The following is a 57671-nucleotide window of genomic DNA, read 5'->3' as shown; positions in this document are numbered from 1 at the left end:
TCTTTCCCCCATCTTCTGAAAAATACATCTGAGCGCCAAGAACCCAGATTCGCTGGTCATTGTTCGGGTCTATTCTTATCTGACTGTAATACATCGGCCTTGGATTTGTGCTGCTTATTTTCTTCCAGGTCTCTCCTTTATCCTCTGAGCGGAAAACTCCACCCTCTTTATTTTCAATAATGGTATACACAATGTTCGGGTTTTTCCTGTAAACATCGACGCCTATTCTTCCGGTGTCACCTGAGGGCAATCCTTCTGTTAACTTCTTCCATGTTTCTCCACCATCGATTGATTTATAAAGAGCACTATGGGGACCGCCTCCATTAAACCCATAGGCGGTTCGCCTTCTTTGATAAGCTGCTGCATAAATAATGTTAGGGCTCTCATAATCCATTGCCACATCAATTACTCCAGTATCTTCATTGATAAATAAGACGTTTTTCCATGTTTTTCCGCCATCTGAGGTTTTGAATAATCCTCTTTCTTTGTTAGGTCCCCAGAGACGTCCTGCAGCAGCCACATAAACTACATCCGGATTTTTAGGATCGATGACAATTCGACCTACGTGATGGGAATCCTTTAATCCCATGTTAATCCATGTTTTCCCACCATCCATCGATTTATAAACGCCATTTCCCCATGAAGAACTCTGACGATTGTTGGCCTCACCTGTTCCAACCCATACAATGTTCGGGTCAGAAGGAGCAACAGTAATATCCCCTATCGTGCTCACACTTTCATTATCAAAAATTGGTTCCCATGTTATTCCATTGTTAATCGTTTTCCATACTCCTCCTGAAGCTGTTGCGACATAGATAATATTTGATTGATTTTCAACAACAGCAAAATCATCAACCCTGCCTCCCATGTTGGCAGATCCAATGCATCTCCACATAAGACCTTTGATGAGTGATTCATCCAAAGTAAAAAATTGCTGAACTGGAATTGATGGTTTCTTTTCCGCAGAAAAACCCAGTGAGACTATCAAAAATAAAATTAAAACTAATAACAAAGTAATTTTTTTAAAACGCAAAAAAATTCTCATTTTATCTCTACCTCCTTTTATTGACATAATATAAAAAAAGAATGCCCATTTTCAAGAGTTCTTTTAATTAAAACTTTATCGATCTTCACAATTACTTTAATATTTTGATTATCCAGTTAATTTTGTTTTTTATCTAAATTTTTTTTTTATAATAATTTGAGAATGATTATATATAAAAATTTTTATGGAATTTTGAAAAAAAATATTTAAATAATTGTGAGGAGATAAAAATGAATTATATAATGTGCCCGAGATATTGGATGGCGTATTCTGGGTCGGAGTGAAAGATTGGAACAGTTGAAGTAAATGGTTCTCCTTCATCTGATGACTACAAAAAAATAATTGAAATAGGTAAGGAGCTCTGTAATAGAATAAAAAGATAAAGGAAATGATAAGAATCAAAAGAATTTATAATACACCAGCTGAAGACGATGGCTTTAGAATACTTGTAGATAGATTATGGCCGAGGGGTTTGAATAAAGAAAGGGCAAAGATAGATTTGTGGCTGAAAGAGATAGCACCGAGTAATGAATTAAGAAAGTGGTTCTCGCATAATCCTAAAAAGTGGGATGAATTCAAAAAAAGATACTTTAAAGAATTAGATTCTAAAAAAGAGCTTGTAAATCTTATCCTAAAAAAGGCAAAAGAAGCAAACATAACCCTCTTATATGGAGCTAAGGATGAAGAATTTAACAATGCTATGGCATTGAAAGATTATATCGAAATCAAAATATAGGAGGTAATATTATGAGAAGTAAAAACTTTATTTCTTTAACAGGTATTTTCGTTATCATTTTAATAATAACTCTCCCTGTGCCTAATAAGCTTTTTGCCCATTGTGACACAATGGATGGTCCAGTTGTAAAAGCTGCAAAAAAAGCCCTTGAAACAGGAATAGAAAGGTTTAATAAAGCGTAAGCTCCAAAAAATGCTAAATGTCTATGAGCAACAGTAATCTGATTGCCATGTGTGTAGTAATTTATAGCCGGAAGTTAATTTATGACAATCAAGACACCCTTTTTCTCTGATTAGCTTTTCTCCAATCAAATTTTCATCTGTTTTTTGAAGTTCCATCTCCCTATATTTTTTAAGATATTTTCTATCTTGAGGAGGCCAATCATTGTTATCTATTTCGCTTACCCATTTTAAAAACAAAATTAGATTATTTATTTCCATTTCATTTAAATATTGATTGGGCATTTTACGATAGGAAGAGGCAAAATATTTTCCTGGATTTTCCACTCTTTTTTAATTCCATCATAACCCAGCCTTGCGTAAACCTTTGTCATGTCAGGGGCATAGTATCCTCCGAATCCAAGGATAGTATGGCAATCATTGCAGTTATATTTTTCCCATACTTTTTTTCCAGCGATTACTTCTGTAGAAAGATTCTGGCTGTTTGTCAGAGCCTTAATTTTGCCATGAGAGTCAAAAGTGAGTATCATGAAAAGTAGCAAGGATATCAAAGTCCCTAAAATAAAAACTAATTTATAGACCTTTGCGTTCATCTAACCTCCTACCAATAATTTAAAAACAATAAAAAATTAAAAAAATTTTCTCAGACAGCACACTGAAGGGGTATGGGGAAGGTATCTTCCCCATGTCTGGGGGGTGCTCAGCGAAGCGTCTAAGGGGGGCTTGCCCCCATAGGGAAAGTGTTGTGTCACATCAAAATAACGAAAGGTATTTAAGTGACACAACACTAGGAGTCATATTTTTATACATCTCATAACCCCACAAAAATAATGCGATAACCTCTATAAAGCCACTGAATCCCATTATTGAAAAAGCAGTTTTGGGAATAAAATCTGTTAACGTCTCAGAGGTAATTCTTAATATATTTCCTGCATTGATTAACACAAAAGGAATCATTAATGAATTAAGGGATAAAACATCTTTACCTGAAAGCATGGGAATTATCTTACTTGAGACTCCCATTATCATCATAGTTATAAACCCCACAGTAAATGCATGTCTGTAAGAGCCCCAGAAAGCATGGGAGAAGCTTTGATTTGTTAATGAATTATAAAAAGGAAATAGGAGAAGCATTAATACTGACACTACAAGCCATGAATAAGAGGCTCTTATAAATTTTAAGCTTCTATCTTTTTCAGAAATTTTTTTAAGAATTCCAAATTTGAAAAACAGGGTTAATGAACAGACAAAAAATATCGGATAAGATATTTCAACGCCAATCCCAAAAATATGGTTTTTAGTTGATCTCAAAAGATAAAGAAAAATTATTTCGCTCACGATGAATAGAATCATCATTGCAAAAAGAATATTGGAAAGCTTTTTTGAAATCTCATTGAACCCGAATGCAGTGGGAAGCAACCTCTGACTTACTCCAAATATCATCATTCCAGCGAATCCTATCAACTGAATGTCACGAAGGGGACCAGATAAAATAGAGACTTTTTCTACTAAAGAATCAAAGCTTTTAGCCGATGAAATAGAATAAAAATATCCTATATTAAAAATAGATTGAACTAAGAAGAAAAAGAATGATGCAAAAACAAATTTTCCATGAGCCTCAACTTTTTTACCTGATTTTTTTATTGTTTTTACAATTATTAAAATAAAAAGAAAAATTGCTGCTGTTTCCAAAAACCCAGAAAATATACCAAGAGAAATTGTAAAAGTAGAGGGATTTAACAATTGAGCTGGGAAATATAGAATTATTCCTGAAATCATCAGATAGAACGTAAGAGAAGCCAGTCTTGCATTCCATAGCGTACTGTATGCAAATCTTGGGAATGCCTGATATGCAAAACCCATTATAAATAAGGCTACCCAACCTGCAACCATTGCATGGGCATGGGCTATTGTATATTTCAAAGGAAGGGCAAAAAAAGAACCCTTTAATGAAATGTACGCTAAATTTATGGCACCAAATAAACACCCAATCGTAAGAACTATAACTATCGCTGCTTTAAAGAATCTTTTATAGAGTATATCTCCTAATGTTTCTTTGTATAATAAAGCATCTATAGATTTCGGCTTGCTTTTAACAGCTTCGTTTAATTCCTCCAACAATGCTTTCTCATCTACTTTATGAACTTTTGAAAAAAATTCAACAGTTTCCGGTGGACCTAAAGGACCTCCACAGCCTTTTAAACCATATCTATCAAAGATTTCCCTTGTTTGAGGAAATTTTAAAATGATCTCAGGAAGAGTCATATGTTTATTTATTATTATTTCCTCATTTTTATGCTGTTTTGATTCATTCATTTTAGCTCCTTACTATTTAAAAATATTCATTTATTTTCATTGCTGTAAATGCTTTAGCTTTTAGAATATTTAAAGAATAATTCTGAATTTTTTTGATTACTTCCTGTTTTTTTAATTTAATAAAATTCTGTTTCATAAAAAATATTGTTCTTATCATCATTCCTATTACCGCAGATGCAGCTAAATTCTCATCATCTTTTTTAAACTCCCCTCTTTCCATCCCTTCTTTTATAACCTGAATGAAAATATCTTTGGGAGCTACTATATTTGAAGGTAATTTAGAAAACTCAGTTTGATGCCCCCATATTACGTATTGATAGATGAGTTCCTGTTTTTCAGCAAATTCAAAAAACTTATTTATGAGCTTTAAAAGTTTTTTTTCTGATATATCATCCTGTCTTACCTCATCTTTGAGGGCTTGGGAGAACAAATTCATACTTGAAATAAACAATTTTAATGAGATATCTTTCTTGCTTTTAAAATGTCTGTAAATAGTTCCCTCGGCAATGCCGGCTTTTTTTGCAATTTCCTTTGTTGTGGTTCCCTTAATTCCTTTCTCGACAAAAAGCTTTAAGGAAGTGCTACTTATTAATTCCTTTTTTGATTCTGTCTTTCGTTTCATAATTACTTAATTTATGAGTGAGTATTCACTCATTTTTATTTTAATAAAAAATATTCCTTCTGTCAATATATTTTTGTTTATACTCTTCTTTCTGATTTAAAAAGAAGAAAAAAGAGCCGAATGGGAATGGATTTCTTAAATCATTGGATTAAATTTTCTTTTTATTTAAATCCAGGAGCACTCTTTCTTAAACTTTCAGCTTCGTCTTTTATTTTCTGAAGGGATTCTTTTATCGCAGCCCAGCCATACCAGTGCATGTAATCAGGGTTCATGTGAAAAGCTCCCTGAAAAGTTCTCATCCTGTATTCTAAAAACATCACATATAACTCCTGCTCTACAGTACTTTTTGCTTCATAGAACTGGAGTAAATCAGGTGCATATTTCCAATTTTCCGGCTTTTTCAATAGTCCATCCTTATACAATGCTTTTACTGTCTGGATAGCCTCTGCCATTATTTTGTCTGCTTCCTTGATAATTTTATCTCCTGCCTCTAATTGCTCTTTAGCAAATCTTTCTGAATGGCAGGATTTGCAGGTTTTAATCGAACGATCTCTCTCTGCCTGCCATTCTTCTTTTGTAAGCCTTGCAACTTTTGCTGCCTTTACTGCTTCTAATCTTTCAGTTGGGTTTCCATTTTCATCAAGCACTCCAAGGGCTTTTAATATTTCAACTCTGTATCCAAGCCATTCTGGATCATTCTCAGGAAGTCTTAAAGCCAGGAATCCCCATGCTGTCATTACATTATGATTTCCATTTTCCATGTGGCAGGTCTGGCATTTTGGAGCTCTTCCTGTATCTCCTTCGATTGACCATATTGTTCCATGTTTTGAAGTAGACCACATTTCCCATTGAGGATGGTCAAATCCCATATGACAGGTCTGACATGCTCTTGGGTCAGAAGCTTCTTTTATCGAAAATTTATGTCTTGTATGGCATGAATCACAGCTTCCAGTTCCATAAGTAAATTCTTTTAACTCTTCAGCGGATTTCTCTCCTATCTTATGGCAACCGGAACATCCTTTAAACCCTTCATGTCCAACGATCTGCAAAGGCTGATGCATGAGCATTGGCATTGCTTTCATAGCAGTCCATGCCAGAGAATGTTTTCCTGCTCTGAATTGTTTAACTCTTTCCTCATGACAGGTCGCACAGGTTTCTGGGGTTGGGAATTTTGCAAGGTTTGAATCTTCCATCGTTTTATGCTCTTCTCCATGGCAGGTGGAACAGTCAACATCAGCATCAGGTTTTCCCATCTTCCCGTCTTTGAATTGAGATACAATTTTTGGGGTGACATTTTTGTGACATTCAACACACGGAGATTCTTTTGCTTTTGATACTTTTTTTGCTTCTTGTGAAAAAGAGAATAAAATTAGCACATTTATTAAAATAAAAAATAATAAAAATGGATATTTTTTCATTTGTCCTCCTTTATTAATCTTATTAAAAAAAATTTTTTATATCAGAAAAAAAATGGGATGTCAAAATATCAAATTTTCTATACATCTGGTGATGTCTCGATTAACCTGCCTTCTGATTCCCAGTTCAATCTCAATACAAGAACTTCATCTGGCTCAATTGATACAGATTTTCCTTTAACTGTAAAAGGTAGAATCAGCAAAAAAAGCATTCAAGGTTCTGTTGGTTCCTCGAATTCTAATCTACTCTGCACAACCACAAGTGGAAACATCAGAGTAAGAAAGCTTTAAGGGGAATTTTTTTAAAATATTTATAAAAATTTAAATTAGCTTTATCGGAGCACTTTTCCTGATATAATAAGAATCAATCCTTTATCTCCACCATCCATCCTTGAAACTCCAACAACAGTCCTCTCCCCAGGTTTTATGGTCAAATTGGTATTTAAAAGTGTAATAGAATCTCTTCGCTCTTCTGGTGGAGCTCCAACTAACCCAGTCTTAGCTACTGTAACTTTTATCTTAGCTAAATTTATTTCCATCTGGATTATTTCTTCCTTTTCTTCTTTGATATATTTTGGAGTGAGGATTAACTTAAATTCATTATCTGCTCCTCCCAATGTAAGCAGCGACGATCCTCTGTCATTACCTCTAATAAAAGAAGTATCTAAAACCTTAAATGCTTTATATCTTAAAAGGCTCTTTATTTCTTTGATAACAGGATCGTTTTTCAATGCTTCATCCATTTTTTCTTCTTCTTTTTCAGACCCAAGTATTAGTTGAACATTAAACTGCAAATCCACAGGCTTAACATCGATTTCTTTCAACACATCAAGCATCTTTTCAACTATCTCAGGGTGATCGCGAATTGATATAATCCTGAGAGCTTGGTTAAAACTTATATTCCCTTCTTTACTTCTATAAACACGCAGAAGATTTATAGCATCAGTTGGCTTTATATATTTCAATTTTACAATTTCATCTTTTAATGGAGCCTTCGACTCTTGAGAAAAAACCAATGGGCTCTGCAGCAAAAAAAATGTAAAAATTACAAAAAAAACTAAAATCCATTTATTCATTTTTTTTCTCCTCCCATTCAAAATTTTTATTAAAAAACCAGATAATCTTTAATCCAGTTTCCTTTGATACTAAAGTCATGACGAGAGAATCCTGTATTGGAGTCTCTTTTAAAAGATTTATTTCCTGCTCAATCTTTTTTTTAACGACTGGCCTTGAGCTTGCAATCTTTTCAGGGATTCTGAGCTTCAATGGCTGCTCTTGCTTCTCAAGCTTTACAATAGGCTCTATCCCAATAGATTCTTTCCTTGCAGTTAAAAACTCAGTCTTTTTCTCCTGTAAAAAATGGGGCAAAGTCAGAAAGAGAACTACAGCAATTATTGCAAAAGCCAAAAAAATGTATGCCCATGATTTTTGATAAAGCGCATTCCAGTTTAAAACTAAACTTGAACAGGGTTTAATTTTTTCCTGAGTTACTTGTTTTATCATTTCTGACCATTCAGCTTCATCCCAATCAATCGAATCTCTTTCCTTTAATTCATCTATCATTGAGAAAACATTCAAATATTCTTTATACTCATTCCCACATTTTTCACATAATCTTAAATGGTCTTTTATTTTTGAAAGTTTATTCAATGAAAAATCTGAGCTTATTGCTAACGGTATCCATCTCTTAATTTTCCTGCAATTCATTCTATTTCTCCTTAAACTCAGGATAAACTTTTACAAAAGCATCTTTAATTTTTTTCCGCGCTGAAGAGAGATAAAATCTAACATTCATCTCTGAGCAGTTGAGAATATTTGCTGTTTCCTTGATATTAAATCCTTCTATATCCCGAAGTAAGAAAATACTCTTTTCCCTTGGACTTAACTCTTTCATACAATCTAATATTTTCTCTTTAAATTCCTTTTTAAGATGCCTTTCTTCAGGGTCAATTTCAGGTGATGGATGTGATCCTTGTCTATATGACATTACATTTGATTTTTTCTTCTTCCTTAAAAAATCATTTGTTACATTGATTGAGATTTGATACAGCCAGTTTTTAAAACTTTTGTTTGTGTTATATTTTCTTAAGTATTTAAAAGCCCTCATAAAGGATTCCTGACAGATCTCTTTGGTCTCTTCAATGTTTCCGGTCATACGATAAGCCATGTTCAAAAGATTTCTCCTCCAGGGCTTGATAAGTAGTTCAAAAGCATCGAGATTTCCATCTAATACCTCTTTCACCAGGTTTTTCTCATCTACCATCCAAATTAATATACCTTTTCTCAGAAAAAAATGTTAGAGAATTAACAAAACTGGTCCGCTTGAAGAATTTTTCAAAAGATTTTAAAATTTGGGAGATTAGGGAAGGTAAAGGTGGAAAGGGTTGAATCGTTTCTTGAAATAAAGATTTCAAAGGGAGAGGACTGAAGATGAGTGGATTGAGCATTACTCTAAGCGAAGCAGATACAAAAGCAAAGCTTGTTGATCCAGTTCTTCACAAGAAGGGATGGACAGAAGACCTTATTCGTCGGGAAGAAACAGCTCCTGGCATTGATATTATAGACGGTAAACCGCGCCGAAAAAGTCAAGGACGAATGGATTATCTTTTACGTACAAGAGTTAATATAAATAGTCAGCCTATAGCAGTTGGCTTGATCGAAGCGAAAAAAAGCAATGAGCCACCAGATAGAGGTCTTGAGCAAGCAAAGAGATACGCTCGTCTAAACAATGTTCCCTTTGTTTATTCTTCTAATGGACATCTGTTCATAGAATACGATAATTTCACAGGTAAAACTTCTGAGCCACGACCACTTGAAGAATTTCCTACACCTTCTGAACTTCGTCAGCGCTATGAAAGTAGGCTGGGAATTTCCCTGGAGAGTGAAGAGACGAAACCGCTTCTTGTTCCATATCCAAGTGGAGAGGCAACAAGACGCTATTATCAAGATGCCGCTATCAGGTCTGCCCTTGAAAAAATAGCTCAAGGAAAAAAGAGAGTGCTTTTATTTTTAGCTACAGGTTCAGGCAAGACTTTTATTGCGGTTCATATATTAAAAAAGATCGCAGATGCCGGGCAGCTTCGTCGTGCTTTATTTGTGTGCGATAGAGACGAACTGAGAACTCAAGGATTATCTGCTTTTCAAAATGTCTTTGGAACAGATGCTGCTGAAGTTACAACATCAAATCCCCAAAAAAATGCACGTATCTTGATAGCAACTTATCAGACACTCAATGTAGCAGGAGAAAATGAAGATGCAAAATTTTTTTTAGAAAATTATCCTGAGAATTATTTCAGTCATATTGTTATTGATGAATGCCACAAAAGTGCCTGGGGAAAATGGAGCATCGTGCTTAAAAGGAATCCAGATGCAGTTCAGATTGGTCTTACTGCAACCCCGCGCTACTGGGAAGGTGGAAACGATGAAGAAAGAAGAGGAGACGAAGAAATAACCGCTAACAATATTCAATACTTTGGTGAGCCTGTTTATGAATATGATATGGCTCAGGGGATTGAGGATGGTTATCTTCCTCCATGCGAAATTATTGCTCGGCAGGTAAACCTTGATTTAAGAGGAGTAACAAGAGAGAATATAGAGAAAGCAGGGGGAGCTACAGATGCCATAACAGGTGAACCATTGGCTGTCCATGAGACGCGAGGTATTTACGAAGCTACATCATTTGAGGATATTATTCAGTTACCCGACCGAGTGGAAGTCATGTGTAGTGACCTCTTTGATATGCTTCTTCAAACCAGTGGTCCTCTGCAAAAAACCGTTATTTTCTGTGTTCGTGATACTCATGCAGATGCTGTTGCAACTGAAATGAACAATCTTTACACAGAATGGTGCTCTAAAAATGGACAAAAAAGACTTGAACCTTACGCCTTCAAATGCACTGCTTCAGTTGGAGGAAGCGAATATATTGCAGACCTTAGAGGATCCGAACGCAGCCATTTTATTGCGACAACCGTTGATCTTATAACCACTGGAGTAGATATTCCCATAGTTCGAAATGTTTTCTTCTTTAAGTATGTCCGTTCCCCGATTGCCTTCCAACAAATGCTGGGGAGAGGTTCGAGGATACACCTTCCCACCAATAAGTTAATGTTCCGTGTCTATGACTATACAGATGCTACTCGTCTTTTAGGGAAAGCATTTAAGAGCAGACCTTCTCCGACACGAGAACCTAAAGAGCCTGGAGAAAGAAAAGAAAAAATAATCCGCGTTGAAGGATTTGATGTTCATGTGAATCCTGCAGGAACATACATTGTTAATCAGAAGGAAGGAAGATTGGCAATGGTGACTGTTGAAGAATATAAGCAGACCCTTGCTGACAAACTGGTAGAAGAGACAGAAACTTTCGAGAATTTTCGCAAGTGTTGGATAAGCCCGCAGGAAAGGAGAGCTCTCATAGATGCTCTTCCCGATGATGGGCGTGGATTAAAACTGCTCCAGGAGCTCCTTCAGCTTAAGGATTATGACCTCTATGATGTGCTAGCAGAGATTGGATTTGGTTTGGCTCCGAAGAGTCGTAAAGAAAGAGTGGAGGCACTCCAATACAAACATAAATCCTGGTTTGACAGTTTACCTGAGCAAACTGCAAAAATACTGCTTGCCCTTGCTAAACAATTCGAAAAAGGTGGAACAGAAGAGTTAGAAAATCCCTATGTATTCAATGCTCCTGAAGTAATTAAATCAGGTGGTCTAGATGCATTAAAAACGTTAGGGGATCCAAAAGAGATTATAAATGAAACAAAAGAGAGGTTGTTTGCTGCATGAATGAAAAGGATATAAAAGAGCTCATATCAAAAGGGGAATCCCTAACGCTTGATTTTAAAGGGGAGCTTTCTGATGGCTTTTACAAAACCATTTCAGCTTTTTCCAACACAAAAGGAGGAATAATCCTTCTTGGCGTTGGTGATAAAGGGAAAATAGTCGGCGTAAGCCCCACAAATGAATTCATGGAAAGAATGACAAATCGAATAATTGACAAGTTAACAATCTACCCTGAAATTGAAGCCGTAGACGTGGAAGAGAAACGCATAATAGCCGTCATAGTGGCGCGTTCGAGCTTTCCTATCTCTTATGAAGGCCGTTATTATGAGCGGATAGGAAACACAACCAGAGAAATGAGTCAGGAAAAACTCAGGGCATTGCTTCTTAAAGGTAAATCATGGGACCTTCTCACCAATAATGTTTCGTATGAAGAGATAGACATCGAGACTATAAAAAGATTCGTCCGGCTTGCAGTTGAAAAGAATAGACTGCCCAGAGTTTCCCTCGACGAACAGCCGTTGGTCATCCTCGAAAAGCTCGGCTTGATTGTCGATGGCAAACTAACCAATGGCGCCGTCATTCTTTTCGGAAAAGACCCTCAGAAACATTTTATTAATCTTTGCGTTCGGGTAGGCCGTTTAAAAACTGAAACTACAATCATCGATGATAAGTGGGCAAAAGGGAATCTCTTTCAGCAACTCGAAGAGACAATCAATGTTTTGAAACAGTTCATCAGTGTCCGCTATGAAATAAAAGATTGGCAGCGGGAAGATATATGGGATTATCCGATCCCTGCACTCAGAGAAGCGGTGCTGAATGCTCTTATCCATCGAGATTATTTCAATATCGCCAATTTCATTCAGATTAAAGTTTACGATGACCACATCTGGTTTTTTAATTTAGGAGGACTTCCGGAGGGCATTTCTATCGAGGAGCTCAAAGTTCCTCATGGCTCAGTTTTGCGCAACTCCTTGATTGCCAAGGCATTTTATCTCGCCGGTGAGATTGAGCAATATGGCAGTGGCACGGTTCGAATGGTAGAATGGATGAAAGAAGCTGGACTCCCAGAGCCAGAATACAAAGAAGAAATGGGTGGATTTTCGGTATATTTCTACAGTGACATTTATACAGAGGAAAATTTGAGAAAGATGGGGTTAAACGAGCGGCAGATTAAAGCGGTGATGTATGTGAAGGAGAAAAGAAGGATTACGAATAAAGAGTATCAGGAACTTAATGCAGTGTCTAATAAGACTGCTTATCTCGAATTAATAGAAATTGTTAAAAAAGATATTTTTATAGTTGAAGGGACCGGGAAGAATGTTATCTATACTTCAAAGAAGGTAATAAAAAAGTAATGAAAAGGTAATGAAAAGGTAATGAAAGTAATGATTAGGTAATGAACCAAAAATGAGCCGAAAAATTAACTCCGAACTCAAAACCCTGAACTCTGAACCCCCCTCAGGCTGGCGATGGATGAAGTTGGGGGAGGTGTGTAAGATCAATCCTTCTCGTCCCAGGAGTTTCTATCGTTCTCCTAATGCTCCGACCTCATTTGTCCCAATGGTTGCTGTGGATGAGAAAACGGGAACTATATCCAAACCAGAGATTGTTCCATATTCAAAGGTTGCCAAAGGATATACTTATTTTGAGGAAAATGACGTTCTCTTTGCTAAGATTACACCACGTATGCAGAACGGAAAGCATGTTATTGCAAGAAATCTGATTGATGGGATAGGCTTCGGAACAACTGAATTTCACGTTTTGCGTCCCAATGAAGAAGTGTTGCCAGAGTGGGTTCATTTCTATATTCGACAGCCTTCATTCTTACAAGAAGCAACAGGATATTTCACAGGTGCAGTAGGTCAACAAAGAGTACCCGAAGAGTTTTTGGCAAACTACATTATCCCTCTACCAACAAAAGAGGAGCAAGAACACATCGCTGCAAAAATTCAAGAACTGATGCATGAGGTGGAGCATGCCCGAACTGCCTGCGAAAAGCAACTTGAGGCAGCCAAAGCCCTCCCCGCCGCATATCTGCGAGAGGTCTTCGAAAGCGAAGAGGCAAAGAAGTGGGAGAGAAAGAGGCTGGGTGAAGTACTTTCAGCTAATCCCCAATACGGCTTAACAGCAACAGCAGTAGATATTGTAAAAGATTATATTTATCTTCGCATTACCGATATTACAGAGGAAGGGAAAATTAAAGGTCAAGATTTAAAGTACATTGAGTCAGATAAAAAAACTTTTGAAAAATATAAAGTTTCTGCCGGCGACATTTTAATTGCAAGAAGTGGTTCTGTAGGGCGTGTTTATTTAGTTAAAGAATCTGACTTGCCAAGACCAGCGGTTTTTGCCTCTTATCTAATTAGATTCAGACTCAAGCCCGATTATGTTTTGCCTGAATATTTCTTTTATTTTGCGTTAAGTGAGCAATATAAAAGTTTTATTTCGGAACAAATTAAAACAGTAGCTCAACCAAATATAAATGCTAAACAATACCAGATATTAGAGATTCCCTTGCCACCTATAGAGACCCAGCAGCGCATCGCCATTGACCTCAAAGAAAAATTAGCACAGGTTGAAAAACTACAATCTGCAATCTCGAATCAAAAATCCGCACTGGATGCCTTGCCTCAAGCAATCTTAAGAAAGGCGTTTAGGGGGGAGTTGTGATAAAGAAGCTAATCGTCGAAAACTTCCGTTCTATTAAAAATGTAGAGATTGATCTAGGCCTAATGAATGCCTTTATTGGTCCAAATAATGCTGGAAAGTCAAACATTATGAAAGCGTTAAATTTAGTTCTTGGGGAGATTTATCCATCTGTGCGTTCCTTTGACGAAAAAGACTTCTATAATTACGATAAATCAAATCCAATTAAAATAGAAGTCAGATTTGACTCACCATTGACCTGCAATCCTCGTGTTTACGGATTTCAGTTGACTTTTGACGGTAAGGACTGTGAGTATTTCGCAATTGATGCCAACGGCAATGTACTTACCTACCCCATATATGGGCGAGAGATCCGAGTTTCTAACGAGATGAAAGATGAAGTTGCTTTAATGTACTTAGGGCTTGATCGTCAGGCATCGCAGCAAATCAGAGCGACTCAATGGACATTGTATGGCAAATTATTAAGGCACATCGAAAAACGAATAGACGATTCAAAAAAAGAAAATTTCAAAAGAGGCATCGAAACTTCTTATAATTCTAACATCTATCCTGACTTGCAACAGATGGAAGACATTCTAAAGGATCATGTTAAGCAACAAACAGGTTTGGATTTGCATCTGCGTCTGTCAATTCTAGACCCGATAGAAACCATTAAGAACCTCAGACCTTATCTACAGGAAGATCCATTGTCAAAGGAATTTGATGCTGAGGATATGGGGGCTGGGACCCAAAGTGCTTTAGCGGTTGCAATTGCCCGTGCATATGCAGAAATCGTCAGACAGCCCCTTTTAATGGCAATTGAGGAGCCTGAACTCTATCTGCATCCCCATGGATGCCGCCATTTTTACAAACTTCTTAAGGGACTATCCGAAACCAGTGTCCAAATTATATACGCCACCCACGAAAGGTCTTTTGTAGATATATCTAACTTTAAAAGTATTCATTTAGTTAGAAAAGAATCCAACGAAACAAAGGTTTATTCAGGGATAGGAAAGCAAGTATCGTCTGAAGAAGAAATCAAAATGGCTTCAAAATTTGACGAGGATGTAAACGAGGTATTCTTTGCTAATGATGTGGTTTTGGTTGAGGGACCCGACGATAAGATTGCTTGTCGGTTGGCTCTTGAAAAACTTGGAATGGAACTGGATAAAGAAAGCGTTTCTATAATGGAATGTGGTAGCAATACGGCGATTAAGCCAATCAGTGAAATACTAAAATTGTTTAATATCTCGACTTATGCATTAATTGATGAAGACCCATCAAATCAAAAAACAGCCAAAATAATAGAGGAATTGAGAAGGTTTTTAGATAGCGATAGGGTTCTACTTCAATCTCCTAATCTCGAAGGCATATTTGGGCTAGGTAAGAAACTGAGTAAAGCGGAAGCTCTTGCATTTTTCTCGGATTGGTTTAATGGGAATAGTCCCCCTGATGTTTATAAGCTACTAAAACAGAAAATTGAAGAGGGTTAATACCATGCCTAAGAACAACCGCAAAATCACAACCCCGCAATCGCTCAATGCCTATATCAAGGGCATCTGCGATATTATGCATAGTGGTAAACAGCAGACAAATTTATTCCAAATATGTCAAATAATACTTGACAATTTTGGAAATATCTATTAGAATTCAGACATGAAAATATATCCCCGTAAGTTAACCCAAACCTTAACAAAAGAAGTGAACTCACCGAGGATTGTAATCTCAACAGGGATGCGGCAGGTGGGAAAGACTACCCTTATGCGTCAAATTTTTAATAATATTAAAAGCCCTCATAAGATTTTTCTGGATTTAGAAAATCCTTTAAACCAGAAGGTATTTGAAGAAGTAAATTTTGACAATATTATTCCCAACTTGGAACAGTTCGGATTTTCTTTGGGTAAAAAATCCTTTTTATTTTTAGATGAGGTACAGGTTGCCCCGGGGATTGTAAAAGCCATTAAATATCTTTATGACCATTATCAAATTAAATTCTTCCTGACTGGCTCAAGCAGTTTCTATCTAAAAAACCTCTTTCCTGAATCTCTGGCAGGCAGAAAGGTTATATATGAACTCTTTCCTTTGGATTTTGAGGAGTTCTTGATATTTAAGGAAGAAAAGAAAAAACCATCCGATGGATTCTCAATTAAGGCAGAGAATAAAAACAGGGTTTCCTATGAACTTTATAAGAAATACTTCAGTGAATATTTAGAATACGGTGGTTTTCCAGCAGTAGTCTTAGAGAAGGATAGAACAAGAAAAAAACAGGTTTTAGAGGATATCTTTAAATCCTATTTTGAAAAGGACGTGAAAAGTTTGGCGGATTTTAGGGAATTAGGCAAACTCAGGGATTTAATCCTGCTTCTGACTAATCGCATAAGTTCAAAGATCGAGATTAGCAAAATTGCCTCTGAGATAGGGGTATCACGTGAGACGGTCTATTCTTATCTGAATTTTTTAGAAAAGACTTACTTTATATCTCTGATCAGTCCTTTTTCTCGGAATATCAATGGAGAGGTCAGGGGAGCAAAAAAGGTCTATTTCTGCGATAATGGGCTCCTGAGTTACTTAGGTAGGGTTTCGGAGGGAACACTTTTTGAAAATGCTGTTTTCCAAAATCTTAAAAAATATGGCGGCTTAAATTATTATGAAAGGTACAGAGGTCCTGAGGTTGATTTTATTCTAAATAAAAAAACTGCTTTTGAAATAAAGATTAAAGGCGATCCCCAGGATTTGAAAAGACTAAAAAGAATATCCGAAGGTTTAAAAATAAAAGAGTGCTATTTAATTGTAAAAGACTATAGTGAACTTCCAAGAACAATTTTAGCTCAGGATCTGTAGGAATGAAGAACAACCACAAAATCACAACCCCGCAATCGCTCAATGCCTATATCAAAGGCATCTGTGACATTATGCGGCGCTCCGGCAGGGCTGGAGCTTTGCAGTATGTCCCAGAGCTTACATGGATGCTCTTCTTACGAATTCTCGATGAGAATGAGCAGAGAGAGGAGGAACAAGCGAAAGCATTGGGCGTAGAGTTTATGCCTTCCCTGGAGTATCCCTATCGCTGGCGTGATTGGGCTGACCCTGAGGGAGGGAAACGGTTGGAACTTCAAATGGGAACATTGGGTGGATTTATGTCCTTTGTCAATGGCGAGCTCATCCCATATCTTCGAAATCTTAAAAATAAGCCATCTGCAACCCTGCGTCAGAAGGTTATCAGTGAAGTCTTTTCCTCAATTGAAAGGACTGGAATTGATACTGAACGAAATCTTCTTGATATCCTGGATAAAATTCATGAACTCTCTTTAGAGCATGTTGTTGAAACTCATATGTTTACTCTCTCCCAGGTTTATGAAGGATTACTTCTCAAGATGGGTGAGAAGAATAACGATGGAGGTCAGTTTTTTACACCACGGGAAGTTATCCGTGTAATAGTCAAGGTTGTAAATCCAGAGGTTGGGGAAATGATCTATGACCCATGCTGCGGAACTGGTGGATTCCTTGCTCAGGCACATCTTCACATGAAAGAAAAAGTAAAACCGCTGATGATATTGAAACCCTTAAAACCAGAACATTCTATGGCCGGGAGAAAGAAAATCTCATCTATCCCATTGCCCTTGCAAATCTCCTTCTTCACGATATTGACGAACCTCACATCTGGCATGGAAACACCCTTACTGGGCTCGAAGTTTACGGAGGGCTCTTTCAGGGAGCACCTGCGCTTTTTGATATGGTCCTTACCAATCCTCCTTTTGGCGGCAAGGAAGGAAAAGATGCCCAGACTCGATTTGCCTATAAGACCAGCTCAACCCAGGTGCTATTTCTCCAGCATGTGATTGATAGTTTAAAGCCAGGGGGTCGATGCGGCATTGTCATGGATGAAGGAGTTCTATTCAGAACAAATGAGAATGCCTTTGTCCAGATCAAAAGAAAATTGCTTAATGAGTGTAATGTCTTCTGCATCATAAGTCTTCCACCAAAGGTTTTTGTAAATGCAGGTGAAGCAAGCAAAACCAATCTCTTATTTTTTACAAAAGGACAACCCACAAAAGAAGTCTGGTATTACGATCTATCAGACCTCAATATAACCAAAAAGCAACCACTCACACTTCAACATTTTGAAGGATTTTTCAAACTGCTTCCAGAAAGAGGAACGAGCGAACGCTCCTGGCGAGTATCAATAGAAGAAATAGAGGCAAAAAATTACGACCTCAAGGCGGTCAATCCAAATCGGAAAGAGAAAGAAGACAGGAGAAGCCTCCAGGAACTACTTTCTATCATAGAATCTCAAGCGACAGAAATTGAAAAAATTATGAAGATATTAAGGAGTAAAGGAATATGAAACATGCTAATGAGCTACTTCCTTTAATACAATTTAATATCGCTGCAAAAACACTAAAGATTAGTCCTCAATGGCAGCTTTCTGCTGGTTAATTTTTCTGAAAATCTCGGAGTTAAATTTTGGTTTACGGTCAAATGTATAAAGCCCGTTTACTTCCTGTTCAATGTCATATAGCTGAGTATAGCAGAAGCCTGCAATGGCTGGGTTTAAAAGGAGGGCTTCTGTGAGTTTTTTATATCTATCGATAAATTCCTCTTCACTTTTAGGCCTTTCTCCATATCCCCAGGCTTTTTCATCTTTTTGATTGGGATTCCACCAGATTCCTCCATACTCGCTCACAAAGAATGGTTGTCCTTCATAGGGAGCGTTTCTTTCCTCTCCTCCCCAAATAAAAACCTTTGGAGGTGATTGAAGTAAACCCTCGAAGCCATTTTTGAATTTCTCTGGATTCTGTTCGTAATTGTGAGAATCAAATACATCCGGTGAAACATGATGGAAGCCACCTGATGAATCTATAATAAGCCGAGTAGAATCAAGAAGCTTTGTAAACTTGAATATGTTTTCCACCACTCCTGGAAATGGATTTCCCCATTGTTCATTTAAAGGACACCAGCCAATTATCGAAGGATGGTTAAAATCTCTTTCTATAGCTTCTCCCCATTGTTTTGTAAATATCATGTAAGATTCAGGCTTTGAAAAATCGAGCCCCCAATCAGCAAATTCACCCCAGACAATATATCCCAGTTTATCAGCCCAGTACAGAAACCTTCTCTCAAAAACTTTCTGATGAAGACGAGCTCCATCAAAACCCAGGTCTTTTGAAATCTCTATGTCTTTTTTTAATGCTTCATCTGAAGGAGCTGTATAGATTCCATCAGGATAAAAACCCTGATCGAGAACCATTCGTAAAAACAAAGGTTTGCCGTTAAAATAAATCTTATTTCCTCTTACTTCTATTTTTCTTAACCCAAAATAGCCTGTAATTCTGTCAATTGTTCGGTTTCCTCTGCTGTAACTTATTTCCATGTCATAAAGGTCTGGTTGATGGATCGACCATAGTTTTGGGTCTTTGATTTTTATGTTAAAAAGAGTAACCTTTTTTGCTTTTTTCCATGAATAAAATTTTCTCTTTCCATTAAAGGTTGCGTTCAGGCAAAGCTCTCCGTCCTCAGGAGCCGTGTTCATATAAACAAAAATGCTTACCTCTCCATTTTCTACTTCTGGATAAACTTTGTATTTTTCTATGTAAAAATCATTAACGGGTTCCAACCAAACAGTCTGCCATATGCCGGTTGTGCGGCTATAGAAACAGCTATATGAATCCAATCGGCTGGATTGTTTCCCACAAGGCTGAAGTCCTTTCCTTAAATCATCAAAAGCTTTTACAATAAGAAAGTTTTCACTGGGTTTAAGAAATTCAGTTACATCAAAGGAAAAAGGAGTATAACCTCCTTCATGCTCTCCAACTCTTTTTCCATTTATCCATACTGTGGTTTTATAATCAACAGCTTCAAAATGGAGGAGAATTCTTTTCCCTTTCCATTTTTCTGGTATTGAAATTATCCTCCTGTACCATACAGCATTTACAAAATCCAGAAAACCAACTCCAGAGAGCTCGCTTTCAGGAGCAAATGGAACTAAAATTTTTCTATCAAAGCCTTTTCCTTGGGGAAAGCCTTTCTCTTCGCCAGTATTTGAAAAATCAAAGGCAAAATCCCACCATCCGTTTAGGTTCAACCATTCCTCCCTTACCATTTCAGGTCTTGGATATTCAGACCTTGGTATTGAATTAGACAATAATATTCCAGCTAGGATGAAAAATAATAGAAATAACTTCTTATTAAACTTTTCCATCAATAAACCTCCTTTGCAACATTATTATCTAACATTCTTAACAATTTTTTTACAAACTTTTAACAATTATATAACAAATTTTCCTTCCTCTAAGACTTAAATTATCAGTGGAAAAAATGGAAAAGGAACATTTATATATATTATTTTCGTTTATATTGTATGAAAAAGATGAAAAGGAGGAATGAGATGAAAAAGTTGATAATGAAATCAGTTATTTTAACAATAAGCGTAATCCTAACATTATTTTTATTTAATTTAATGGTACCTCAATCAGTTATTCAGATCTTAAAAGCTGCAAATTAAACAAATTCACTCCTTTGGCAGAGGTAACTCTTTGATCTCTCCTAAATTTAATAATTTGAGCTGATCGATGATCTCGTTTTTCTTTCCAACCACAAGAATCACTAAATTATCAGGATGGATTGTTCTTTTTGCCATCTCCAGAACTTTCCTATCATTAACCTTTCTTATCCTGGGGATATAGGTTTCAAGATAATTTTCTGGATAACCCTGAGACTTAAGAAGAACAGATTCGAGAAGAATTGCTGATGCAGAATCGAATCTGTGGACAAAGGAGTTCTGCTCAGATTTCTTTGCTGTCTCTATTTCCTCAGAGGTAACTGGATTCTTTGTCATATCCTCCATAATCTCCCTCATCAAGGAGATAGCCTCCCCCACTGATTGATTCTTTGTCTGGCAGAAATTGAAGAATGGGCCGAGGTCTCTTCCTGAGCCCACATACCCATATGTGGCGTATGCCAATCCTCTATTGGATCTTACCTCCCTCATAAGTCTTGAGCTGAATGCACCTGTTCCAAGGATAAAGTTTAAAACATTGATTTCCACATTATCTGAATCAAGCCGATTTATCCCGAGATGTCCCATACATATAACACCCTGCGTCATATCCTCCTTATTGATCAGATAAAGCCCTGGTTTAGCTGCAAGTTTTGCCTTTGGTAGATCCAACTTAGAAGGGGATACCCCCTTCCAGTCTTTAAAATCCTTTTTTATAAGGAATGAGATTCTTTTAGCATCGAAATCTCCAGCAAAGGCAACTATTATCTCTTTATCTTTTATATTCTCATTATAAAAGGCTTTAACATCATCACTTGAGATAGATTCAATACTTTGGGTTGTTGTTCTTCGAACATCAGGAAAATCTCTACCATATATGAGATCCTGAAAAAGGAGAAAGCCTACCGACATTGGTCTATCCCATCTTCTCCTTATATCCTCAAGCTCTTTCTTTTTCTCCACATCAAGTCTTTCTTTATCGAAGAGCGGATTAAAAAGGATATCTGTTAGGATCTTCCATGACTCATCAAAATTCTTCTTTAATGTCCAGAGGGTTACCCAAGAATACTCGGCTCCTGCAAAGACTGATATGGAGGAGCCAAGGAAGTCAAGTCTCTCCTCCAACTTCTCTGGTGTTAGATTCTTTGTTCCACCACTCTTCATCAACCTCATGGTAAGGGAAGCCAATCCATCCTTCCCTTTTGGATCGTGGAGTCTTCCAGACTTGAGGATTATATAGACATTTATTACAGGTACCTCATGGTCCTCTTTGAAGTAAAAATCAACGCCTTTCTTGATATGCATAAAACCTGGCTTTAAGGGCTTGAACTCCATATCCGGAAACTTAAGGATCTTAGGGTCTTTCTGGGCAAGGGAGAAAGACACTAATATAAGGATTAATGTAAGAAATAAAAAGGTTTTTCTTGCTTTCATTTTTCACCTCCCTTTTCCTTTCTATGAAGGACTCCAACAGTTCGGTTTGATTCGGAAAATATCCTTTTTGCCACATCCATTATCTCCTCAGGAGTTACCTTCTTCATTTCCTCCACTCTCTTAAACTCTGCATCCACACCGCCAAAAAGAAGGGCGCCCCACAGAAGCCTTATGGCAACGAAGATATTGCTTGTGAGCCCTCTATAAAGGGATGCCTCTGCCTGATTTATTGCCTTTTCTATCTCCTCCTTCGGGACAGGCTCTGTCTTCAGTTTTTCAATATGTTCATATATGGCTTTCTCCAGCTCCTCTGGTGTATGGGGATGCCTTGGTAATCCATAGATTCCAAACAGGGATGGATATCTTACACCGGGATCATTGGCATAGGAAAATATTCTAAGCGCAAGCTTCTTATTGGTTATCAAGTCTCTCACAAGGCGTGATGAATCACCTCTGCTTAAAATCAGGCTTATGAGCCCCAGAATTACATTGTCTTTTTCAGCATAGGAAGGAATATGATATCCTATTCTAAGTCTTGGTTCTGCATCGAATTTAACAATTACTCTTCTTTCACCCCTTTGCTTTGGCTCCAAAAACTCTGGTCTTGGAGGCTCTATTCCTTTTGGAATATCACCAAAGTACTTCTCTGCAAGTCTCTTCACCTCATCAAATTTTACATCTCCCACAATGGCTGCCATCATGTTGTGGGGTATATAAAAGGTTCTGTAAAAATTGAGAGCCTTTGGCTTTGTAAAAGTTTGAATATCCTCCATGTATCCGACTACTGGATGACGGTAAGGGTGAAGGATGTAAGCAACATTGAAGAATTCTCCCCAGAGTAAGCCATCGGGGTCATTATCCTCCCACATTCTTCTCTCCTCAGCCACCACATCCCTTTCAGAATAGAACTCCCTTAGAGCAGGATATTTGAATCTCTCCGACTCCATGAGAAACCAGAGCTCAAGGCGATTGGAAGGAAGCATGACAAAATACTGTGTTGTATCATTCCCTGTGCTGGCGTTTAAGAATCTGCCACCATTCTCAGAATATATCTGCCACATCTCATCTTTCGTCACATATTTCCTGTGCTCCTCCTGAAGCTTCCTTAGCTTTTCCCTGAGCGATTCCATCTTCTTTTGATCCGCACCCTTTCCCCTGGCATACTCCTCAGAAAGTTCCTCTCCTACCTTATCCATCTCTTCCAGTATTGGCTTCTCTTTCTCGTAGTCCCTTGCTCCAATTATGGGAGTTCCCTTGAATGCCATATGTTCGAAGAAGTGAGCAAGCCCTGTCTCTCCTTTCCTCTCATCCACACTCCCGACCTTCACCATTATCATACCTGCAAAGGTCGGAACTGGATGCCTCTCGTAGATAAAAAATTTCATGCCATTGGAGAGGGTGAACTCCTTAACTTTATCCGAAAACCCTTCTCCATAAACAAATGGAAGAAAGGTCAAAAGGGATATTAGGAATACTAACAATCTTTTCATATTACCTCCTCCACTCTTAATTGAATAATTTTAGCCTACCCTGTTACTCTCCTTTTGTCAATCTCTGTAAAACTTAATAAATCTCAAAGATACATTATAACAGTTATGGTAAAATACATTGTATGGAAAAACTAAAAAAGAGGCTGTTTTCCCTCGATGTATTCCGAGGAATTACAATTGCAGGAATGATTCTGGTTAATAATCCGGGAAGCTGGAAGTATATTTACCCGCCTCTTAAACATGCTGATTGGAATGGATGGACTCCCACAGATCTGATATTTCCTTTCTTTCTATTCATAGTAGGAGTTTCAATTGCATATTCTCTATCTTTAAGAATCGAACGAGGAGATAAAAAAAATAAGATATTTTTAAAAATTTTAACACGCACTCTAATTTTGTTCTTCCTCGGGCTTTTCCTTCATGCATTTCCCAATTTCAACCTCTCAGAACTTCGCATTCCAGGTGTCCTACAGAGAATCGCCATCTGTTATCTTTTTGCATCAGTTATATTTCTGATGATGGATAAAAAAGGCCTTATTCTTACAACTTTTGGATTATTAATTATATACTGGGTACTGATGAAAATAGTTCCAGTTCCAGGGATCGGTGCAGGTGTTCTTATTCCTGAAGGTAACTTAGCTGCCTACATAGATAATTTGGTTTTTCATGGTCATCGATTATACAGAGGAACATGGGATCCAGAAGGAATTTTAAGCACGCTTCCAGCCATAGGGACAGTACTCTTCGGTGTGTTGACAGGAATCTGGCTCAGTTCATCGATTAGTTCTTTGAATAAAACTGTTGGAATGCTCGCTGGAGGAAGCCTCGGTATTATTCTTGGATACATTATGAATATCTGGTTTCCCATCAACAAAAATCTCTGGACAAGCTCCTATGTGGTTTTGACAGCAGGCTTGGCTCTGGTTTTTCTTGCGTTAATCTACTGGCTTTGCGATGTAAAAGGTGTAAGATTCTGGGCAAAGCCATCCATTGTTTTTGGAATGAATTCCATAGCTGTTTATTTCCTCTCTGGAATATTATCACGTTTGCTGAGTATTATAAAGATAACCCTTCAAGATAGTACAAAAATTTCAATACATAACTGGATTTATAGAAATTTTTTTGCTTCATGGGCTGGACCTTTTAATGGCTCGCTCTTTTTTGCTTTAAGTTATGTCTTTTTCTGGCTGGGTATTATGACAATATTCTACAGAAGAAAAATTTTCATAAAAATATAAAATCTTCTCTTAAAAATGGCACCAAAAACTATTGAAATCCCACAACTCAAAAAATATGGCGCTTCGAAAAAGCTGATAAATATTTTAAAAAATCAGGGAATAAAGACTCTTTTTCCTCCTCAGATTCTTTCCTGCAGAGCAGGACTTCTTTCTACTCAGGAGTCTTTTGTAATTGCATCCCCTACAGCCTCAGGAAAAACTCTTATCGCTGAAATGGCAATGCTAAAAACAATTTTTGAAGACAATGGTAAAATCATTTATCTTCTTCCTCTTAGAGCGCTTGCAAATGAAAAATATGATGATTTCACAAAAAAATATCAGCCCCTTGGAATAAAAATAGCTGTATCTACTGGAGATTATGACTCCGCTGATTTCTGGCTTGAAAGATATCAGATAATCATATCGACCAATGAAAAAATGGACAGTCTAATCAGACATAGAAGTCCATGGATAAACGAAGTCACTATAGTTGTAGCAGATGAAATACATCTTCTCGGGGACCCCCATAGAGGACCTACCCTCGAAATAATTCTTTCCAGTCTTCGCACAATCAATCCAAAGCTAAGAATATTAGCTCTGAGCGCCACGATAAAAAACGCCTCAGAAATAGCTAACTGGCTAAATGCAAAAATAGTAGAATCAAAGTGGAGACCTGTTGTTCTAAAGGAAGGCGTTTTCTTCGAAGACCAGATATTTTTTAATGATAATTCGATAAAAAAAGTAAAGTCAGAAACAAAAATTGATTCGATAAATCTTGCAATTAATACAATAAAAGAGGGTGGTCAGGCACTTATTTTCATTAACACTCGAAGATCCACAGAATCTTTAGCTCTTCAAGCCTCAAAATTTATCAACAAGATTCTCAATCAAAAAGAAAAAGAGATACTGGAAAAAGCTTCTTCAGAAGTACTCGAGGCTATTCCTGAACCTACCCGAATATGCAGGAGGTTAGCTGAGGTATTAAGAAAAGGAGTAGCATTTCATCATGCTGGAATTCACTCAAAACAGAGAAAGATTGTTGAGGATCTTTTCCGTAATAATAAATTAAAATTGGTCATTTCCACCACCACATTAGCAATGGGTTTAAATCTTCCATCGAGAAGGGTCATCATAAGAAACTGGACAAGGTATGAATCAGGAAAAGGAATAATTCCTATCCCTGTGTTTGAAGTTAAACAGATGTCAGGAAGAGCCGGAAGGCCAAAATATGATAAATTTGGTGAATCAGTGCTAATCTCAAAATCAAAAAAAGATAGAGAATTTATATTTAAAAATTATATAATGGCAGAGCCTGAAAAAATCAAATCGCAACTTGAAAATGAATCCGTACTTAGAACCCATATTCTTGCTTTGATATGTGGAAATTTTACAAACAACAAAAAAGAAATAATTGATTTTGTGGGAAAAACCTTTTTTGCAAAACAAAGGAATCCGAATGATATTTTAAAGATAATTGAAAGAATCCTTATCTTTTTAGAAACAGAAGAAATGATTGAAATAAAAGCGAAAAATTTCATTCCAACAACCTTTGGAAAAAGAGTTTCGGAACTTTACATTGACCCATTATCAGCCGTAATAATAAGAGAATTTCTCAAAGAAGCAGAGAAAAGAATCGATAATAAAAAATTACCCACGCCATTTTCATACATCCATGCAATATGCCATACTCCTGACATGATGATTTTATATCTTAAAAGAAAAGAGATTTATGAACTGGAAAAAAAGATATCCAAAATAAAAGATGATCTCCTTTTTCCAGTGCCTGACCCTTGGAAAGATAGTGAATACTTCGAAAGATGTATGGCTGAGATTAAAACAGCATCTGTCATAATGGACTGGATTGAAGAAGTCCCTGAGGATAAAATTGTAGAAAAATTCGGGATTGGCCCTGGAGATATTCGCAATATAAATGAATTATGCGACTGGCTTCTCTATGCCGTTGATTCATTAGGAAAAATCTTAAAATTGAAAAAACCTTCTGGATTAATACCCCCGTTAAGAAAAAGAATCAGATATGGAGTTAAAGAAGAGCTCCTGGAATTAGTTTCCTTATCTGGCATAGGAAGAATAAGAGCGAGGAACCTCTTTGAAGCCAAGTACAGAAGTTTAGAAGACCTTAAAAAGGCAAGCATCGAAGACTTGAGTAAAATTCATACAATTGGAAAAGGAATAGCCACAAACATAAAACAACAGCTATTAACAAAAACATTATAAAAAGATGGAAAATAGATAAAATAAAAGAAATTATGCAAAATTCCAAAGTATCTTTCATGTTCCAACAACCTATGAGAAAAGCTTCTTTTGTTAAAAGGCTTAATAGATTTTCTGGATTGATAAAGGATGTAAAAGAAATTAAAAAAGTTCATATCCCCAATTCTGGAAGATTGAATGAAATCCTAAAGAAAAATGCAATCTGTTATTATTTGCCTAAAAAAGGCAATAAAACAGAGGGTGTACTTCATCTTGTAAAAAACAATTCAATGCTAATATCAATCGATTCAAGAATTCCCAATCATTTAATTTATAGCTTTTATTCAAACAGAAAAAATTCCAAGAAGTTTAAAGCCGTATTAAAGGAAAAGAAATTTGGTAAATCAAGGTTTGACATTCAGATTAAAGACCATGATACAGATACTTTTGTCGAGATAAAATCAGTTTCTCTTGTAAAAAACCAAATCGCATTATTTCCAGATGGAGTAACTGAAAGAGGAAAGAAACACCTGAGAGAATTAATTTCTCTAAAAGAACAGGGGATGGGAGCTAAGATCTATTTTGTAATACAGAGAGAAGATGTTGAATATTTTTCCTCAAACGATGAAGTTGACCCTGAATTTGGGGAACTCCTGAGAGAAGCTATGAAGAAAGGTGTGGAAATTAAAGCACTAAAATGCAGAGTAAATTTAAAAGAAATCTCTCTCCATGAAGAAATTCCTGTAATTTTCTAATTTTATTTTCAAGTTGATTGAATAATTATCTTTTTTTCTGGTAATATGCAAAAAGTCAATGGATGTTCCAATATTAAAAGAATCAGTTATAATTTTGGCTGCTTCTATCGTAATATTCTTTATAAGTCATAAATTAAAACTTCCAGCAGTTGGTGGCTTTTTATCCACAGGAATTCTTATCGGACCGAGTGGCTTAAGGTTGATAAAGGATGCCCATAGAATAGATGCCCTAGCAGAAATCGGAGTTGTGATGCTTTTATTCACTATCGGAATTGAATTTTCTCTTGAAAGATTAAAGCAAATTAAAAAGAACTTCTTGATGGGCGGAGGACTTCAGGTTCTGATTACAACCTTTATGGTTCTGATCATCCTTCAATTCTTTCATTTCTCTGTTTATGAGGGAATATTCTATGGATTTTTAATTTCTCTGAGCAGTACTGCTGTTGTATTAAAAATTTATTCTGATAGAGCTGAAATTGACTCCCCTCAGGGAAAAATTTCCCTCGGTATTCTATTATTTCAAGACTTTGGAATAGTTCCGATGATTGTTCTGACACCAATTCTTGGCAGAGTTATATCAGTTTCTTTAGTGAATGTATTTTCAAGATTTTTTCTAAGTGCTCTGGCAGTTGGAGGAATAATTTTAATAGCACGGTATCTTATGCCAAAAGTTCTCCATTTTATAGTCAAGACAAGAGTAAGGGAAGCTTTTATCATAACCACATTATTTTTATGTCTCGGGATGGCATTTTTAACTTTTTCATTTGGCTTTTCCCTGGCATTGGGAGCTTTCATTGCAGGAATAATCATATCTGAATCTGAGTACACTCATCAGGTTGTTTCAGATATCATGCCTTTCAAAGACCTTTTTAACAGTATTTTCTTCATTTCTATCGGAATGCTCCTTGACTTGGGATTCGCCTGGAAAGAGAAATTTTTTATTATAATTTTAAGTCTTTCCATATTTTTAATAAAAAGCATTGTTGTATTTTCTACAGTAAAAATAATGAAATTTACCTCAAGGATTGCTTTAATTACAGGTTTGAGCCTTGCTCAGATAGGGGAATTTTCTTTTGTTCTTGCTAAAGTCGGCCAGGCAAACGGATTTCTTCCCCAAGAGATTTTTCAGGCTTTCATTGCATCATCAATCCTTACAATACTTGCCACTCCTTTTCTGATTCAGCTTTCCCCTTTTTTAGCTGAAAAATCTCAGAAAATATTTCGCTGGAAATTCAAGCCTTCTGATTACGAGGAGAAATTTCTTAAAGACTTAAAAACTCATGTTATAATCGCCGGCTACGGACTTAATGGACAGAACCTTGCAAGGGTTCTAAAAGAAACAGGGATTCCTTATGTAATTCTGGATTTAAATCCTGACAATGTGAGAAATGCCCTTAGAGAAGGAGAGCCAATAATATTCGGTGATGTCTCCAGCAGAGAAATATTGAATGCTTCTGGTATCACACAAGCAAAAGTAATTGTCTTTGCCATTTCTGACCCGAAAACCACAAGAACAGCAGTAAAGATTGCAAGGCACTTCAATAAAAACATTTATATAATCGTCAGAACAAGATATGTAACAGAAATTGATGAACTTTACAGATTAGGAGCGAATCAGGTTATTCCAGAGGAATTTGAAACCTCAATAGAAATCTTCACAAGAACTCTTGAAGAATTTCACATCCCGAGAAATATAATTGATGCTCAGATTAAAATTATCAGGAGTGAAAGATACGGGATGCTGAGAGGAATTTCTAAAACTGCCCGTTCGATGGAAAAGATAACAGAACTTCTTACAGCAGGAACAGCAGAAACATTTTTTGTATCAAAAGATTCTATGGCAGCAGGAAAATCATTAAAAGAGCTGAATCTCAGGCAGGAAACAGGTGCGACTGTTATAGGAATAGTTCGGGGAGAAAAATCATTTACAAGTCCTCCGCCTGAATTTAAAATCAAGGAGGGTGATACTCTAATTCTCGTAGCAAGTCATCAGGATATGGATAAAGCATTTAAATTTCTCAGTCCTGAACAGATAGAATGAAAATGCAAAAAATGAGACCTGACCCCAATTTTTTGCATTTTTTTATTGTTTTAATGAGCTATAAACTTTATTCAAATTTTCATAAAATAATTTTACATACTCTAAATCTGGAAATATACTCGATAAAATTTTAGAAGCCAAATGGAAAGCATCCTCAGGAGGCAAGCAATATTTCATCTCTAAAAAATTCTCTCTGAATTTTTTTACTTCAGTTTTGACATTTTTATTTTTAATCACAACGTCTGAAATAAAGCCTGAAAGCACATCAAAGTCCTTTTCTTTCATCCCAAAACGAGTCATCTCCTGGACCCCCATTCTTATCCCAGAACATCCAATAAAACTTTCGTCATCAGGTAAAGCCTGATAATTTGTTATGATATTATTTTCTTCAAGCCTTTTTGCTATACCCTCTCCAACTCCATATTTTCTCACTCTTATCACCACCTGATGGGTCTCTGTAAATCCATCATTCTCATCTCCCTCAACTTGAATTCCTTTCTCCTTAAGTAATTTAGCAAAAGATTTAGCATTTCTTCTTACTTGCTTCTGGTATTCTTCTTTAAATTCATTCATCTCATATGAAGCCATCAAAAGAGCTAAAAGAGTTCCTAAGTGATGATTGCTTGTAGATCCGGGAAATGCACGACTTTTAATCTCAAGCCATAGCTTCCTGTAGGGAGAATCTTCATCCATGTCACTGACAATTATCCCCCTCTGAGGTCCGAAAAAAGTCTTATGAGTGCTTCCAGTCACAACATCAACTCCTTTTTTCAGGGGCTCTCCAAATAAACCGTACAACCCCAGCACATGGGCCATATCATACATAATTACAGGACGTGGATTCCAATCCTTTACTAAATCAAAAACAAATTCAACCGGTTCTTTATATAGAAACATACTCTTTCCAAAAACGATTAATTCAGGTCTGCCATTCTCAAGATGCTCAGCTAATCTTGCTGTATCAATTTTGTATGGATTTCCTTTCATTACAGGAAAATTTATCACCCTCTCTTTTCCCGTGGCAGGATCTTCTTCAACATAGTTAAAAAGAGCTCCCATGGGTTGGGAGCTAAGATGTCCTCCTTTTGTCAGTTCATTGTTCATAACAGCCTTTAATTTTCTCATTGGCTCGTTTTCTTTTCTATCACGATTCACAAACTTAACCATTGCCTTAAAAACCACCTCATTTGCCATCTGGCCACTTATCGGTCTTAGTTCAACCTGAGAACAATTAAAAAATTCCATCATCTCCTTTCTCACTTCCTCTTCTACATCACGGATAAAATCAGTTCCCTGATAAAAATATATTTCTTTTCCTTTCATCGTTCTATGTTCAGCATATCTTCCAGCAGGATCAGATATCTCACACATCTTAACCAGAATACTTGGAGTTGTTTCAGATGGGATAAGATTAAAGCATTCTCTCTGCCTCCATATATTATTCCGCACAGTTCTATTCGTTAAGTCTTCAATTTTTTTTAAGAATTCACTCATTATTGCCTCCATTTCACCAATTATTTCTCCTGTTTTTTCCAGAGGTTATCCCAGGCTTCTGGTTGATTTTTTAAATACTTATCCCACCATGCCATCATGATTTCTGGAACAGCCCGTTGATTTTCATCGGATCCTCTGATTCCATGATCTTCATCTTTAAACCTTATAAACTCAACCTCTTTGTCTAATAATTTTAATGCTGTATACAATTGTTCTGATTCAGTAATTGGCACATTAATGTCAGCATCGCCATGGAGGAGTAAAAGAGGAGTGTTTATCTTGTGAGCATGAAAGATCGGAGACCTTTCAACATAAATATCTGGCCGATTCCATGGAAAACTCTCAGCTGTAGCAATTCCAGAGTACAGAAATCCCCACCATCCAGCACCCCAGTAACTCGTTATATTGCTTATTCCGTATAAAGAGGTAAGAGCACGGAACATACCAGTCTTATACGCCAGACTTTCTGTCATAAAGCCACCATAGCTTCCACCAAACGCTCCTATGCTTTTTGAATCTATAAATGGCTTTGATTTGATAACATTTGTAACTCCAGAAATGATTTCTTCAGTTACAATTTTACCCCAATCATTCACATGAAAATTTGAGAACTTAGGTCCATATCCAGTTGCACCACTGGGATTCAAAACATAAACAAAATATCCATTAGATGCATATTGAAGAAATCTTGTGTTGAAAGAACGAATGGTTGGAGAGGTACCTCCATAATAGTAAACAATCAACGGGTATTTTTTATTCGGGTCAAAATCAACAGGGTAATAAATCCAGCCTTCAATTGTATTACCCCTTGAATTTTTAAAATTGAAATCTTCAATTTTTCCATAAATTACATCTGACCAGCGTTCTTCATCGGGTGCATAAATCAACTTAGAAGACTCATTTTTTACATCCATTGTGAAAAGTTTAATGGGAGCTTGAATCGATTCTCCAGAATAAACAACACGAGAGCCATTAAGTGGAACATCAAATTCCCTCACAACATCAACACCGGTATTAAGTTTATAAAAATGTTTTCCTTCTTCGTCAGTTCTATACAGCTGAACTTCACTCTTATCCTCACTGAGTAAATAAATTGAATCATTTTTCCTCCATAATGCTGTGTATATAGAAGGATTAAACTTATCAGTCAGAGATTTAACTTCCCCTGTTTCAGGATTTAGAATGTATAAGTCTCTATCGTAATCATTCAAAAGCACCTTTTCTTTTTTAATATTTCCTATAGACTGCCCTCCTATAAAATAAATCTTTTTACCATCAGGAGAAAAACTCACTGAACCTATTGAATAGTTTGAGGTAAAAACTTTTTCTGCTTTGTTTGTCATTATATCAAGCACCACGAGTTCTGTTTTTAAATAAGGACGATTCTTATAATCTGGTTGAGATTTGATAAAAATAATTTTATTTCCATCTGGGCTTATCGGATTCCCAGCAGAACTGAAAAGCCCCTCGGAGGAAAGTGTGCCTGCAGTAAGACGTCGTTTTATTTTTGATTCCATCATTAACATATATAAATGTGTCTTATAAGGCCAATAACGAATCCAGCGATCCTGAAGACCTGTCATTCTCTGGATTTTTTGCTCTTTTTCCTTAGGCTCATCAGTTACTGAATATACCATGAATTCTCCTGTGGGAGACCAGATTGCATTGTTTAACCCTTTTACATCATCCAGAAGAATTTGAGTCTGGCCAGTTTTTCGTTCTATCAGCCATAGATCAAAAGTATCCTTTGTTCCAGGAGCTATGGCACTGAGAAACTTTCCATCAGGTGACCACCGAAGATTCCGGAGATTTTGAGTATCCCGTATTACTTTTTCTATTTCTCCATCAGGAAGCTTTCGGATTTCTATCCAGTATTCATGTTTTTTTGTTCTTGGATTACGCTGGCTTACTGTGTAAGCCACTGCCTTTCCGTCCGGCGATATCGATATACTTCTCAAATTAAGGGAATTAAATATATCGTCTTCTGTTAAAGTCCTCTTTGTCGCTAAACTGACAGATAAATATTCTTCTTTTTTTGGCTTGAATGTAGCTTTTATAGACCATTCCTGATGTCCATTCGGATCCCTGATTGCTGTGATAAATAGACGATGTTTTCCTTGCGAAAGCATCAGCTCTCCTGTTGCTTTACCAATCTCCTTCGCATCTGATTTGGAAGATACATCTCTGGTTATAACTGAAACTCCATCTAAAAATACTTTTAAAAGATGATGGGTTTCTATCTCTACTTTAATTTTTTGCCACCGAGAGCTATCCAAATAACATGCAAGGAATACCACCTGAGGATTTGTGCCCTCAGCTGATATAGTTAGTTTGCCATTTTCTACATTTTTGATGCTCCATTTAAGTATATTTTTTGGGCTCCATTCTAATTTGTCTCCTTCTTTAACCCATAACCTTAATGGGTCAAGGATATCAAGGTCAAAAAGGTTTTTAACTGAAAACTCAGCTCCTTCACCAAGTACTACAGGAAGGGGAAGAGATGCTGGACCAGCTATTAACCATTGATTTATCGAAATAGGTGCTTCCTCTTTTTCCTTCTTTTCTTGTTCAGTTCCATATCCAAATAAAATAAGTGCCATACATACAAAGAATAAAAATAAGGTTTTTAAAAAATTCCTTTTCATCTTTATTTTACCTCCTTTTGATAAATTCTTTTCATATAGCAGACTTTATCTTTTATATCAGAGATAAATTTAATGGTCAAAAAAATTACAAGTGTACAAAGTCCCTTGATAAAAGAAATTAATTTAAACTCTTTTCTTAGCAGGAAGAGCGACTTGAAACATATATTTAAGACAAGAGGCCAACCATCTTCTGAGCGATATATTGACGAGCATCTAAATACCTAAGAAACAGCAAATTCTAAACACTGAACATAAAAGAGTGAGCAGGAAGGGTGGCGGAGAAACCGAAGGTTCCTGAAAACCGTCACGAATGCTGAGCGGGCATGGTTTCTCTTCCGATGGATATCGGGAGAGAAGAGCGGAGCATGAGTGCCGAGCTGGATTTTTCCAAGTGTGCTGTCCCATAAATCTTTTCCCAGAGAAAGGAGTTCTTTGACAGCACACTGAAGGGATATGGGGAAGGTATCTTCCCCATGTCTGGGGGGTGCTCAGCGAAGCGTCTAAGGAGGGCTTGCCCCCATAGGGAAAGTGTTGTGACACAAATAAATAACAAAGACAATTTTGAGTGTCACAACACTTTGATGGGGAAAATACAGCGTGTTTTCGGAGTCACCCTTGCTGATTACTCTAAAACCTCTGAGCGAAGAGGATGGTTGGCCTCTTTAATTTTTTAAATATAAAAATATGTTGAAAATAATCTTAAAAAAATTTATAAAAAACTCTGCAAAAAATTTATTGAAGGAGATACAAATGCGTATAAATTTAAAGCATTCTATTTTTGTAATTTTAACATTAATCTTATTTCCAACATATGCTCTGCCTCAACCACAGAAAATATCTCAAGAACAAAAACTTCTTACTTCAATGCACTCTATCTCGAGCAACGTTCTTTTTGATTATGTCAAAGAACTATGTTCCACAAAATATGAGGGAAGGCTAACTGGAACTTCTGGTTATAATGCTTCAGCTGAATGGGTCATAAGTCATTTTAAAAAATGGGGGATTAAACCTGCTGGAGATAATGGAACTTATCTTCAGGCTTTTCCAAATCCATATACTCTTGTGTTTAAAGGTTCTGAAGCTTACCTCCACATTCCATTTAAGGAAAAGGCTGAGTTAAAAAAATATTACCAGTATGAAAAAGAATATCTTCCTGGCTCAACTTCTGATTCAGGAGAGGTAACTGCTGAGGTTATATATGTTGGCTATGGAATCACTGCCCCTGAACTCAACTTTGATGAATATAAAGGACTCGATGTAAAAGAAAAGATTGTTTTAGTTGAAAGAGAAGTTCCGATTTCCCCAGAAAAAGAACCAGAAGAATTTATGAAATGGCGACCTTATTCATTCCATCAATATAAAGTAAAAAATGCAAAAGACCACGGAGTAGCTGGAATGCTGTATAACTATGGCCCACTCGTAAACCCTAACTGCACTTATTTAAAAAACTTTATCCTGACCTATGTTGGAAACACAGTTATGGAAGACATCTTCACAGGAACAGGAAGAAAAGCTGATGAAACGAAGAAGAAAATTGATGAGATGAGAAAACCCCAATCATTCAAAACAGGTAAAATATTCACGATAAAAAATTTAACAGAGAATCATCCAGAAGGGATCGGCTATAATGTTATCGGATATGTTGAAGGAACTGACCCTGTTTTAAAAAATGAAGCAATAATCATAGGAGCTCATCTTGACCATGTAGGGATGTGTCATGTATTAATGCCAGGAGCTAACGACAACGCATCTGGTATAGCTGTAACTCTTGGAGTAGCTGAGGCAATCGCGAAATGTCCAATAAAACCAAAAAGATCAATCATTTTTCTCATATTTGGTGCTGAAGAGCAGGGAGTAGCAGGCTCAGAGTTTTATCTCAACCATCCCTTTTTCCCGAATGAAAAAATCCTGTGTTTTATAAACATGGATGGAGTTGGATGTGGTGATAAACTGAGGGCTCTTGCTGCAAAAAATTTTCCTGATTTATGGAATTATTTTGAAAAATCTAACAATAAATATATTCATAGAATTATAGAGCCTACCTACTTTCAGAACATAGCAAGACCAAGGTTAGATGCAGCTCATTTCATGGGGAAAAATATCCCAATTTTATCCTTCAGCGCATTTGGGGCGATTTCTTATTACCACAATTCGATGGATACTCCAGAAACGATTACTCCAGAAATAATGGAAGATTTAGCTCAGCTCATCTTTATGGCAGTAATGGATGTAACAAATAAATGAAGAAATCTTATCAATAATTCTCTGTAATTTTTCTGAAAAGTTCGATCAATTTTTTTGTATTTTTTCCCGGATTCCCATCCTTGATTATTATATTATCTACCTGAACTACAGGCATAACTTCCCTTGTGGTCGATGTGATAAAAGCTTCATCAGCTTCCTCAAGTTCAGATAGTAATATATTCCTCTTCTCGATTTTAAATTTATCTTTTGCCAGTTCTAAAACTATATTTCTTGTTATTCCAATTAAAACATTTTCTTCAGGGGTTATAAGTATGTCACCTTTAAACACAAAAAAATTACTTGTTATCCCCTCTAATATAAAGCCATTTCTATTAAGATAAAGTACCTCATTTGCATTTTCCTCTTTTGCTTTTTTCATGGCTACTACGCCCAATGTATAATTTAAATATTTTGACCTCGGGAAATGTCTCTCAGCAGAAATAGTTATAACCTTTATTCCCTCAGTGTAACATCCTTCAGGAAAATAATGAGGTTGTTCTATTAAGACTGCTAAAGTTGGTTCTCCGGCTGGAGTTATGGAATCTTCTGTTTTTCCTCCGGTAACCAGAATTCTGATGTATGCCTCGGGGTTTCCATTCCTTAAAAGAGTTTCTTCCACTATCTTTTTCAGCTCATCTAAATTCCATGATATATCTAAACCCACGATATTTGCTGAATTAATTAATCTCTCAAGATGTTCTTTTAAATAAAAAGGCTTTTTATTATAGGTTCTTAAAAAATCAAAAATTCCATACCCTCTAATCACACCAAGGTCATTTACAGGGATTTTTGCTTCAGATTCGTCAACAAATTTTCCGTCTACATAATGAATCATCGATAAATTATTAACATATATAAAAAACTAATACAACTTTTAAAGCTTTCTTTATATAAAGAAGGGAAGGCTACTAAGAGTCTTCCCTAAAGAATACTAATATGAACGCACTTATATTTGTTACATCTTACTCATTTTCCCCTCACCTCAATCATTTCCCCTCAAAGAGAGGGAGGGATGAGGGGAGAGGAATGCATCAGAATTAAATGCTTTTGTATTGATGTGCTGTCCCTTACATATCTATACAGGCAAAAAATCTCTCACACAGCACACTGAAGGGATATAGAGAAGGTATCTTCCCCATGGCTGGGGGTGCTCAGTATTTTTTCATGCCATGACGAAAAAATTTCCTTTTTCCACAAAAACCCATACCTCTTTCGAATCTTAAACCTTTGATTTTCTCAAGCTGTTCAGATGTAAGAATTTTATTAATCTTTATTCTAAAATCCACCATATTTTTGAACATCTCTGACCTTACTTTATTAATCTCGTTAACTATAGCCTCGACTTTCTTTGGGTCAGCCTTTGGATCTTCAAGAAGCTTTCCTAAATCCAATCGAGCTGCCTGGACTTTTGCTCTCAAATCAATCATTGTTTTTTGGTTAGCAAGGCGAAGGTCGCCTATCTGTTTTTTCTGCTCTTCTGTAAGATTAAGGTCTTTAACCATTTCTATTTTTTTCCAGATTCCAAATTCATCTCCTCTAAACCATCTTTTATGTCTTTCTCCAGCCGAAAGAATAAGTACTCCGATTAAAAGCACCCCGATTAAAATACTTATTAAAGTTTTTTTCATTGTTAAACCTCCCTCTCTGTATTGTATTTTTTAAAATTTTTAGTATCTTCTTTTTTCAACTTTTTATTTCATATTTATATGACTCTTAACTATATAAAAAGGTTCCCTTTCTTCTTTGATAAACATCAGGAACTGATCTTTAGACTTCAATTAAATCCTGAAAAGAAGAAATCAAATGGAATTATTTACAAAAAACTTTCAACTTAACCGGTAGTAAGCATCATTTTCAGAAATTGTGAAAAAAAGTTATATAAATTATATAGAATTCTTTCATATAGTTCGATAGAATAAATTGAATAAAAAGGAGGAAGAAAAAATGAAAGATTTCATAATTTTAGTTATTTTTTTGGGATTCCTTTTTCCCAATTTATCTCCAGGAATAAAAGAAGAAAAAATGTCAAACATTGAAATTAGTATTGTAAATATCCCGGTCAATAAGGGTTCAAATCAGCATTACATATCAAATCAGCCTCCTTTACTTCCAAGCCCTCTTATTAAACTTCCGATCGGAAGTATTGAACCAAAAGGTTGGCTGCTGAGTCAGCTGCAATTGATGCGAGATGGCTTCACCGGTCACCTTCCTGAATTGAGCAAATTTTTAAAACCCAATAGCGGATGGTTAACCTTAAAGGATCTTGGGTGGGAAGAAATGCCCTATTGGCTCAAAGGTTATGGAGACCTTGGATATATTCTTAAAGATTCAAAAATCATAGGAGAAGCAAAAAAATGGCTTGATGCAGTCCTTTCAAGCCAACAACCTGATGGATACTTTGGTCCGCCTGAAAATAAAGAAAATCATGACCTCTGGCCAAACATGATCATGCTCTTCGCTTTCCAGAGTCTATATGAAGCAACAGGTGACAAGCGTGTAATTCCGTTTATGACCCGCTACTTCAAATATCAGCTTGAGATGCCCGTAGAGAATCTTTTACCAGGAAGCTGGCAAAAGCTTCGTGGAGGCGAAAATTTAGAGAGCGTTTACTGGTTATACAACAGAACAGGTGAAAAGTTTCTTTTAGAATTAGCCTTTCGGATTTTTGAAAGAACCGCGGATTGGACCTCTGATATCCTCAATCCACAAAGGGATAAAAATTGGGAGCCAAGCACTTTTTACCATGGGGTAAACATTACAATGGGAATTCGTTATCCAGGGGTATTTTACCAGCAATCAAAAGATAAAAGGCATATTAATGCAGTCGAAAAAAACTATAGATTAATTATGGACGAATATGGTCAGCAACCAGGAGGAATGTTTGGAGCAGATGAAAATATACGCCCTGGTTATAGTGGTCCACGTCAGGGTGCTGAAACTTGTTCTATTGTGGAGTTTATGTATTCAAATAAATCCCTCTTAAAAATAACTGGAGAAACACGATATGCTGATAGGTGTGAGGAGATTGCTTTTAACTCTCTTCCTGCATCGATGACCCCTGACCTTAAAGCTCTTCATTATTTAACCGCCCCTAATCTTATCTCTTGCGACAGTTCAGGTGAACATGATTTTCAGAATCCAGGTACGATGGTTTCGTATGACCCATGGGGATATCGTTGTTGTCAGCATAATGTTGCTTTTGGATGGCCCTATTTTGCTGAGCATCTCTGGCTTGCCACTCTGGATAATGGTCTGGCTGCTGTCCTTTACGCTCCTTCCCAAGTAAATGCTAAAGTTGCAGATGGCGTTGAGGTGCGGATTTCTGAGGATACATGGTATCCTTTTGGAGATTTCATCGATTTTACCCTCTGGACATATAAGCCTGTGGCTTTCCCTCTCTATCTGAGAATCCCGGAATGGTGTGAAAATGCCAGAATTCTTATAAATGGAGAAGACATAAAAGCCAATCCTCAGCCTGGTAATTATGTGATGATAAAGCGAGAGTGGAGGAACTACGATCAAATACGACTCAAACTTCCTATGGAGATAAAAATAAAGACATGGAAGAAGATTGGTAATGCAATCTCTGTAAAACGAGGACCATTATGGTATTCTCTTAAGATTGGTGAGGAGTGGAAGCGCTATAGTGGGACGGATGAGTGGCCTGCCTATGAGATTCTTCCGACCACTCCCTGGAATTATGGTTTGATTGTTAACCCTGAGAATCCTGAAGCTTCGATCAGTGTGGTTAAAAAAAGAGAGCCTGCATACCAGCCTTTCGAGCCTAATGTTGCTCCGATCGAACTTCGAGCAAAGGCGAAAAGAATTCCCCAGTGGAAAACTGAAGGACGGATGGTAGGCAAGGTTCCTCCAAGCCCTGTTAAATCTGATGAACCTATTGAGGAGATTACTCTTATTCCGATGGGATGCGCCCGATTGCGTATCTCATCCTTTCCCATTGTCGATATGCGTTAAATCAACTTTATTTCTTTCCTCCGCCTGATTTCTCATAAAATATTCTGTTATTCTCTCAGAAGATTATCTCCTTTCCAAGAGTTTGACCCTGAGGGTTATGTTTAGCTTTAATTTCTTCCTTATCCCTTGACTTGTTTGCGGCATCCATTTAGTCTTATAAAGATGTTTTTGAAAAATGGAAAATAAAAAAGAATCTAAAAAAGGAGAACTAATGGATGTAAAGAAATCGAGAAGTGAAAATGAAAACCCTTAATCCTCTAATACTTGCCCTGATTGCCACTGGATTTACCTGGACAGTTACTGCCATTGGTGCTTCCCTTGTTTTTTTCATTAAGCAACCAAATCGAAAAATTCTTGACAGCATGTTAGGATTTGCTGCAGGAGTAATGATTGCCGCCAGTTACTGGTCACTTCTTGCTCCTTCTCTTGAAATGTCAAAAGGTAAAGGAGCTTTTGTGTGGTTTCCTGCTGCAACGGGATTTTTAATCGGAAGTCTTTTTATCTGGTTAATCGATAAGTTCCTTCCCCATCTTCACCTTGGCTTTCCTGTGGAAAATGCAGAAGGAATCAGGACTCATTTTCACCAGAGTACCCTTCTTTTTCTCGCTGTAACTTTACATAACATACCTGAGGGATTGGCAGTTGGTGTGGCTTTTGGCGCATTGGCCTCTGACATTCCTTCTGCTACTCTTGCAGGAGCAGTTGCTCTTGCAATTGGAATAGGCATCCAAAACTTCCCGGAAGGAATTGCCATATCCATGCCATTAAGAAGCGGAGGAGTCTCGCGTTTTAAAAGTTTCTGGTATGGACAATTATCTGCAATAGTTGAACCAATTGCAGGTCTTATTGGAGCTCTTTCCGTTACTGTATTTCATTCTATTCTACCTTACGCAATGGCCTTTGCTGCTGGAGCAATGATCTATGTTGTCATCGAAGAGATAATCCCTGAGTCACAGAGAGCTGAAAACACAGATCTGGCTACTTTCAGTGCATTGGTAGGCTTTGTCTCAATGATGATACTTGATGTGGCCTTTGGTTAGAAAAAAACAAATTCTTCTCTCTCTCCTTTGCAAAATCTATTATTTCTTTAATAGATTTAAACTCCATTATTCCTTTCCTTCATTTATTTAATTAGAAAATCGTATTATAATCTAACTTAGTCTAAAATGAAAACAGATGCTTTAATACCAAGGAGGCGCAAAAATGGATGCAGTCTTGTTATCCCGTATTCAGTTTGGTCTGGCAGCTGGATTTCATTTTCTATTTCCTCCCTCATTTTTATTGGACTGTGGGGGATCATTGGGTCAATTCACTATCCCAATTTAGTTAAAGCAAGCAACGATTCATCTTTAAGCCTAACAATATATAACACCTCCTCTGGCGAATTATCCTTAAAAATTATGCTCATGTTTGCTCTTGTAGGTCTTCCTATTGTAATTGCTTATACTGCATTTGTTTACAAAATTTTTAAGGGGAAAGTAACCATTAATAATAAATTATAAAAACGAAAAATTTTATAATGGCGAAGATTCCTCGAAGAGCTCTGGGAAGGCAGGATTATCTAAAAGGATGGATGAAGGAGGTTTATGAGATATAGCATATTTAAAACTTTTCTTTTGTTGAAAATATTTATGGATAGTTTTCTTTTTTCCCAAACCATTGACAGCATTTTTACCAAAGAAGACACACTTTTATATAAGGGTTACGAAGTTAAGAAGTCCTACGACTCACAAAAAGGTGTTTGGTTTGCTACTCTCAAGAAAGATGGGAAAATCATATTTACATTTGAGAACGGCTATAGGAAAGAAATGACCCAATTTGGTTTATTTGCCTTTTTGGGTAGGGATGAGAAACAGCTCATCGTAGAACAATACTCTGGTGGTGCTCATTGTTGCTGGTCATACTGGATTATAAATTTCTCTCCTGATTTCCGAGTAATCTACGACAGTCAAGAATATTCTGTAGGCTACCCGTTACAACCTGTGGATCTTGATCAAGATGGAGTGTTTGAATTTTCACAATTAATCTTAACATTTGACTATTTCGATCGTCTTTCCCATGCCATTTCGCCATTTCCAATTGCTGTTTTCAAATATGATAAGAACATGAAATGTTATATTCCAGCTAATACTAAATTTTCCCCATACATAACCCAAGGAATTGAGGAAGATATAAAAAAAGTGAAAGAATTCAATGGGAGGACAAATTTTACAACGTATGATGACAGTATGGGAAAGTATCTTTCCATGATTCTTCAGGTCAGCCTTACCTACATTTATGCTGGAAAGGAAAGGGAAGCCTGGTTGTTTTATGATAAAGAGTACAAGCTACGTGACAAAGCAGAAATGAAATCCAAAATTAGGGAACAACTTAAGAATTGCTCCATATATAAATATATATACGGTCGCTGATATGAGATTTTTTATTATCTTTTGGATTTTAATTCTGAAACTCTAAATCATCCGGGACTGTTGCGAGCATGCTGATTTATGTTTCCCTTCTAAAATCGAGAATCCCTTTGGATTTTCCGACCTCTTTTACCGCTCTTTTTATTCCCATTCTTTTAATTTCCTCAACTAAAAACTTTTCTCTTTCCTCGATAATTCTATCGGATTTAACATCTTTATAATCCTTCTTAAGTCTGAACTCATCAATTGATGCAAAAGTGAAAAGCCTGCTCAATCTTTCCCCTTCTTTAACAAGCATTTTCTTGAAGTTTTTATCATCCAATGGCTTCCCATTTTTAAGAGATATATTCTCCTTTTCAACAAGATAAGGGTAAATAGCCACATGCCATAGCTCTTCCATAGCATTATCAATAAAATAATCATCAGTTTTTGGATTCTCCGGGTCACCAATCACATATGAAATTTTAGAGCTATAGCGCTCGATTATGTAGAGAGATTGTCCACGACTTTTAAATAAAATTAAGAGGATTAAAACAAATGAAGGTTGTTCAAAGATCATTTTAAGAAGTTTATCTTCTTTATCAGTTTTTACTCTTACCTTCAGCAAATTTTCATGTTTGGTTAAAAATTCCGACTTTTTTCGAATATAACTGAAATCCTTTCTCTTGGACGAAAATAGAGGCAAGTAGCCCATGATAAAATCTCCAACATCATCTGTAATCCTTTTCACCCCCCTAAGATAATCAGCATACTCTTTATTCTTAATTTGATAAGGCTCTCTTATGCGTTCAGAGGAAATTATTTGATAGTACAAAATCTCTCCCTCAATTTGATTGGCTATATTTTCTTTTAAAAGATTTTCAGTAATTGTTCTGGGATAAAAAATTTTCATGATTTCCCACTGAAGCTCATAAGACCGTGCAAGTCATTGAAAATAAAGTGGTGGGCGATAGAGGATTTGAACCTCTGACTTCTACCGTGTGAAGGTAGCACTCTACCCCTGAGTTAATCGCCCAGTCTATTTTTGATTTTAGATTTATCTTTTTTCAATGTCAAATTGATAGCGCCGTTCCAACTATTTCTACTTTTTGCAATTTCGAAGGGGTTTTAATGACTGAATATATTTTTAAGCTTTTCGAGAAGGTAGGTCAGTTTTTTTATGTAAAGAGGATAATTAAAATTCTCTGATATACTTTTTTCCAATAATCTTATCCTGTAATCAATTTCTTCATTTTTTTCTTTTTCGTATATTTTTCTGTATATTTCGATTGCTTTATTATAGATGCCCTGGGATTCCAGGATCTCAGCCATTGTGAGCGTCAGGAATGGACTCTCCTCATGATTGATCTGCAATTCTTCTTGTTTTTCAGTTTGACTTTTATTTGTTTTCAAAGATTCATTTATTTCTTTTAGCATTTCAGGAGCATCTTTATCGAAAGGATAAAAAAATAAAATTTTCTCCATTATTTCTTTTGCTCTATCAAGTTCATTTTCTTTAAAATAAATATTTCCAAGTAATTTCAAAGCGTTTAAATTGTCAGGAGTTTCTTTATAAACCTGAGTTAAAAAATAGCGTGCTCTCTTATAATCTTCTGCTTTGTATAGAAGTTGAGCAAGCATAACTTTTCCTGAAACTGATTCAGGATTTAATTCAAGGCCCTTTTCACAACATTCAATAGCCTTTTCCACATTGTCAATTTTGGAATACTCTTCAGATAACTGGAAATAATATTTAGCCTCAGGATTCTCCTTTATTTTTTCTTCTAGTTCTTCTATCGATGAATCCATCTAAATATATCCAATTATTATTTTTATTGGAATCAATGAATATATTTCACCAAAAACATCGCTATTCCAGTATGCTTTTATGTAAAAATTGTTTATCGTTATTTTATATTCGTAAATTGTGCTTCCTGAAGTAACACTCCAGTTTGTTCTATCCCTTGCCTCCCACTTGTTCGGACCGCAATAGGTTATAGTAGCAGTTCCTGAAGAATCTGTTTTTGCCTCGCCAACAACTCCAAATATATCTACTGTTCTTGGTTCAAATCTTCCTATATCACACTTTTCAAACCCTTCCTTTGTCTGTTCACTCTGAACAACACCAGCTAAATTTTTTGTTAAAATTTTAAGGGTGTAATCCCACCAGGTTTCAAAATAAATGGAAACATTAGAAACAGGGTCTCCCTTGTAACTCTTCAGAATAACCTTAATAATTGATCTCTGGACATCATCTCCGGCAAACAAAATAGATGGATTTGCTGTGCCCTGAAGTATATAGTACTCAGTCTGAGGAGTGGTTACAGGTTCAGGCTGGATGACTTCTTCTCTTTTACATGAAAGACTCATGAAGAAAAAGCTCACAACAATTATTAAAAATTTTTTATTCATTAAATTTCTCCATTCTCAATTACTCTTAAATATTATCCTGAGCATTCCCGATGTCTTCACGCCTTTTCCCGCTACATCATGTCCATAAAAATCTATTGTTGCATCCACCTCGAGCAAAGATGAACTATTTTTTAAAGAGATAAGCGGAGGATATTTCTTTGCCAGGTAATTTACCACAATAATGTCAATTGTAATACTTGTACCTGCCTGAATATATTCGGTTAGCCTCGATTCATACCTGTATGGCACATCAGTCCCCTCTTCATTTTTTCCATCATTTCTTTTGTAAGAAACTATATATCTCTCAAGTTTAACATCATTATATACAGTGGGAGTTTTATTCGGATTCAAAAGCTCTGCTCTTATTGTTACTCTGGCAAAGTCTGAGAATATGTCTGAGACATTAGAAATAAGAAAAGATGAGAGATTGCCCTGTTGGTCAATGCCTTTAATAGATTCCACTATAAGCATTGTATTTGATTGAGTCTTATTTTCCAGAACATTACATGAACTTAACAGAAAGGAAAACATCAATGCAATTACAACCCCAACACATGTCTTCTTTAATGACATTTTACCCTCCCCTTACAATACGCGGTGTTATAAAAATCAGCAATTCTCTATCAGCTCTTGTTTTCATAGTTCCCCTAAATAAATATCCAAGAATTGGAACCTTTGAGATGCCTGGAACTCTATTGTATGCTTCTGTATCTTCCACCCGGTATATCCCTCCGATCACAGCAGTTCCCCCATCTTTAACAAGCACAGTTGTCCTTGCACTCTGCGTAATTATTGGAGGAATTCCCTGAACAAGATTTGCAAAATCTGCAGCATTATTGTTTATTTCAATATCCATGATTATCGTTCCCTCAGCAGTTATTTGGGGAGTGACATGAAGCTCTAAAGCAGCATTTACATACCTTGTTGTTACAGTATTATTAGCTACTGTTTGAACTGGTATCTGTCTCCCCTGCATTATTTCTGCTCTTTCGTTATTCTGAGCAGTTATTTTCGGAGCTGAAAGAATCTTTCCCTTTCCATAGGTTTCCATTGCAGTGAGAGCCATGTCCAGTCTAAAAGTATCAAGAACATTTCCAAGGGAAACGCCAATTCCAGTTGTAAACGCTGGGGCAGGGAGGTTTATTGCATATCCTCCTAAAACTCCCTGAATCCCTCCTGCTTGTGTTCCTGAGATTCCAGTCCCGTTTACATAAATACTACTTGGAAATTTTAATGTTGTCTGGTTTCCGTATGAAGAATCTGCTATGACATTAAAACCCCACTGAATTCCAAGGCTCTGAATATAATTTACATTTGTCTCTATAATTCTCGCCTCGATTGAAACCTGAGGAGTAGCTTTATCAAGAGTCTGGATTAATTTATCTATAGCTGAAATTCTATCCTCGATATCAGAAATTATTAAAGTATTCGTTCTCGAATCTACAATAATCTCTCCTCGGGATGAAAGCTGTTTTTCTAAGATTGATTTTATGGACTCTGCCTTAGCATAGCTCAGGGTTTTTGTCACAATTTTTAACTCGCCTGCGAGTAACTTCGCATCCCTCAATCTCTGCTTATCCTGTTCTTCCCTAGCCAAAACATCAACTCTTGCAATCCGGAGGATGTTCTCCTCTAAAATCATTCCAAGACCATTCGTTCTCAATATAAACTCAAGTGCCTGATCCCAGGGAATCTCAATCAGTTCGCATGTAACTTTTCCTGCAACCTCAGGGTCTATTATGATATTTAAATTTGCTTGAGTTGCAATAAACCTTAATACATCTCTTATATCTGCATCTTTCAGCCTGAAAGAAATCTTTTCACCTTTATATTTCTTCTCCTCAGCTTCTTCTTTAGCCTGATTTTCTTTCTGACTTTTCTCGTTGGAATCTGATAACTTATTCTCTCCATCCTTTTCAGGATCTTCAGGATTGATTCTTTCAACATCAGAACGTTTCAATTCCATTTCTTTTTCATTTTTTTCGCTCTGTTCTTGAATTTTTTGTTTGAAATAAATTTTTAAAATTTTTTCTTTTCTTTCTATTTCATAAATCGGAAAATCTTGCCCACCTATGTCAAAAACAATTCGAGTAACATCCGGGTTATCTTTTATAAATTGACTTATTCTAATTTTCTCCACACCATTCAGTCCAACATTTATAACTTGGGTCTTCATATTACTTTTAGAATTCAAAAAGTCAAAAACAATCCTTTTGGGATTCTCAAGAGTAAAATTTTGATAGCTCATTTCAGAACTGAAAAACATTGTAACTTCTAATGTATCTTTATCTTTTTTAACTTTAATATCTTCAAGTATTGAAGGATTTGCCCTCTCTAATTCACTTTTTTGATATAGCTCTTCTAATTCAGGGTCTAAAACTCTTTCCACATCAAAAAACTCAATCGAAAGTATTTCTTTATCAAAGAAAACTCTATAAGGAGAAATTTTGTTCAGAGCAAAATGCACTTGGAAATCTCCCTTATTTAAATCAACTATTTTTATCTTATTAACAAGAGGAGAAGATATCTCATATTCATTTTTTATGTTACCAAGTTTTATTCCCTTTAACTCCATTACAACTATAAGAGGATTCTCTTTTAATGAATATATATGAGGAAGGGGATAAAGAGAAGATGTCATCAGGTTTATAACTGTTTTATCTATATGAATTTTCCAATTTATTTCCTTCAGTTCTATTTTCTCTTCTTCAGCGATTAAAAAATTTATAGAAAGTAAGAAAATAATCAATAAAAGGAAAGTATATTTTCTCATTAATCCTCCTCTTGATGTAATTTCTTTATCACATCTCGATGCTTAATCTTTGATCCAGATTTTTTCTCTTCTATTCTAAAGGTAATGCTTGTCTCATCTATGCTAAATACATATCCATCGAATAATTTGTCCCCCTTTTTCAGAAAATAGGGGAAACCATCTGGTGCATTTACAATTGCCCAGTATTCTCCTTTATATTTTGAGATGCCAATAAGAGTAACTTCTGAGACAAGGAGAGCAGCCTGACCTGAGAGATTTTCTGGTCTTTCTGCTTCCTGGCTTACTTGAACATTTAGAAGATTTTTAAAAGGGTCTCTCCTTCCTTCTGGATTATAAATAAATTCTTCAATGTAAGGACTTTTTTTATTGGAGAAAGCCTCCTTTTCTTTTTTCTCTTCCTGAGGCAGCAACAAAGTACCTGAAAATAAAAAAATTGATAAAAAAATTAGCTGACTCTTTCTCATATAATTTCTTCTATTTTTTCCTTTTTTTGTTCTTTTTTTCTCTCCAGCTCTTTTTTCAGTTTTTCTTTAGAAGAGGAGGCAGGTTCAGAAAGAATGTATGTAGTAACATCAAATGAAATACTCACTGTCATGTTATCACTCTGTTTTGAAAGGGCTCCGATAATTAGATTATCCATATTAAAAATTTTTTTAAACTCGAACAGATTATTCAAAAAATATCCGAAATTGTGATAAGAACCAATCAGGGAAATTGAGATTGGCCATTCTAAATACATTCCCTTACTTATCTCTCCTTTGGGAGAAAATCTTGTAATCGAAAGATTGGATATCGTTGCTAAATCTTGAATATTTCTTAATATATCACTGATTTCCTTTTTTTCAGGCAGAGTCTCCTTGAGCTGTTTCAATTCCCTATCAAGATTTTCGAGATCCCTTTTCAATATTTTAGCATCTCTTCTTTTTCTCTCTCCTAATCTTATTTCCTCTTCTAACTTTTCTCTTTCATTCCTAAGAAATTTATACTCTGAATATCTTCCTGAAAAATAAGCAAAATAGAACAGTCCATATATCATCAAACCAAAAATAAAAAAAACTATAAATTGACCTGAAGCTCCGATCCTCTTAACGTCCATCTTATTCTCTTAAAAATTCTGATTCTAATGAAAAATCAAATATTTCATTTCCGCCTGAAACAGTTTTTTTGGAGGTCTCTTTTAAGTTTATATTTTTAAAATACCCGGAATAATCAAGATTTCTTATAAAATCAGCAATCAAAGTGTTGGAAAATGCACTCCCACTGATAGTCAATTTTCCGTTAAAAAATCTCAATTCTTTCAACCATACAAGGTCTGGCAGATTTTTACTCAACTGATACATTAATAAAATTGGAACCTTCTGGCCTGCTTTTATTTCTTTTACAATATTTATTTTCATTTGCAGTTCATTCTTAATATTCTGATAATTTTTTAAATCTTTTATAATTTGTTCCAGTTCCTTTTTCTTCTTCTTTAGATTCTCAAGTTGAGCTTTTTCATTTTTTATTCCATCATTTATCCAGATGTAAGAATAACTGATAAATCCAAAAGATAAAATAAGGACGAGAATAAGAAGTAATATTCGAGGTTTTTCAGCTTCTCTCAGTTTCTCTCTTTTTACCTTAACTCTTTTTTTAGGGAGCTTTTCTGCCTTTGTTAATAAATTTAATTTAATCATTCAATGTTCTTTAATTTTTCTTAAAGCTAATCCAACAGCCACACCAAAAAACGGTGCAATCTCATCAATATAATCCCTGTTGAAAATCTTTTCATTTATTTGGATATTTCTGAATGGATTCAAAATTTCTACAGGTACATCAAACCCTTTTAATAAAAAATTTTTTAAACCAGGAATTTTTGAACATCCCCCGCATATAAATATCTTTCTAACCTTTTTTTCATGAGTATTTGTTTTTACAAAATCAAATGTTTTAATAATTTCCAGTTTCAAATCGTTGAAAATCATATCTATCAACGGAGATGCAATTGCAAATGAAACCCCGTCAACACTTTCTCCCTTTTTGATTCTTTCTGCTTTTTCAAAACTTAAACCAAATTCTTTCTGAATTATCTCAGAAAATTGATTCCCCCCAAATAATATATCTCTTATCAATATCGAAGTATCCCCATCTAAAATATTCACATTTGTAATCGATGCTCCAATGTTTATTAGAGCAATCAATCCATTCTGTGAAGTCTCATAATTGACTTCGAGAGCATTCTGAAGGGCAAATGAATCTATATCCACAACTTCTGGAATCTTTCCAGTTCTTAATATAACAGAGGTGTATTCATTTATTTTTTCTTTCTTTACAGCAGCAAGTATAATATCCATTCTATCTCCTGGCTCTTTTTCAGGGCGTTCAATAATAGAATAATCTATGTTTACTTCATCGAGTGGAAAGGTAATAAAATGTTTTGCTTCCCACATTATCGACTCTTCTATTTCTTCAGGATCAATTTTTGGAATTACAAGTTTCTTTACAATTACAGATGTTCCTGAAACAGAAGTCGCAACATGTTTATTCTTAAGTTTTATCTCTGATGAGAGCTTTTTTATTGATTCGATAACGGAGTTAGATTCAATTATGGTTCCATCCACTATTGTATTGGAAGGAAGCAATTCATACCCAATTTTTTTGAGCTTATAAAATTCTTTTCCTCCCAGCTTTTTTGATTTCAATTCTACAATTTTTATTGAAGAAGATCCTATATCAAGGCCTACAAGATTTTTTGACCTAATCATTTCCCATCAATTTAAATTCTCATCTAAAGTTATCAGAAAAATACGGAGCTGTCAATTCAAACTACATGACAACTTATCTCTCTATCCTGGTCAATTTTTTCTATCTGTGGGGAAAATATAAAGCATTTATTTATTCTTCGATAACATCTTTGTAAAAAAGGGCAGAGATTTTCATCAAAATTTATATCTTTTATCTCATATTTGAAAGGATTTAATAAAAATTCTGTATAAGGATGGAGAGGTTTTTTAATCATTTCCTCTGTTTTTCCATATTCCATAATTTTTCCTCTGTATATAATAACTAACTCATCACTTATATGTTTAACAACATCTAAATTGTGAGAAATAAAGAGATAAGCAATGTTAAACCTTTCCTGAAAATCTATTAATAAATTTAAAATTTGAGACTGAACGGATACATCAAGAGATGAAAGAGGCTCATCTAAAATTAAAAGCAAAGGAGATAAAGAAATTGCTCTCACGAGACAAATTCTCTGTCTCTGGCCTCCACTGAATTCATGAGGATATCTCTGAAGAGATAACTCTGATAAGCCAACAAGGTTTAATAATTCTTTAATTTTTTCTTCTCTAAAGTTTCTATCACCAATTTTAAAAATTTTAAACGGCTCCTCAAGAATTTCCTTTATTTTATGTCGAGGATTTAAAGAATTTAAAGGCTCCTGAAATATCAATTGAATTTTTTGTCTCATCTCTCTTGTGTCTTTCTTAGTTAATTCTGAAAAATCTCTGCCAAGAAAATAAACCTTCCCTTCGGTCGGCTCAAGCAACCTCAATATTATCTTTGCAATTGTTGATTTTCCTGAGCCAGATTCCCCCACTAAACCTAAATTTCTTTTATCTTTTATATTAAAAGAAATTCCATCCAGAGCTTTTATTCTGTATCTCTTGAAAAGGAAATTTCCTCTCAATATGAAATATTTCTTTAAGTTTTTTATCTCTAACAATCTATTCATACAACCAGCATCTAACCTCTCTGTTTATTGCTTTTTTTAAACCTGGTTTATCTATTTTACAAATCTCCATCTTCCTTTCGCATCTTGGATAAAATAAACAACTTTTTATTGTTTCTTCTGTTGATGGGATAAACCCTTCCATGGCGTAAACCTTTTTTCTTCTCTCTTTCCAGTATTTTGGAAGTGACTTTAGCAATCCTGAGGTATAAGGATGAAATGGATTTGAAATTATATCTTTTTTTTCTCCAACTTCCATGATCTCTCCTGAATAGATTATCCCGACTCTATCAGCAAGTTTTTCTACAAAGCCAATATCATGAGAAATTAATATCATCGATATTCCTCTCTCTTCTTTAATTTTAAGGAGGAGTTCTACAATCTCATTATGGGCCGAACGATCTAAGGCTGAGGTTGGCTCATCTGCGATTAAAAGATCTGATTCTAAGGAAAGCGCCATAGCAATTAAAACCCTCTGTCTCATTCCTCCGCTTAATTCGTGAGGGTATGAATCAATCCATTTCTCTGGATTCAAGAATCCAACCTCTTTTAAAATTTCTATTGTTTTTTCTCTGGTTTCCTTTTTCGAACTTTGCTTCCATTGTCTGATTGATTCTGAAATTTGAGCGCCTATTTTCAATACCGGGTTTAGCGAGGAAAGAGGTTCCTGAAATATGATTGAAATTTTTCTTCCTCTTATCAATCTTAATTCCTTCTCCTCTAAATTAGTTAAATTTTTACCTTCAAAAAAAATATTTCCGCTTATAACCTTTCCATTCCGGGGAAGAAGTCTTAATATGGATAAAGCAAAGAGCGTTTTTCCAGAGCCTGATTCTCCGATTAGAGCAAATGTTTCATTCTTTTTTATTAAAAGATTTATATCTTTTAACACATTCTGAAATTTTGAGAGAAAAGAAAAGCCAACAAAGAGATTCTCTGTCTTCAATAACTCCATGGCTAAACAGGTACGCTCTTTTCCTGGTATACCCCATAAACCTCCTTCAGACAATCTACTATCTCGCCAAGAGTGGCATAATTTTCCACCGCTTCCATTACAGGATAAACTAAATTTTCTTCTTTTTTTGCCGATTCTTTTATTCTTTTAAGAGATTTTAATACTTTCTCACTCTCTCTTTTCTGCATTAACTTTTTAAGATTTTCAATCTGTTTTTTTTCAAACTCATCTGATATTTTCAAAATATCAAATTTTACATCTTCTTTAATTTCAAACTTGTTAACACCAACTATGATCTCTTCTTCTTTTTCAATCTTTTTTTGATATTCATAAGACGAATTCTGGATTTCTCTCTGAACCCATCCTGTTTCAATAGCTTTAATCATGCCTCCCAATTCCTCTATTTTTTTCAAATATCTGTTTACAGAATCTTCTATTTGATTTGTCAAACTTTCTAAAAAGTATGAACCACCAAGAGGATCGACAGTATCTGCTGCTCCTGTCTCATACGCTATTATCTGCTGGGTTCTCAAAGCAATTCTTACTGATTCTTCCGTTGGAAGGGATAGGGCTTCATCTCTTGAATTAGAGTGCAAAGACTGGGTTCCTCCAAGCACAGCAGCTAAACATTGAAGCGTCACTCTTACTATGTTCAAATCAGATTGCTGGAATGTTAGAGTAGAACCGGAAGTTTGCGTATGGAATCTAAGCAACATGGATGATTTATCCTCTGCTTTAAACTTTTCCTTCATTATCCTTGCCCAGATCCTTCTTGCAGCACGAAATTTAGCAATTTCCTCAAAAAAATTATTGTGGGCAGCAAAAAAAAATGAAATTCTTGGAGCAAACTCATCAACATCAAGACCTCTTTCAATAGCAGACTGAACGTATGTTATTGCATTTGCAAAAGTAAATGCCAGCTCCTGGATTGCGTTTGCCCCTGCTTCTCTAATGTGGTATCCACTTATGCTTATTATGTTCCATTGGGGAACATGCTTTGTAAGGAATGAAAATATATCAGTGATAATCTTCATGGATTCCTTAACAGGGAATATGTATGTTCCCCTTGACACATACTCTTTTAAAATATCATTCTGAATCGTCCCGGTTAATTTTTTCCAGTCGATCCTCCTTTTTTTAGCAAGCACTAAATACATGGCAATAATCATCAACGCTGTTGCATTTATGGTCATTGACACAGAGATATTTTCAAGAGGTATCCCATCAAAAAGGATTTCCATATCTTCCAATGAGTTTATTGAAACTCCAACCTTGCCAATCTCCCCTTTTGCCATGGGATGGTCAGAATTGTACCCAATCTGAGTTGGTAAGTCGAACGCCACCGATAAGCCTGTCTGACCCTGGGAGATTAAATATTTATATCTTTTGTTCGATTCCTCTGCTGTTCCATAGCCTGCATACTGCCTCATTGTCCATAATTTTCCTCTGTACATGTTATTGTAAATTCCCCTTGTAAAAGGGAATTCCCCTGGCTCTCCAAGTTCTAATTCTGGGTTAAAATTTTCAAGGTCTTTAAAATCATAAATATTTTTTATTTCTATGTTTGATTGGGTAAGAAATTTTTCTTTCCTCTCTTTTTGTGAGTTTGATTTTGACATTAAAATAAATTCTTAAATTTTTAGAATCTGTCCTGCATAAACTGCTATTTTTCCGAGTTCTTCTTCGATTTTAAGAAGGCGGTTGTATTTAGAAATCCTTTCCCCTCTGCATACAGATCCAGTTTTGATAAAATATGAATTCATTCCAACAGAAAAATCAGCTATAAATGGGTCATCCGTTTCTCCGGAACGGTGAGAAATTATAGTTAAAAATTTTGAATTTTTTGCCATCTCCACAGCATCAGCTGTCTCAGATACAGTGCCAATCTGATTTAATTTAATTAAAATTGCATTTGCGGATTCCTTCTCTATACCCTCTTTTAATCTATTTGGGTTTGTAACAAATAAATCATCTCCCACAATCATAATTTTTTTCCCAAGCCTTTTAGTGAGGTCCCTCCATCCCTCCCAGTCATCTTCAGCTAACCCATCCTCTATGGAAATTAAAGGATATTTATCCACCAGATCAGCATAATACTCAACCATCCCTTCAGAAGTCCTCGCACTCCCATCTCCCTTCTTGAAAACATATTTTCCATTTTCATGAAACTCTGATGCAGCTGCATCAATTGCAAGAAACACCTCTTTTCCCAATTTATATTTTGCTTTTTCTACGCTTTCTGCAATTAAATCGAGCGCTTCCTCGTGGGATTTAAGGCTCGGCGAAAATCCTCCTTCATCTCCCACTGAAGTTGAAAGGTTTTTGGTTTTCAATGTATTTTTCAACGTGTGAAAAATTTCCACTCCTGCACGGAGAGCCTCTTTGAATGATTTAAACCCTAATGGAACAATCATGAATTCCTGAATATCAAGGTTATTATCCGCATGGACTCCTCCATTTAAAATATTCATCATCGGGATCGGGAGAATGTGGGCATTAAAACCTCCTAAAAAATTATAGAGGGGAATCCTGTAAAATAGAGAGAATGCTTTTGCAACTGCCATGGAAACTCCGACTATTGCATTTGCTCCAAGCTTACTTTTATTTTTTGTATTATCAAGGCTGATTAAAAAACTATCTAATTCTCTCAGGCCAGAAAAATCTTCATCGATTATTTCTGGAGCAATTTTATTGTTAACATTATCCACAGCTACTTTTACCCCTTTTCCGCCGTATCTTGAAGGGTCATTATCTCTAAGCTCTAAAGCCTCGTAAGTTCCCGTAGAAGCTCCAGAGGGAACTGATGCAATGGCATACACATCAAATTCTGCTCTTACTTCTACTTCTAATGTAGGGTTTCCTCTCGAATCAAGAATTTCCCTTGCTTTCAAGTCTTCTATAATCATTCAACCCCTCCTTTAAAATTAAAATCTTCTTTCTGAACAACGACCACTCCTTTTTCTGTAACTGTAAATCTTTTTGAATCTTCCTCCAGGTCATATCCAATTATTGTGCCTGGAGGAATTGGAGTTTCTCTATCTATTATTGCTTTTCTGATTTTTGCATATCTTCCCACGTTTACATCGTTCATGAGAACACTTTGTTCAACAAGAGAGTAACTGTTTATCCTTACATTTGGAGAAAGAACTGAATTTACAACTTTCCCTCCGCTTATTATACATCCCATTGAAACAATTGAATCAAGGGCTACACCCATTCTCTTTCCTTCATCAGCGAATACAAATTTTGCCGGAGGATATTGAGGCTGGTATGTTCTTAAAGGCCAATTCGGGTCGTAAAGGTTAAACACAGGCACAACTGAAACAAGATCCATGTTTGCTTCATAGTATGCATCAAGAGTTCCTATATCCTTCCAGTATTTTGGCTCATTTATGTCTTCATCTTTAAAGCTGTATCCATGCACTCTGTATTCCTTAATCATTTTGGGTATCACATCCCTTCCAAAATCATGGGAGCTATCTTCTCTGGATGAATCAACTTCAAGCTCTTTTATAAGGATCTCACTGTTGAAAACATAAATACCCATCGACACATAAACCCTTGAAGAATCAAAGGGAGTGGGCTTTGGATTAGAAGGCTTTTCTTCGAATCCGATAATTCTTAATTCTTCATCAACCTCTAAAACACCAAATCTTGAGGCTTCCTGAATTTCCACATCGAAAATTCCTACAGTAAAATCTGCTTTTTTCTTTATATGGTAATTTAGCATCAGAGAATAATCCATTTTATACACATGGTCTCCAGCAAGAACAAAAATCCACGTCGGGTTTTCTATCTGGATGGAATAGATATTCTGATAGACTGAATCGGCAGTTCCAAGATACCAGGTATCAGAGACTCTTTTTTGAGGAGGCAAAATTTCTACAAACTCTCCTAAAGAAGCACTAAATACATTCCATCCATCTCTTATGTGTCGATTAAGAGACAAAGATTTATACTGGGTAAGGATGAAAATTTTTTTTATTCCAGAGTTAATGCAGTTACTCAAAGTAAAATCAATTATTCTATAAACTCCACCAAAAGGAACTGCGGGTTTTGCTTCATGTTTTGTTAATGGATAAAGTCTTTCACCCGCCCCGCCAGCCATTAAAATAGCGAGGACATTTTTCATCTTTTCTCATTAATACTTCAAATAGGAATTAATCATTTAAATCTATTTCACTTTTTCAGGCTCTTTTTTCTTTTTTAATTTCTCAATTTCCTCTTTTGCTCTTTCAGCTGTTTTTTCCGCCACTTCTCTAAGTTTTTTTCTCGTCTCAACTCCTGAAGCAGGCGCAAATAGCAACCCCAAGCCAACACCAACCATAGTTCCTAAAAGAAAAGATAGGGTAATCTCCAGAAAAGATGAATTTTTATTCTCTGCCATATTTTTTTCCTCCTTTTATTTTTTTAATTAGCCCCCACGCAGATAATAAAGCAGTTACAAAAGGAGCTAATTTTGATGTCTTTTTTAATAAATTAAATGAGAAAAGGCTAAAAATTCCCGCTATCCCAGACAATGCCTTTTCTATACTTGAAAAAACACTGCCCAAATCATCAGCTCTATCCTGAAATTTTACAACCAGAAATTTCATCTCTTTTGATAATTCAGAAAGGGCTTTCAAAGTTTCCTCTGCTTCCTTCGCAGTTTTTTTAACCTGAAAAACAACAGGAATTAGATATATTATCAACACAATAACAAAAACTGATAAAACAATCGTTGTAACAATCAAAATATCCTGCATCGAGTCCTTTTCACCTCTTTCTAAAAATAATTTAACATACCCTCTTTGTCAATAAATATAATAAATAATATAAAATAAACCCCTATAAAAATTTATATTTTTACCTCAACGATTTTAAATTTTTAATTTATACTAATAATTAATGATTTATAACTAATAATCTAATTTGGAGGCGGCGACCGGATTCGAACCGATGATAAGAGGTTTTGCAGACCTCTGCCTTACCACTTGGCCACGCCGCCTATATTTCTCCTTATAATCCCCTGTCGCGGGTTCTTATTTCCTTTATCAATATCAATTCCTTCTGGTATCAACATAGCTTAATGATAAGTGGAGCGGGAAACGGGACTTGAACCACGCTCCCTTGCTCGCTTCATGCTCGCTCTTCAAAGGGGCTCTGCCCCTATGACGTTCCGATTTCATCGGAACTGTTACCCCGACTACCTGAAGGGATTCTCCCTTCAGACTACCCTGTCGCGGGTTCTTACTTCTTTCTTCGATATCAATTTCTTCTGTTATCATCATGCTCTAATATTAATTAGAGCGGGAAACGGGACTTGAACCCGCGACCCCAACCTTGGCAAGGTTGTGCTCTACCAACTGAGCTATTCCCGCTTCATTAAAAAAATTAACACAAACCTCTTCCTCCGTCAACTTAAAGGGCTTTTATTTCGAACAGCACCCCCTTTGGATCAGGACAAAGAAGTTCTTTTGTTTCAGCGATCCAGTCGTCCTGGGGTAAATCATCTTCCCTCTGCTTTGCTGTTAGAAAAGGCATAAGAGCATTTAGAGCATAAATGCACGTGAATTTTCCTGGAGGAATTTCAATCTTACCATATCCTTTAATCCAGAATGTATCACCCTTTTTTAAATTTGCTCCACATCTTTCCATAATTTTTTTTACTTTTACTTCTAAATCTTTCATATTCCCCCCAATTTAAAATTTT

General features: G+C 35.9%; 51 protein-coding genes, 3 tRNA genes and 1 pseudogene (1 of these 55 only partly in view). 19 read left to right on the top strand and 36 right to left on the bottom strand.

Annotated elements, in window-relative coordinates; genetic code table 11:
- Positions 1 to 1045, bottom strand: partial view of a hypothetical protein gene (locus tag AB1410_04170; protein ID MEW6455894.1) — the beginning only. 2114 nt of this gene lie to the left of the window's left edge; only the first 1045 of its 3159 coding nucleotides appear in the window; its start codon is at positions 1043 to 1045; its stop codon lies beyond the left edge, outside the window.
- Positions 1046 to 1433: 388 nt separating this feature from the next.
- Between AB1410_04170 and AB1410_04165 the strand changes: the two genes are divergently transcribed.
- Together AB1410_04165 and AB1410_04160 are read left to right on the top strand one after the other, a co-directional pair.
- A complete protein-coding gene (locus AB1410_04165; GenBank protein ID MEW6455893.1) occupies positions 1434 to 1781 on the top strand; it encodes a DUF488 domain-containing protein in 348 nt (115 codons plus the stop codon).
- An 11-nt stretch (positions 1782 to 1792) separates the two neighbouring features.
- Positions 1793 to 1963, top strand: coding sequence for a hypothetical protein (locus tag AB1410_04160; protein MEW6455892.1), 171 nt, complete (start codon positions 1793 to 1795; stop codon positions 1961 to 1963).
- Positions 1964 to 1984: 21 nt separating this feature from the next.
- Here the strand turns inward: AB1410_04160 and AB1410_04155 are convergent, their stop codons facing one another.
- The 5 genes from AB1410_04155 to AB1410_04135 all read right to left on the bottom strand — a co-directional run bounded on the left by AB1410_04155 (position 1985) and on the right by AB1410_04135 (position 6316).
- Positions 1985 to 2221 carry a hypothetical protein gene (locus tag AB1410_04155; GenBank protein ID MEW6455891.1) on the bottom strand — a complete coding sequence of 79 codons (237 nt, stop codon included), beginning with the start codon at positions 2219 to 2221 and terminating at the stop codon, positions 1985 to 1987.
- Positions 2222 to 2226: 5 nt separating this feature from the next.
- Complete coding sequence (locus AB1410_04150; GenBank protein ID MEW6455890.1) at positions 2227 to 2553, bottom strand: c-type cytochrome; 327 nt, start codon at positions 2551 to 2553, stop codon at positions 2227 to 2229.
- A 160-nt stretch (positions 2554 to 2713) separates the two neighbouring features.
- On the bottom strand, positions 2714 to 4276 hold the full coding sequence (locus tag AB1410_04145; protein ID MEW6455889.1) for an NnrS family protein: 1563 nt from the start codon (positions 4274 to 4276) through the stop codon (positions 2714 to 2716).
- 16 nt (positions 4277 to 4292) lie between these two features.
- Positions 4293 to 4898 (bottom strand): TetR/AcrR family transcriptional regulator, encoded by a 606-nt coding sequence (locus tag AB1410_04140; protein ID MEW6455888.1) that lies wholly within the window; start codon positions 4896 to 4898, stop codon positions 4293 to 4295.
- Positions 4899 to 5059: 161 nt separating this feature from the next.
- Entirely contained in the window at positions 5060 to 6316 is a 1257-nt protein-coding gene (locus AB1410_04135) for a multiheme c-type cytochrome (GenBank protein ID MEW6455887.1), read from the bottom strand.
- Positions 6317 to 6373: 57 nt separating this feature from the next.
- Between AB1410_04135 and AB1410_04130 the strand changes: the two genes are divergently transcribed.
- Entirely contained in the window at positions 6374 to 6604 is a 231-nt protein-coding gene (locus AB1410_04130; protein MEW6455886.1) for a DUF4097 family beta strand repeat-containing protein, read from the top strand.
- A gap of 41 nt (positions 6605 to 6645) precedes the next feature.
- Here the strand turns inward: AB1410_04130 and AB1410_04125 are convergent, their stop codons facing one another.
- Genes AB1410_04125 through AB1410_04115 form a run of 3 tightly spaced genes read right to left on the bottom strand, consistent with a single transcriptional unit; the run spans position 6646 to position 8555 of the window.
- Entirely contained in the window at positions 6646 to 7389 is a 744-nt protein-coding gene (locus AB1410_04125) for a hypothetical protein (protein ID MEW6455885.1), read from the bottom strand.
- Positions 7382 to 8020 carry a hypothetical protein gene (locus AB1410_04120; protein ID MEW6455884.1) on the bottom strand — a complete coding sequence of 213 codons (639 nt, stop codon included), beginning with the start codon at positions 8018 to 8020 and terminating at the stop codon, positions 7382 to 7384. The genes AB1410_04125 and AB1410_04120 overlap by 8 nt, the downstream gene beginning before the upstream one ends.
- A gap of 1 nt (position 8021) precedes the next feature.
- Complete coding sequence (locus AB1410_04115) at positions 8022 to 8555, bottom strand: RNA polymerase sigma factor (protein ID MEW6455883.1); 534 nt, start codon at positions 8553 to 8555, stop codon at positions 8022 to 8024.
- Positions 8556 to 8743: 188 nt separating this feature from the next.
- Here AB1410_04115 and AB1410_04110 point away from each other — a divergent pair, with 188 nt between their 5' ends.
- The 7 genes and pseudogenes from AB1410_04110 (at position 8744) to AB1410_04080 (ending at position 18080) form a co-directional block, all read left to right on the top strand.
- A complete protein-coding gene (locus tag AB1410_04110) occupies positions 8744 to 11092 on the top strand; it encodes a DEAD/DEAH box helicase family protein (protein MEW6455882.1) in 2349 nt (782 codons plus the stop codon).
- Complete coding sequence (locus AB1410_04105) at positions 11089 to 12444, top strand: ATP-binding protein (GenBank protein ID MEW6455881.1); 1356 nt, start codon at positions 11089 to 11091, stop codon at positions 12442 to 12444. Before AB1410_04110 ends, AB1410_04105 begins: the two co-directional genes overlap by 4 nt.
- Before the next feature lie 52 nt (positions 12445 to 12496).
- Positions 12497 to 13759 (top strand): restriction endonuclease subunit S, encoded by a 1263-nt coding sequence (locus AB1410_04100; protein MEW6455880.1) that lies wholly within the window; start codon positions 12497 to 12499, stop codon positions 13757 to 13759.
- Positions 13756 to 15228, top strand: coding sequence for an AAA family ATPase (locus AB1410_04095; protein MEW6455879.1), 1473 nt, complete (start codon positions 13756 to 13758; stop codon positions 15226 to 15228). The genes AB1410_04100 and AB1410_04095 overlap by 4 nt, the downstream gene beginning before the upstream one ends.
- Positions 15229 to 15391: 163 nt before the next feature.
- A complete protein-coding gene (locus AB1410_04090; GenBank protein ID MEW6455878.1) occupies positions 15392 to 16576 on the top strand; it encodes an ATP-binding protein in 1185 nt (394 codons plus the stop codon).
- 2 nt (positions 16577 to 16578) lie between these two features.
- Positions 16579 to 17211: pseudogene (locus AB1410_04085) on the top strand (type I restriction-modification system subunit M N-terminal domain-containing protein).
- A gap of 5 nt (positions 17212 to 17216) precedes the next feature.
- The gene (locus AB1410_04080) at positions 17217 to 18080 is read left to right on the top strand and encodes an N-6 DNA methylase (protein MEW6455877.1); all 864 of its coding nucleotides are present in this window, start codon (positions 17217 to 17219) and stop codon (positions 18078 to 18080) included.
- A gap of 60 nt (positions 18081 to 18140) precedes the next feature.
- Here AB1410_04080 and AB1410_04075 read toward each other — a convergent pair whose 3' ends face one another.
- From AB1410_04075 to AB1410_04065, 3 genes are all read right to left on the bottom strand, one after another.
- A complete protein-coding gene (locus AB1410_04075; GenBank protein MEW6455876.1) occupies positions 18141 to 19934 on the bottom strand; it encodes a sugar-binding domain-containing protein in 1794 nt (597 codons plus the stop codon).
- 309 nt (positions 19935 to 20243) lie between these two features.
- A complete protein-coding gene (locus AB1410_04070) occupies positions 20244 to 21665 on the bottom strand; it encodes a pitrilysin family protein (GenBank protein MEW6455875.1) in 1422 nt (473 codons plus the stop codon).
- Positions 21662 to 23050 carry a pitrilysin family protein gene (locus AB1410_04065; GenBank protein MEW6455874.1) on the bottom strand — a complete coding sequence of 463 codons (1389 nt, stop codon included), beginning with the start codon at positions 23048 to 23050 and terminating at the stop codon, positions 21662 to 21664. The genes AB1410_04070 and AB1410_04065 overlap by 4 nt, the downstream gene beginning before the upstream one ends.
- A gap of 227 nt (positions 23051 to 23277) precedes the next feature.
- Here AB1410_04065 and AB1410_04060 point away from each other — a divergent pair, with 227 nt between their 5' ends.
- Genes AB1410_04060 through AB1410_04045 form a run of 4 tightly spaced genes read left to right on the top strand, consistent with a single transcriptional unit; the run spans position 23278 to position 29379 of the window.
- The gene (locus AB1410_04060; protein MEW6455873.1) at positions 23278 to 24393 is read left to right on the top strand and encodes a DUF5009 domain-containing protein; all 1116 of its coding nucleotides are present in this window, start codon (positions 23278 to 23280) and stop codon (positions 24391 to 24393) included.
- Positions 24394 to 24408: 15 nt separating this feature from the next.
- Positions 24409 to 26607: a DEAD/DEAH box helicase gene (locus AB1410_04055; protein ID MEW6455872.1), complete on the top strand. Its 2199-nt coding sequence runs from the start codon at positions 24409 to 24411 to the stop codon at positions 26605 to 26607.
- A 32-nt stretch (positions 26608 to 26639) separates the two neighbouring features.
- Positions 26640 to 27338 (top strand): DNA/RNA nuclease SfsA, encoded by a 699-nt coding sequence (sfsA, locus tag AB1410_04050; GenBank protein ID MEW6455871.1) that lies wholly within the window; start codon positions 26640 to 26642, stop codon positions 27336 to 27338.
- Between the two features lie 58 nt (positions 27339 to 27396).
- Complete coding sequence (locus AB1410_04045) at positions 27397 to 29379, top strand: cation:proton antiporter (protein MEW6455870.1); 1983 nt, start codon at positions 27397 to 27399, stop codon at positions 29377 to 29379.
- A 42-nt stretch (positions 29380 to 29421) separates the two neighbouring features.
- Here AB1410_04045 and AB1410_04040 read toward each other — a convergent pair whose 3' ends face one another.
- Together AB1410_04040 and AB1410_04035 are read right to left on the bottom strand one after the other, a co-directional pair.
- On the bottom strand, positions 29422 to 30873 hold the full coding sequence (locus AB1410_04040) for a hypothetical protein (GenBank protein MEW6455869.1): 1452 nt from the start codon (positions 30871 to 30873) through the stop codon (positions 29422 to 29424).
- Between the two features lie 20 nt (positions 30874 to 30893).
- Positions 30894 to 33518 (bottom strand): S9 family peptidase, encoded by a 2625-nt coding sequence (locus tag AB1410_04035; GenBank protein ID MEW6455868.1) that lies wholly within the window; start codon positions 33516 to 33518, stop codon positions 30894 to 30896.
- Between the two features lie 750 nt (positions 33519 to 34268).
- Here AB1410_04035 and AB1410_04030 point away from each other — a divergent pair.
- The gene (locus tag AB1410_04030) at positions 34269 to 35762 is read left to right on the top strand and encodes a M28 family peptidase (protein MEW6455867.1); all 1494 of its coding nucleotides are present in this window, start codon (positions 34269 to 34271) and stop codon (positions 35760 to 35762) included.
- A 10-nt stretch (positions 35763 to 35772) separates the two neighbouring features.
- On the opposite strand, the gene AB1410_04025 is transcribed toward AB1410_04030, so the two are convergent.
- Positions 35773 to 36597, bottom strand: coding sequence for an aminotransferase class IV (locus AB1410_04025; protein MEW6455866.1), 825 nt, complete (start codon positions 36595 to 36597; stop codon positions 35773 to 35775).
- 316 nt (positions 36598 to 36913) lie between these two features.
- On the bottom strand, positions 36914 to 37390 hold the full coding sequence (locus AB1410_04020; protein ID MEW6455865.1) for a Spy/CpxP family protein refolding chaperone: 477 nt from the start codon (positions 37388 to 37390) through the stop codon (positions 36914 to 36916).
- 316 nt (positions 37391 to 37706) lie between these two features.
- On the opposite strand from AB1410_04020, the gene AB1410_04015 reads away from it, so the two are divergent.
- From AB1410_04015 to AB1410_04000, 4 genes are all read left to right on the top strand, one after another.
- Positions 37707 to 39737 carry a beta-L-arabinofuranosidase domain-containing protein gene (locus AB1410_04015; GenBank protein ID MEW6455864.1) on the top strand — a complete coding sequence of 677 codons (2031 nt, stop codon included), beginning with the start codon at positions 37707 to 37709 and terminating at the stop codon, positions 39735 to 39737.
- A gap of 239 nt (positions 39738 to 39976) precedes the next feature.
- The gene (locus AB1410_04010) at positions 39977 to 40777 is read left to right on the top strand and encodes a ZIP family metal transporter (GenBank protein MEW6455863.1); all 801 of its coding nucleotides are present in this window, start codon (positions 39977 to 39979) and stop codon (positions 40775 to 40777) included.
- A gap of 126 nt (positions 40778 to 40903) precedes the next feature.
- Positions 40904 to 41239: a cytochrome d ubiquinol oxidase subunit II gene (locus AB1410_04005; GenBank protein MEW6455862.1), complete on the top strand. Its 336-nt coding sequence runs from the start codon at positions 40904 to 40906 to the stop codon at positions 41237 to 41239.
- Positions 41240 to 41323: 84 nt separating this feature from the next.
- Positions 41324 to 42148 carry a hypothetical protein gene (locus AB1410_04000; GenBank protein MEW6455861.1) on the top strand — a complete coding sequence of 275 codons (825 nt, stop codon included), beginning with the start codon at positions 41324 to 41326 and terminating at the stop codon, positions 42146 to 42148.
- Positions 42149 to 42224: 76 nt separating this feature from the next.
- On the opposite strand, the gene AB1410_03995 is transcribed toward AB1410_04000, so the two are convergent.
- The 20 genes from AB1410_03995 to AB1410_03900 all read right to left on the bottom strand — a co-directional run bounded on the left by AB1410_03995 (position 42225) and on the right by AB1410_03900 (position 57649).
- Positions 42225 to 43037: a hypothetical protein gene (locus tag AB1410_03995; protein ID MEW6455860.1), complete on the bottom strand. Its 813-nt coding sequence runs from the start codon at positions 43035 to 43037 to the stop codon at positions 42225 to 42227.
- 48 nt (positions 43038 to 43085) lie between these two features.
- Positions 43086 to 43160 (bottom strand) — tRNA-Val (locus tag AB1410_03990).
- A gap of 92 nt (positions 43161 to 43252) precedes the next feature.
- Positions 43253 to 43933, bottom strand: coding sequence for a tetratricopeptide repeat protein (locus tag AB1410_03985; GenBank protein MEW6455859.1), 681 nt, complete (start codon positions 43931 to 43933; stop codon positions 43253 to 43255).
- On the bottom strand, positions 43934 to 44536 hold the full coding sequence (locus AB1410_03980; protein MEW6455858.1) for a hypothetical protein: 603 nt from the start codon (positions 44534 to 44536) through the stop codon (positions 43934 to 43936).
- Positions 44537 to 44551: 15 nt separating this feature from the next.
- On the bottom strand, positions 44552 to 45109 hold the full coding sequence (locus AB1410_03975) for a hypothetical protein (GenBank protein ID MEW6455857.1): 558 nt from the start codon (positions 45107 to 45109) through the stop codon (positions 44552 to 44554).
- Position 45110: 1 nt separating this feature from the next.
- Positions 45111 to 47309 carry a type IV pilus secretin PilQ gene (gene pilQ, locus AB1410_03970; protein MEW6455856.1) on the bottom strand — a complete coding sequence of 733 codons (2199 nt, stop codon included), beginning with the start codon at positions 47307 to 47309 and terminating at the stop codon, positions 45111 to 45113.
- Positions 47309 to 47773 (bottom strand): hypothetical protein, encoded by a 465-nt coding sequence (locus AB1410_03965; GenBank protein MEW6455855.1) that lies wholly within the window; start codon positions 47771 to 47773, stop codon positions 47309 to 47311. Before AB1410_03965 ends, pilQ begins: the two co-directional genes overlap by 1 nt.
- A complete protein-coding gene (gene pilO / locus AB1410_03960; protein ID MEW6455854.1) occupies positions 47770 to 48405 on the bottom strand; it encodes a type 4a pilus biogenesis protein PilO in 636 nt (211 codons plus the stop codon). The genes AB1410_03965 and pilO overlap by 4 nt, the downstream gene beginning before the upstream one ends.
- A gap of 1 nt (position 48406) precedes the next feature.
- Positions 48407 to 48985 (bottom strand): PilN domain-containing protein, encoded by a 579-nt coding sequence (locus AB1410_03955; GenBank protein MEW6455853.1) that lies wholly within the window; start codon positions 48983 to 48985, stop codon positions 48407 to 48409.
- Positions 48986 to 50053, bottom strand: coding sequence for a type IV pilus assembly protein PilM (gene pilM, locus AB1410_03950; protein ID MEW6455852.1), 1068 nt, complete (start codon positions 50051 to 50053; stop codon positions 48986 to 48988).
- Between the two features lie 56 nt (positions 50054 to 50109).
- Complete coding sequence (locus AB1410_03945; GenBank protein ID MEW6455851.1) at positions 50110 to 51027, bottom strand: ATP-binding cassette domain-containing protein; 918 nt, start codon at positions 51025 to 51027, stop codon at positions 50110 to 50112.
- Entirely contained in the window at positions 51020 to 51979 is a 960-nt protein-coding gene (locus AB1410_03940; GenBank protein MEW6455850.1) for an ABC transporter ATP-binding protein, read from the bottom strand. Before AB1410_03940 ends, AB1410_03945 begins: the two co-directional genes overlap by 8 nt.
- Positions 51980 to 51981: 2 nt before the next feature.
- Positions 51982 to 53598 carry a methylmalonyl-CoA mutase family protein gene (locus tag AB1410_03935; protein ID MEW6455849.1) on the bottom strand — a complete coding sequence of 539 codons (1617 nt, stop codon included), beginning with the start codon at positions 53596 to 53598 and terminating at the stop codon, positions 51982 to 51984.
- Positions 53599 to 53610: 12 nt separating this feature from the next.
- The gene (gene eno, locus AB1410_03930) at positions 53611 to 54885 is read right to left on the bottom strand and encodes a phosphopyruvate hydratase (GenBank protein ID MEW6455848.1); all 1275 of its coding nucleotides are present in this window, start codon (positions 54883 to 54885) and stop codon (positions 53611 to 53613) included.
- Positions 54882 to 56111 carry a glucose-1-phosphate adenylyltransferase gene (gene glgC, locus AB1410_03925; protein ID MEW6455847.1) on the bottom strand — a complete coding sequence of 410 codons (1230 nt, stop codon included), beginning with the start codon at positions 56109 to 56111 and terminating at the stop codon, positions 54882 to 54884. Before glgC ends, eno begins: the two co-directional genes overlap by 4 nt.
- 42 nt (positions 56112 to 56153) lie before the next feature.
- Positions 56154 to 56366 carry a YtxH domain-containing protein gene (locus AB1410_03920; GenBank protein ID MEW6455846.1) on the bottom strand — a complete coding sequence of 71 codons (213 nt, stop codon included), beginning with the start codon at positions 56364 to 56366 and terminating at the stop codon, positions 56154 to 56156.
- The gene (locus tag AB1410_03915) at positions 56353 to 56724 is read right to left on the bottom strand and encodes a DUF948 domain-containing protein (protein ID MEW6455845.1); all 372 of its coding nucleotides are present in this window, start codon (positions 56722 to 56724) and stop codon (positions 56353 to 56355) included. Before AB1410_03915 ends, AB1410_03920 begins: the two co-directional genes overlap by 14 nt.
- Positions 56725 to 56891: 167 nt before the next feature.
- Positions 56892 to 56966 (bottom strand) — tRNA-Cys (locus AB1410_03910).
- Between the two features lie 300 nt (positions 56967 to 57266).
- Positions 57267 to 57339, bottom strand: a tRNA-Gly gene (locus AB1410_03905).
- 40 nt (positions 57340 to 57379) lie between these two features.
- Complete coding sequence (locus tag AB1410_03900) at positions 57380 to 57649, bottom strand: TIGR04076 family protein (protein ID MEW6455844.1); 270 nt, start codon at positions 57647 to 57649, stop codon at positions 57380 to 57382.
- Between the last annotated feature and the right edge of the window lie 22 nt (positions 57650 to 57671).

The organism is Acidobacteriota bacterium (assembly GCA_040756905.1).
GTDB lineage: Bacteria > Acidobacteriota > Aminicenantia > JBFLYD01 > JBFLYD01 > JBFLYD01.
Note: the sequence above shows the minus strand (reverse complement) of the source record. Positions and strands in the feature narration are given on the sequence as shown.

Bases quoted from the DNA above. Each gene is read 5' to 3' on its own strand.
- AB1410_04165 (MEW6455893.1), top strand. From the start codon at position 1,434: ATGATAAGAATCAAAAGAATTTATAATACACCAGCTGAAGACGATGGC.
- AB1410_04160 (MEW6455892.1), top strand. From the start codon at position 1,793: ATGAGAAGTAAAAACTTTATTTCTTTAACAGGTATTTTCGTTATCATT.
- AB1410_04155 (MEW6455891.1), bottom strand. From the start codon at position 2,221: ATGGAAATAAATAATCTAATTTTGTTTTTAAAATGGGTAAGCGAAATA.
- AB1410_04150 (MEW6455890.1), bottom strand. From the start codon at position 2,553: ATGAACGCAAAGGTCTATAAATTAGTTTTTATTTTAGGGACTTTGATA.
- AB1410_04145 (MEW6455889.1), bottom strand. From the start codon at position 4,276: ATGAATGAATCAAAACAGCATAAAAATGAGGAAATAATAATAAATAAA.
- AB1410_04140 (MEW6455888.1), bottom strand. From the start codon at position 4,898: ATGAAACGAAAGACAGAATCAAAAAAGGAATTAATAAGTAGCACTTCC.
- AB1410_04135 (MEW6455887.1), bottom strand. From the start codon at position 6,316: ATGAAAAAATATCCATTTTTATTATTTTTTATTTTAATAAATGTGCTA.
- AB1410_04130 (MEW6455886.1), top strand. From the start codon at position 6,374: ATGTCAAAATATCAAATTTTCTATACATCTGGTGATGTCTCGATTAAC.
- AB1410_04125 (MEW6455885.1), bottom strand. From the start codon at position 7,389: ATGAATAAATGGATTTTAGTTTTTTTTGTAATTTTTACATTTTTTTTG.
- AB1410_04120 (MEW6455884.1), bottom strand. From the start codon at position 8,020: ATGAATTGCAGGAAAATTAAGAGATGGATACCGTTAGCAATAAGCTCA.
- AB1410_04110 (MEW6455882.1), top strand. From the start codon at position 8,744: ATGAGTGGATTGAGCATTACTCTAAGCGAAGCAGATACAAAAGCAAAG.
- AB1410_04105 (MEW6455881.1), top strand. From the start codon at position 11,089: ATGAATGAAAAGGATATAAAAGAGCTCATATCAAAAGGGGAATCCCTA.
- AB1410_04100 (MEW6455880.1), top strand. From the start codon at position 12,497: ATGAGCCGAAAAATTAACTCCGAACTCAAAACCCTGAACTCTGAACCC.
- AB1410_04090 (MEW6455878.1), top strand. From the start codon at position 15,392: ATGAAAATATATCCCCGTAAGTTAACCCAAACCTTAACAAAAGAAGTG.
- AB1410_04080 (MEW6455877.1), top strand. From the start codon at position 17,217: ATGCTGCGGAACTGGTGGATTCCTTGCTCAGGCACATCTTCACATGAA.
- AB1410_04075 (MEW6455876.1), bottom strand. From the start codon at position 19,934: ATGGAAAAGTTTAATAAGAAGTTATTTCTATTATTTTTCATCCTAGCT.
- AB1410_04070 (MEW6455875.1), bottom strand. From the start codon at position 21,665: ATGAAAGCAAGAAAAACCTTTTTATTTCTTACATTAATCCTTATATTA.
- AB1410_04065 (MEW6455874.1), bottom strand. From the start codon at position 23,050: ATGAAATTTTTTATCTACGAGAGGCATCCAGTTCCGACCTTTGCAGGT.
- AB1410_04060 (MEW6455873.1), top strand. From the start codon at position 23,278: ATGGAAAAACTAAAAAAGAGGCTGTTTTCCCTCGATGTATTCCGAGGA.
- AB1410_04055 (MEW6455872.1), top strand. From the start codon at position 24,409: ATGGCACCAAAAACTATTGAAATCCCACAACTCAAAAAATATGGCGCT.
- sfsA (MEW6455871.1), top strand. From the start codon at position 26,640: ATGCAAAATTCCAAAGTATCTTTCATGTTCCAACAACCTATGAGAAAA.
- AB1410_04045 (MEW6455870.1), top strand. From the start codon at position 27,397: ATGGATGTTCCAATATTAAAAGAATCAGTTATAATTTTGGCTGCTTCT.
- AB1410_04040 (MEW6455869.1), bottom strand. From the start codon at position 30,873: ATGAGTGAATTCTTAAAAAAAATTGAAGACTTAACGAATAGAACTGTG.
- AB1410_04035 (MEW6455868.1), bottom strand. From the start codon at position 33,518: ATGAAAAGGAATTTTTTAAAAACCTTATTTTTATTCTTTGTATGTATG.
- AB1410_04030 (MEW6455867.1), top strand. From the start codon at position 34,269: ATGCGTATAAATTTAAAGCATTCTATTTTTGTAATTTTAACATTAATC.
- AB1410_04025 (MEW6455866.1), bottom strand. From the start codon at position 36,597: ATGATTCATTATGTAGACGGAAAATTTGTTGACGAATCTGAAGCAAAA.
- AB1410_04020 (MEW6455865.1), bottom strand. From the start codon at position 37,390: ATGAAAAAAACTTTAATAAGTATTTTAATCGGGGTGCTTTTAATCGGA.
- AB1410_04015 (MEW6455864.1), top strand. From the start codon at position 37,707: ATGAAAGATTTCATAATTTTAGTTATTTTTTTGGGATTCCTTTTTCCC.
- AB1410_04010 (MEW6455863.1), top strand. From the start codon at position 39,977: ATGAAAACCCTTAATCCTCTAATACTTGCCCTGATTGCCACTGGATTT.
- AB1410_04005 (MEW6455862.1), top strand. From the start codon at position 40,904: ATGAAAACAGATGCTTTAATACCAAGGAGGCGCAAAAATGGATGCAGT.
- AB1410_04000 (MEW6455861.1), top strand. From the start codon at position 41,324: ATGAGATATAGCATATTTAAAACTTTTCTTTTGTTGAAAATATTTATG.
- AB1410_03995 (MEW6455860.1), bottom strand. From the start codon at position 43,037: ATGAAAATTTTTTATCCCAGAACAATTACTGAAAATCTTTTAAAAGAA.
- AB1410_03985 (MEW6455859.1), bottom strand. From the start codon at position 43,933: ATGGATTCATCGATAGAAGAACTAGAAGAAAAAATAAAGGAGAATCCT.
- AB1410_03980 (MEW6455858.1), bottom strand. From the start codon at position 44,536: ATGAATAAAAAATTTTTAATAATTGTTGTGAGCTTTTTCTTCATGAGT.
- AB1410_03975 (MEW6455857.1), bottom strand. From the start codon at position 45,109: ATGTCATTAAAGAAGACATGTGTTGGGGTTGTAATTGCATTGATGTTT.
- pilQ (MEW6455856.1), bottom strand. From the start codon at position 47,309: ATGAGAAAATATACTTTCCTTTTATTGATTATTTTCTTACTTTCTATA.
- AB1410_03965 (MEW6455855.1), bottom strand. From the start codon at position 47,773: ATGAGAAAGAGTCAGCTAATTTTTTTATCAATTTTTTTATTTTCAGGT.
- pilO (MEW6455854.1), bottom strand. From the start codon at position 48,405: ATGGACGTTAAGAGGATCGGAGCTTCAGGTCAATTTATAGTTTTTTTT.
- AB1410_03955 (MEW6455853.1), bottom strand. From the start codon at position 48,985: ATGATTAAATTAAATTTATTAACAAAGGCAGAAAAGCTCCCTAAAAAA.
- pilM (MEW6455852.1), bottom strand. From the start codon at position 50,053: ATGATTAGGTCAAAAAATCTTGTAGGCCTTGATATAGGATCTTCTTCA.
- AB1410_03945 (MEW6455851.1), bottom strand. From the start codon at position 51,027: ATGAATAGATTGTTAGAGATAAAAAACTTAAAGAAATATTTCATATTG.
- AB1410_03940 (MEW6455850.1), bottom strand. From the start codon at position 51,979: ATGGAGTTATTGAAGACAGAGAATCTCTTTGTTGGCTTTTCTTTTCTC.
- AB1410_03935 (MEW6455849.1), bottom strand. From the start codon at position 53,598: ATGTCAAAATCAAACTCACAAAAAGAGAGGAAAGAAAAATTTCTTACC.
- eno (MEW6455848.1), bottom strand. From the start codon at position 54,885: ATGATTATAGAAGACTTGAAAGCAAGGGAAATTCTTGATTCGAGAGGA.
- glgC (MEW6455847.1), bottom strand. From the start codon at position 56,111: ATGAAAAATGTCCTCGCTATTTTAATGGCTGGCGGGGCGGGTGAAAGA.
- AB1410_03920 (MEW6455846.1), bottom strand. From the start codon at position 56,366: ATGGCAGAGAATAAAAATTCATCTTTTCTGGAGATTACCCTATCTTTT.
- AB1410_03915 (MEW6455845.1), bottom strand. From the start codon at position 56,724: ATGCAGGATATTTTGATTGTTACAACGATTGTTTTATCAGTTTTTGTT.
- AB1410_03900 (MEW6455844.1), bottom strand. From the start codon at position 57,649: ATGAAAGATTTAGAAGTAAAAGTAAAAAAAATTATGGAAAGATGTGGA.